The sequence below is a fragment of the Klebsiella sp. KTE92 genome (genome assembly GCF_000398905.1).
Classification (GTDB): Bacteria; Pseudomonadota; Gammaproteobacteria; order Enterobacterales; family Enterobacteriaceae; genus Klebsiella; species Klebsiella variicola.
Genome location: NZ_KB976100.1, coordinates 1461311 through 1518489 on the forward strand (window position 1 = coordinate 1461311; position 57179 = coordinate 1518489).

The 57179-nt window shown below is 58.0% G+C and carries 51 protein-coding genes, 1 tRNA gene, 2 pseudogenes and 1 riboswitch (1 of these 55 cut by a window edge); of the genes and pseudogenes, 26 read left to right on the forward strand and 28 right to left on the reverse strand.

Features of this window, described 5'->3' with window-relative positions:
- A tRNA-Lys gene (locus A1WC_RS18270) sits at positions 1-76 on the forward strand.
- Positions 77-152: 76 nt separating this feature from the next.
- Here A1WC_RS18270 and A1WC_RS27835 read toward each other — a convergent pair.
- Positions 153-301: pseudogene (locus A1WC_RS27835) on the reverse strand (hypothetical protein).
- Positions 302-370: 69 nt separating this feature from the next.
- On the opposite strand from A1WC_RS27835, the gene nadA reads away from it, so the two are divergent.
- On the forward strand, positions 371-1414 hold the full coding sequence (nadA, locus tag A1WC_RS18265; RefSeq protein ID WP_012968682.1) for a quinolinate synthase NadA: 1044 nt from the start codon (positions 371-373) through the stop codon (positions 1412-1414).
- Between the two features lie 35 nt (positions 1415-1449).
- Positions 1450-2169 (forward strand): nicotinamide riboside transporter PnuC, encoded by a 720-nt coding sequence (pnuC, locus tag A1WC_RS18260; RefSeq protein ID WP_008805696.1) that lies wholly within the window; start codon positions 1450-1452, stop codon positions 2167-2169.
- Here the strand turns inward: pnuC and zitB are convergent.
- Together zitB and A1WC_RS18250 are read right to left on the reverse strand one after the other, a co-directional pair.
- Entirely contained in the window at positions 2166-3110 is a 945-nt protein-coding gene (gene zitB / locus A1WC_RS18255) for a CDF family zinc transporter ZitB (protein WP_016160511.1), read from the reverse strand. The two genes, pnuC and zitB, sit on opposite strands and share 4 nt — an antisense overlap.
- Before the next feature lie 118 nt (positions 3111-3228).
- Entirely contained in the window at positions 3229-3606 is a 378-nt protein-coding gene (locus tag A1WC_RS18250; RefSeq protein WP_012542423.1) for a YbgS-like family protein, read from the reverse strand.
- 314 nt (positions 3607-3920) lie between these two features.
- Here A1WC_RS18250 and aroG point away from each other — a divergent pair, with 314 nt between their 5' ends.
- Complete coding sequence (gene aroG / locus A1WC_RS18245) at positions 3921-4973, forward strand: 3-deoxy-7-phosphoheptulonate synthase AroG (protein ID WP_012542422.1); 1053 nt, start codon at positions 3921-3923, stop codon at positions 4971-4973.
- Between the two features lie 73 nt (positions 4974-5046).
- On the opposite strand, the gene gpmA is transcribed toward aroG, so the two are convergent.
- The 7 genes from gpmA to modE form a co-directional block, all read right to left on the reverse strand.
- The gene (gene gpmA / locus A1WC_RS18240; RefSeq protein WP_002895089.1) at positions 5047-5799 is read right to left on the reverse strand and encodes a 2,3-diphosphoglycerate-dependent phosphoglycerate mutase; all 753 of its coding nucleotides are present in this window, start codon (positions 5797-5799) and stop codon (positions 5047-5049) included.
- A 290-nt stretch (positions 5800-6089) separates the two neighbouring features.
- Entirely contained in the window at positions 6090-7133 is a 1044-nt protein-coding gene (gene galM, locus A1WC_RS18235) for a galactose-1-epimerase (protein ID WP_016160512.1), read from the reverse strand.
- Positions 7127-8275 carry a galactokinase gene (gene galK, locus A1WC_RS18230; RefSeq protein WP_016160513.1) on the reverse strand — a complete coding sequence of 383 codons (1149 nt, stop codon included), beginning with the start codon at positions 8273-8275 and terminating at the stop codon, positions 7127-7129. Before galK ends, galM begins: the two co-directional genes overlap by 7 nt.
- Before the next feature lie 2 nt (positions 8276-8277).
- Positions 8278-9324 (reverse strand): galactose-1-phosphate uridylyltransferase, encoded by a 1047-nt coding sequence (gene galT / locus A1WC_RS18225; protein ID WP_012542420.1) that lies wholly within the window; start codon positions 9322-9324, stop codon positions 8278-8280.
- Positions 9325-9333: 9 nt separating this feature from the next.
- Positions 9334-10350 (reverse strand): UDP-glucose 4-epimerase GalE, encoded by a 1017-nt coding sequence (gene galE / locus A1WC_RS18220; protein ID WP_012542419.1) that lies wholly within the window; start codon positions 10348-10350, stop codon positions 9334-9336.
- Between the two features lie 209 nt (positions 10351-10559).
- The gene (gene modF, locus A1WC_RS18215) at positions 10560-12032 is read right to left on the reverse strand and encodes a molybdate ABC transporter ATP-binding protein ModF (protein WP_012542418.1); all 1473 of its coding nucleotides are present in this window, start codon (positions 12030-12032) and stop codon (positions 10560-10562) included.
- A 67-nt stretch (positions 12033-12099) separates the two neighbouring features.
- Entirely contained in the window at positions 12100-12888 is a 789-nt protein-coding gene (gene modE / locus A1WC_RS18210) for a molybdenum-dependent transcriptional regulator (protein ID WP_008805705.1), read from the reverse strand.
- Positions 12889-13041: 153 nt separating this feature from the next.
- On the opposite strand from modE, the gene A1WC_RS25885 reads away from it, so the two are divergent.
- From A1WC_RS25885 to modC, 4 genes are all read left to right on the forward strand, one after another.
- Positions 13042-13191: an AcrZ family multidrug efflux pump-associated protein gene (locus tag A1WC_RS25885; protein WP_002895156.1), complete on the forward strand. Its 150-nt coding sequence runs from the start codon at positions 13042-13044 to the stop codon at positions 13189-13191.
- A gap of 142 nt (positions 13192-13333) precedes the next feature.
- Positions 13334-14107 carry a molybdate ABC transporter substrate-binding protein gene (gene modA / locus A1WC_RS18200; RefSeq protein ID WP_016160514.1) on the forward strand — a complete coding sequence of 258 codons (774 nt, stop codon included), beginning with the start codon at positions 13334-13336 and terminating at the stop codon, positions 14105-14107.
- Positions 14107-14796 (forward strand): molybdate ABC transporter permease subunit, encoded by a 690-nt coding sequence (gene modB / locus A1WC_RS18195; RefSeq protein WP_008805707.1) that lies wholly within the window; start codon positions 14107-14109, stop codon positions 14794-14796. The genes modA and modB overlap by 1 nt, the downstream gene beginning before the upstream one ends.
- A 2-nt stretch (positions 14797-14798) precedes the next feature.
- Positions 14799-15857 (forward strand): molybdenum ABC transporter ATP-binding protein ModC, encoded by a 1059-nt coding sequence (gene modC / locus A1WC_RS18190; RefSeq protein WP_016160515.1) that lies wholly within the window; start codon positions 14799-14801, stop codon positions 15855-15857.
- On the opposite strand, the gene A1WC_RS18185 is transcribed toward modC, so the two are convergent.
- Positions 15858-16676, reverse strand: coding sequence for a pyridoxal phosphatase (locus tag A1WC_RS18185; RefSeq protein WP_008805709.1), 819 nt, complete (start codon positions 16674-16676; stop codon positions 15858-15860).
- 228 nt (positions 16677-16904) lie between these two features.
- Here A1WC_RS18185 and pgl point away from each other — a divergent pair, with 228 nt between their 5' ends.
- The gene (pgl, locus tag A1WC_RS18180) at positions 16905-17900 is read left to right on the forward strand and encodes a 6-phosphogluconolactonase (protein WP_016160516.1); all 996 of its coding nucleotides are present in this window, start codon (positions 16905-16907) and stop codon (positions 17898-17900) included.
- Positions 17901-18008: 108 nt separating this feature from the next.
- Here the strand turns inward: pgl and A1WC_RS18175 are convergent, their stop codons facing one another.
- The 3 genes from A1WC_RS18175 to ycgZ all read right to left on the reverse strand — a co-directional run bounded on the left by A1WC_RS18175 (position 18009) and on the right by ycgZ (position 19003).
- Entirely contained in the window at positions 18009-18275 is a 267-nt protein-coding gene (locus tag A1WC_RS18175; protein ID WP_012542414.1) for a biofilm development regulator YmgB/AriR family protein, read from the reverse strand.
- A gap of 51 nt (positions 18276-18326) precedes the next feature.
- Positions 18327-18632, reverse strand: coding sequence for a hypothetical protein (locus A1WC_RS18170; RefSeq protein WP_008805712.1), 306 nt, complete (start codon positions 18630-18632; stop codon positions 18327-18329).
- Positions 18633-18757: 125 nt separating this feature from the next.
- Positions 18758-19003: a regulatory protein YcgZ gene (gene ycgZ, locus A1WC_RS18165; RefSeq protein WP_012542413.1), complete on the reverse strand. Its 246-nt coding sequence runs from the start codon at positions 19001-19003 to the stop codon at positions 18758-18760.
- A 328-nt stretch (positions 19004-19331) separates the two neighbouring features.
- Here ycgZ and A1WC_RS18160 point away from each other — a divergent pair, with 328 nt between their 5' ends.
- Complete coding sequence (locus tag A1WC_RS18160; RefSeq protein ID WP_012542412.1) at positions 19332-20543, forward strand: diguanylate phosphodiesterase; 1212 nt, start codon at positions 19332-19334, stop codon at positions 20541-20543.
- 154 nt (positions 20544-20697) lie between these two features.
- The gene (locus A1WC_RS18155; RefSeq protein WP_008805715.1) at positions 20698-21432 is read left to right on the forward strand and encodes a MerR family transcriptional regulator; all 735 of its coding nucleotides are present in this window, start codon (positions 20698-20700) and stop codon (positions 21430-21432) included.
- Positions 21433-21469: 37 nt separating this feature from the next.
- On the opposite strand, the gene A1WC_RS18150 is transcribed toward A1WC_RS18155, so the two are convergent.
- Together A1WC_RS18150 and A1WC_RS18145 are read right to left on the reverse strand one after the other, a co-directional pair.
- Positions 21470-22024: a helix-turn-helix transcriptional regulator gene (locus A1WC_RS18150; protein WP_008805716.1), complete on the reverse strand. Its 555-nt coding sequence runs from the start codon at positions 22022-22024 to the stop codon at positions 21470-21472.
- Between the two features lie 82 nt (positions 22025-22106).
- Complete coding sequence (locus tag A1WC_RS18145; RefSeq protein WP_016160517.1) at positions 22107-22322, reverse strand: biofilm development regulator YmgB/AriR family protein; 216 nt, start codon at positions 22320-22322, stop codon at positions 22107-22109.
- Between the two features lie 734 nt (positions 22323-23056).
- On the opposite strand from A1WC_RS18145, the gene A1WC_RS18140 reads away from it, so the two are divergent.
- Positions 23057-23563: a hypothetical protein gene (locus tag A1WC_RS18140; protein WP_012542408.1), complete on the forward strand. Its 507-nt coding sequence runs from the start codon at positions 23057-23059 to the stop codon at positions 23561-23563.
- A gap of 16 nt (positions 23564-23579) precedes the next feature.
- Here the strand turns inward: A1WC_RS18140 and A1WC_RS18135 are convergent, their stop codons facing one another.
- The 3 genes from A1WC_RS18135 to A1WC_RS18125 are packed head-to-tail and all read right to left on the reverse strand — an operon-like array spanning position 23580 to position 28693.
- On the reverse strand, positions 23580-24503 hold the full coding sequence (locus A1WC_RS18135; protein ID WP_162493330.1) for an acyltransferase: 924 nt from the start codon (positions 24501-24503) through the stop codon (positions 23580-23582).
- Between the two features lie 38 nt (positions 24504-24541).
- Positions 24542-27607 (reverse strand): efflux RND transporter permease subunit, encoded by a 3066-nt coding sequence (locus tag A1WC_RS18130; RefSeq protein ID WP_016160518.1) that lies wholly within the window; start codon positions 27605-27607, stop codon positions 24542-24544.
- Positions 27608-28693 carry an efflux RND transporter periplasmic adaptor subunit gene (locus A1WC_RS18125; RefSeq protein WP_012542406.1) on the reverse strand — a complete coding sequence of 362 codons (1086 nt, stop codon included), beginning with the start codon at positions 28691-28693 and terminating at the stop codon, positions 27608-27610.
- Positions 28694-29226: 533 nt separating this feature from the next.
- On the opposite strand from A1WC_RS18125, the gene A1WC_RS18120 reads away from it, so the two are divergent.
- Entirely contained in the window at positions 29227-29658 is a 432-nt protein-coding gene (locus A1WC_RS18120) for a universal stress protein (protein WP_008805723.1), read from the forward strand.
- Between the two features lie 51 nt (positions 29659-29709).
- Entirely contained in the window at positions 29710-32397 is a 2688-nt protein-coding gene (locus A1WC_RS18115) for a cation-transporting P-type ATPase (protein ID WP_016160519.1), read from the forward strand.
- Between the two features lie 287 nt (positions 32398-32684).
- Here A1WC_RS18115 and A1WC_RS18110 read toward each other — a convergent pair whose 3' ends face one another.
- A complete protein-coding gene (locus tag A1WC_RS18110) occupies positions 32685-33968 on the reverse strand; it encodes a putative acyl-CoA thioester hydrolase (protein ID WP_008805725.1) in 1284 nt (427 codons plus the stop codon).
- A 154-nt stretch (positions 33969-34122) separates the two neighbouring features.
- Here A1WC_RS18110 and hutI point away from each other — a divergent pair, with 154 nt between their 5' ends.
- The 6 genes from hutI to A1WC_RS18080 all read left to right on the forward strand — a co-directional run bounded on the left by hutI (position 34123) and on the right by A1WC_RS18080 (position 42017).
- Complete coding sequence (gene hutI, locus A1WC_RS18105) at positions 34123-35442, forward strand: imidazolonepropionase (protein ID WP_172437953.1); 1320 nt, start codon at positions 34123-34125, stop codon at positions 35440-35442.
- Positions 35439-36395, forward strand: a complete 957-nt coding sequence (hutG, locus tag A1WC_RS18100; RefSeq protein WP_008805727.1) for a formimidoylglutamase — start codon at positions 35439-35441, stop codon at positions 36393-36395. The genes hutI and hutG overlap by 4 nt, the downstream gene beginning before the upstream one ends.
- Before the next feature lie 61 nt (positions 36396-36456).
- Positions 36457-37182, forward strand: coding sequence for a histidine utilization repressor (locus tag A1WC_RS18095; protein ID WP_008805728.1), 726 nt, complete (start codon positions 36457-36459; stop codon positions 37180-37182).
- A 142-nt stretch (positions 37183-37324) separates the two neighbouring features.
- Complete coding sequence (gene hutU / locus A1WC_RS28235) at positions 37325-39013, forward strand: urocanate hydratase (protein ID WP_016160521.1); 1689 nt, start codon at positions 37325-37327, stop codon at positions 39011-39013.
- Complete coding sequence (gene hutH / locus A1WC_RS18085) at positions 39010-40536, forward strand: histidine ammonia-lyase (protein WP_016160522.1); 1527 nt, start codon at positions 39010-39012, stop codon at positions 40534-40536. The genes hutU and hutH overlap by 4 nt, the downstream gene beginning before the upstream one ends.
- A gap of 98 nt (positions 40537-40634) precedes the next feature.
- Positions 40635-42017 (forward strand): amino acid permease, encoded by a 1383-nt coding sequence (locus A1WC_RS18080; protein ID WP_012968669.1) that lies wholly within the window; start codon positions 40635-40637, stop codon positions 42015-42017.
- A 257-nt stretch (positions 42018-42274) separates the two neighbouring features.
- On the opposite strand, the gene A1WC_RS18075 is transcribed toward A1WC_RS18080, so the two are convergent.
- Positions 42275-42751: a kinase inhibitor gene (locus A1WC_RS18075; protein ID WP_012542402.1), complete on the reverse strand. Its 477-nt coding sequence runs from the start codon at positions 42749-42751 to the stop codon at positions 42275-42277.
- Positions 42752-42821: 70 nt separating this feature from the next.
- On the reverse strand, positions 42822-44111 hold the full coding sequence (gene bioA, locus A1WC_RS18070) for an adenosylmethionine--8-amino-7-oxononanoate transaminase (RefSeq protein ID WP_016160523.1): 1290 nt from the start codon (positions 44109-44111) through the stop codon (positions 42822-42824).
- An 85-nt stretch (positions 44112-44196) separates the two neighbouring features.
- Between bioA and bioB the strand changes: the two genes are divergently transcribed.
- Genes bioB through bioD form a run of 4 tightly spaced genes read left to right on the forward strand, consistent with a single transcriptional unit; the run spans position 44197 to position 47845 of the window.
- Entirely contained in the window at positions 44197-45237 is a 1041-nt protein-coding gene (gene bioB / locus A1WC_RS18065) for a biotin synthase BioB (protein WP_016160524.1), read from the forward strand.
- Positions 45234-46391: an 8-amino-7-oxononanoate synthase gene (gene bioF / locus A1WC_RS18060; protein WP_012542399.1), complete on the forward strand. Its 1158-nt coding sequence runs from the start codon at positions 45234-45236 to the stop codon at positions 46389-46391. Before bioB ends, bioF begins: the two co-directional genes overlap by 4 nt.
- On the forward strand, positions 46375-47130 hold the full coding sequence (bioC, locus tag A1WC_RS18055) for a malonyl-ACP O-methyltransferase BioC (RefSeq protein ID WP_012542398.1): 756 nt from the start codon (positions 46375-46377) through the stop codon (positions 47128-47130). Before bioF ends, bioC begins: the two co-directional genes overlap by 17 nt.
- The gene (bioD, locus tag A1WC_RS18050) at positions 47123-47845 is read left to right on the forward strand and encodes a dethiobiotin synthase (protein WP_012542397.1); all 723 of its coding nucleotides are present in this window, start codon (positions 47123-47125) and stop codon (positions 47843-47845) included. The genes bioC and bioD overlap by 8 nt, the downstream gene beginning before the upstream one ends.
- Here bioD and A1WC_RS18045 read toward each other — a convergent pair.
- Complete coding sequence (locus A1WC_RS18045; protein ID WP_008805739.1) at positions 47787-48509, reverse strand: ABC transporter ATP-binding protein; 723 nt, start codon at positions 48507-48509, stop codon at positions 47787-47789. The two genes, bioD and A1WC_RS18045, sit on opposite strands and share 59 nt — an antisense overlap.
- An 89-nt stretch (positions 48510-48598) precedes the next feature.
- Positions 48599-48808 (reverse strand): annotated as a pseudogene (locus A1WC_RS25895) (hypothetical protein); the annotation flags it as partial.
- Between the two features lie 411 nt (positions 48809-49219).
- On the opposite strand from A1WC_RS25895, the gene uvrB reads away from it, so the two are divergent.
- Positions 49220-51241, forward strand: coding sequence for an excinuclease ABC subunit UvrB (gene uvrB, locus A1WC_RS18040; protein ID WP_008805740.1), 2022 nt, complete (start codon positions 49220-49222; stop codon positions 51239-51241).
- A 250-nt stretch (positions 51242-51491) separates the two neighbouring features.
- On the opposite strand, the gene pmrB is transcribed toward uvrB, so the two are convergent.
- From pmrB to yvcK, 4 genes are all read right to left on the reverse strand, one after another.
- Entirely contained in the window at positions 51492-52589 is a 1098-nt protein-coding gene (pmrB, locus tag A1WC_RS18035) for a two-component system sensor histidine kinase PmrB (RefSeq protein ID WP_012968668.1), read from the reverse strand.
- A 3-nt stretch (positions 52590-52592) separates the two neighbouring features.
- Positions 52593-53264 carry a two-component system response regulator PmrA gene (gene pmrA, locus A1WC_RS18030; protein ID WP_008805743.1) on the reverse strand — a complete coding sequence of 224 codons (672 nt, stop codon included), beginning with the start codon at positions 53262-53264 and terminating at the stop codon, positions 52593-52595.
- Positions 53264-54904 carry a phosphoethanolamine transferase EptA gene (gene eptA, locus A1WC_RS18025; protein ID WP_016160525.1) on the reverse strand — a complete coding sequence of 547 codons (1641 nt, stop codon included), beginning with the start codon at positions 54902-54904 and terminating at the stop codon, positions 53264-53266. The genes pmrA and eptA overlap by 1 nt, the downstream gene beginning before the upstream one ends.
- Positions 54905-55007: 103 nt before the next feature.
- Positions 55008-55913: a uridine diphosphate-N-acetylglucosamine-binding protein YvcK gene (yvcK, locus tag A1WC_RS18020; protein ID WP_008805745.1), complete on the reverse strand. Its 906-nt coding sequence runs from the start codon at positions 55911-55913 to the stop codon at positions 55008-55010.
- A 208-nt stretch (positions 55914-56121) separates the two neighbouring features.
- Positions 56122-56260, forward strand: a riboswitch (molybdenum cofactor riboswitch).
- Here yvcK and moaA point away from each other — a divergent pair.
- Positions 56248-57179, forward strand: the 5' portion of a protein-coding gene (gene moaA, locus A1WC_RS18015; RefSeq protein WP_012968667.1) for a GTP 3',8-cyclase MoaA. 58 nt of this gene lie beyond the right edge of the window; only the first 932 of its 990 coding nucleotides appear in the window; it begins with the start codon at positions 56248-56250; the stop codon falls past the right edge of the window. (Overlaps the previous riboswitch by 13 nt.)

A 57179-nucleotide genomic window follows, 5' to 3' on the forward strand; every position in this document is an offset into this window, starting at 1 on the left:
GGGTCGTTAGCTCAGTTGGTAGAGCAGTTGACTTTTAATCAATTGGTCGCAGGTTCGAATCCTGCACGACCCACCAATGTAAAAAGGCGCCCTAAAGGCGCCTTTTTGCTATCCGCCATACTCCAAAATTCGACTTCAGCATGACTCCACGGTCACGCTGCGCTTACCGTGGCTACACAGGGTACGAACCGGTCGTTTGGGCAGATGTGTAGCATCGTCCGCGGCATACGGGCTGATGTACAAAATTCATCACGACTTTTTGCTCGTAATCCGCTATCTTGTTTAGCATATAAAACACCATGACCGTGTTAAGGCGCAGACAGGCCATAGTGACGGTCTTAGAGTTAAGCCAGTAAAACGAGATTGCATGATGAGCGTAATGTTTGATCCTGAAACGGCGATTTATCCTTTTCCAGCGAAACCACAACCGCTGACCGTCGACGAAAAGCAGTTTTATCGCGAAAAAATCAAGCGCCTGTTGCGCGAGCGCGACGCCGTGATGGTGGCGCATTACTACACCGATCCTGAAATTCAACAACTGGCGGAAGAAACCGGCGGCTGTATCGCCGACTCGCTGGAGATGGCGCGTTTTGGCGCCCGTCATTCGGCCTCCACGCTGCTGGTCGCCGGGGTGCGTTTTATGGGGGAAACCGCCAAAATCCTCAGCCCGGAAAAGACCATTCTGATGCCGACCCTGAACGCGGAGTGTTCGCTGGATCTGGGCTGTCCGATTGAGGAATTCAACGCCTTCTGCGATGCCCATCCCGATCGCACCGTGGTGGTTTATGCCAATACGTCCGCCGCGGTGAAGGCCCGCGCTGACTGGGTGGTTACCTCCAGTATCGCCGTGGAACTCATTGATCATCTGGACAGCCTGGGTCAAAAGATCCTCTGGGCGCCGGACCGCCACCTTGGCCGCTATGTCCAGCGTCAGACCGGCGCAGACGTGCTGTGCTGGCAGGGGGCGTGCATCGTGCACGATGAGTTTAAAACCCAGGCACTGACGCGTATGAAGGCCCTCTATCCTGAAGCTGCTGTACTGGTCCATCCTGAATCGCCGCAGGCGATCGTCGAGATGGCGGATGCCGTGGGATCCACCAGCCAGCTGATTGCGGCGGCGAAAAGCTTGCCCCAGCGCCAGCTGATCGTGGCCACCGATCGCGGTATCTTCTATAAAATGCAGCAGGCGGTACCGGAGAAAACGCTGCTGGAAGCGCCCACTGCCGGCGAAGGGGCGACCTGCCGCAGCTGCGCGCACTGCCCGTGGATGGCGATGAACGGCCTGAAAGCCATTGCCGAGGGACTCGAACAGGGCGGTGCTGAACACGAAATCCACGTCGACGAAGCGCTGCGCACCGGGGCATTGATTCCGCTTAACCGGATGCTGGATTTTGCGGCTACACTACGGGGATAACGTATTGTCGCGTCGCAAGACGCTGAGGGGATGAAATGGATTTTTTTAGCACGCAGAATATCTTAGTACATATACCCATCGGCGCCGGGGGGTACGATCTCTCCTGGATAGAGGCCGTGGGGACCATCGCCGGGCTGCTGTGCATCTGGCTGGCGAGCCTGGAGAAGATCAGTAACTATGCTTTCGGGCTGGTCAACGTCACGCTGTTCGCCATCATCTTCTTTCAGATCCAGCTGTATGCCAGCCTGCTGCTGCAGTTGTTCTTCTTTGCCGCTAACGTTTACGGCTGGTATGCCTGGTCGCGACAAAGCAGCAACCATGAGGCTGAGCTGCAGATCCGCTGGTTGCCGCGCAGCAAAGCGCTGGGCTGGCTGGCGGCCTGCGTGGTGGCGATCGGCTTGCTGACCCTGTTTATCAACCCGTTCTTTGCTTTCCTGACGCGGATCGCGGTCAGCCTGATGCAAGCGCTGGGTCTGCAGGTCTCCATGCCGGTGCTGCAGCCGGATGCCTTCCCGTTCTGGGACTCCTGCATGACGGTGCTGTCGGTGGTGGCGATGATCTTAATGACCCGCAAGTATGTCGAGAACTGGCTGCTGTGGGTGATTGTCAACGTGATAAGCGTGGTGATTTTTGCCCGCCAGGGCGTCTATGCCATGTCGCTGGAATACCTCTTGCTGACGTTCATTGCGCTGAACGGCAGCCGGATGTGGATAAACAGCGCGCGTGAGCGAGGTTCTCACGCGTTTTCTGGCTAATGGTGGTGGTGATGATCGTGCCCGGCGTGCATCGTGTTGAGATGGCACTCCGGGCCGCTGCAGGGCTGGTACTCCATCTGCACCGTGGCATGCTCAATTTCATATTTATGTTCCAGGAAATGCAGGATGCGGTTGAGTAACGCATCATGATCGTGCGGCGGGACCACCTGAACATGGAGCGTCATCACCGGTTTTTCCCCCACCAGCCAGACGTGGACGTGGTGAACATCGCGTACCTCCGGGATAGAGCGACGGATATCCCGCTGCAGGGCCGCCACATCCAGCGAACGCGGCGCGCCTTCCAGCAGTTCATTCAGACTCTCCTTCAGTAATCGCCAGGCGCTACGTAATACCAGGCAGGAAACCAGTACGGAAAGGATCGGATCGACAGGCGTCCAGCCGGTGGTGAGGATCACCACGGCCGCCACGATCGCGCCGACCGAGCCCAGCAGGTCGCCCAGCACGTGTAGCGCCGCAGCGCGCACGTTGAGATTCTGCTCTTCACTCCCCCGATGCAGGATCCAGAAGGCCAGCACGTTGGCCAGCAGGCCGGCGACCGCAATCACCATCATCGTCACGCCGGCCACCGGCTGCGGATGCTGGAAGCGCTGAATGGCCTCCCAGACAATCAAAATGGTAATCACCACCAGGGCAATGGCATTGAGAAACGCCGCGAGGGTGGTCAAACGCAACCAGCCAAAGGTATGGCGGGTATTCGGTGGGCGACTGGCGAAGCGAACCGCCAGCAGCGCAAACAGCAGGGCGGCGGAATCGGTGAGCATATGGCCGGCATCTGCCAGCAGGGCCAGTGAGCCGGAGATTGCGCCGCCGACGGCTTCAACCAACATAAAACCGGCGGTGACGATAAACGCCCATCGCAGCCGGCGAGCGTTACCGCTGTCCGGAGCCTGGGCAGGGGAGTGCGAATGCGGGTGGGCCATCGTGTCGTCCCTTGATAGTTATCATTATTACGCTATGACATCATAAACAGAGAGCGATAACAAACGAAGAAAAGGCGAGCCAGGCTCGCCTTTTCTTCGTTTGTTCCCAGCGTATCACTTACTGGGTGGTACCGTCGGTTTTGCTGTTGTCGTGGTTCATGCTGCCGCCATTGTCCAGTTTCTTACCGGTGTCCGGACAGCGGCCGTCTTTACACATCGAGTTTTTATGCACTTCATCGCTCGACATATTGTCCTGGCTCATCGTCGAGCCATCAGGATGGAGCATGGTGCCGCCAGAGCCAGAATTAATCTGGTTATTGTCCACATTGTTTGGCGCCACGTTCTCACGGGCATCCGGCGCCACCTGACCGGCATCCGCGGAAGAGTTGGCCTGGCCATTATTGGACTGGGCGCCGGTGTCTGCCGCCAGGGCCGCGCCGCTGGCAAGACCTAAGGTGGCGGTGAGTAAAAGGGTCGTCAGTTTTTTCATATTCATCGGATACTCCTGTTAAACCGGGAAGGGGAAATGCGCTTCCCGCGGTGAGTGTGCCAGGGATCTGACTCGCTATGGTTAAAGACTCCGCAGACGATCGCAGTGTCACTATATAATCCTGAAACGTAAGACTTAATTAGCTTTAACAGTTAATTATTGTAGTGCATGAGCCTGGTTTCGCTACTTTATGGCGTATTTTTGCCTATTTCCAGGATTATTCCATCACTACTGTAAAATCACGTTTACACTTTTTCGGCGAAGAGATAGATTGGAGGGATTGCATTTCATTGAATAAGTATGGCAACGCTGGAAAGAAGATGAATTATCAGAACGACGATTTACGCATTAAAGAGATCAACGAATTATTACCTCCCGTTGCGCTCCTGGAAAAATTCCCTGCTACCGAAAATGCTGCAAATACCGTTGCGCATGCTCGCAAAGCGATCCATCAGATCCTCAAGGGCGACGATGATCGTCTGCTGGTAGTGATTGGGCCCTGTTCGATTCACGATCCGGCAGCGGCGAAAGAGTACGCTTCCCGTCTGCTGCCCCTGCGCGAGGCATTGAAGGGCGAGCTCGAGATCGTCATGCGGGTCTATTTTGAAAAACCGCGCACCACCGTCGGCTGGAAAGGGCTTATCAACGATCCCCATATGGATAACAGCTTCCGCATCAACGACGGGTTGCGCATCGCGCGCAAACTGCTGCTGGACATTAACGACAGCGGCCTGCCGGCGGCGGGGGAATTCCTCGATATGATCACCCCGCAGTATGTCGCCGATCTGATGAGCTGGGGCGCCATTGGGGCGCGTACCACCGAATCCCAGGTTCACCGTGAGCTCGCCTCCGGACTCTCCTGCCCGGTGGGCTTTAAGAATGGTACCGATGGCACCATCAAGGTGGCTATCGACGCGATTAACGCCGCTGGCGCACCGCACTGTTTCCTGTCGGTCACTAAGTGGGGCCACTCCGCTATCGTTAATACCAGCGGTAACGGCGACTGCCATATTATTCTGCGCGGCGGCAAAGAGCCGAACTACAGCGCGAAGCACGTGGCGGACGTGAAGATCGGCCTGGCGAAAGCGGGCCTGCCGGCTCAGGTGATGATCGACTTCAGCCATGCCAACTCCAGCAAGCAGTTCAAGAAGCAGATGGAAGTGGGCGCCGACGTATGCCAGCAGATTGCCGGCGGTGAGCGGGCGATCATGGGCGTGATGATTGAAAGCCATCTGGTGGAAGGCAACCAGAGCCTCGAGAGCGGTGAACCGCTGACCTACGGCAAGAGCGTCACCGACGCCTGCATCGGCTGGGAGGATACCGAAACGATCCTGCGTCAGCTGGCGGAAGCGGTGAAAACCCGCCGCGGCTAAGCGAATCTGCGCTGGCGCAGGCAATAAAAAAAGCGTGGAGATTTCCACGCTTTTTTGTTTTTACCGGGAGGAATTACTTCGCTTTACCCTGGTTGGCGACGGCAGCCGCTTTCGCCGCGATCTCTTCCGCATTGCCCAGATAGTAATGTTTGATCGGCTTGAAGTTTTCATCGAACTCATACACCAGCGGTACGCCGGTCGGGATGTTCAGTTCGAGGATCTCGTCTTCGCCCATGTTGTCGAGGTATTTCACCAGCGCGCGCAGGGAGTTACCGTGAGCGGCGATGATCACGCGCTCACCGCTTTTCAGGCGCGGCAGAATGGTTTCGTTCCAGTAAGGCACGACGCGGTCGATGGTCAGCGCCAGGCTTTCAGTGGTCGGCAGTTCGGCGTCGGTCAGTTTTGCATAGCGCGGATCGTGGCCCGGGTAGCGCTCGTCGTCTTTGGTCAGCTCCGGCGGAGTGACAGCGAAGCCGCGACGCCACTGTTTAACCTGCTCGTCACCGTATTTCTCAGCGGTTTCCGCTTTGTTCAGGCCCTGCAGCGCGCCGTAATGACGCTCGTTCAGCTTCCAGGATTTCTCAACCGGCAGCCAGGCCTGATCCAGTTCGTCCAGCACGTTCCACAGGGTGTGGATGGCACGTTTCAGCACGGAGGTATAAGCAAAATCAAAGCTGAAGCCTTCAGCCTTCAGCAGTTTACCTGCCGCTTTCGCTTCGCTAACGCCTTTCTCGGACAGATCAACGTCGTACCAACCGGTGAAGCGGTTTTCGTTGTTCCACTGGCTTTCGCCATGACGAACCAGTACCAGCTTAGTTACAGCCATTCTCTTACTCCTCTCTACACGCCATCCCTCGCGCCGCGAACGGTGCGCTGAATATGTTGGTGTATGTGTTATTGATTGATAACTATTCTCATTATATTGCCGTGATTTGGCTCACGGCAATGCTTATCCCTAACCATAGCGAAAATAGTGGCTCAGTGTAAGGTGCTTGTAAAACACAGGTTATTTTTTTGTCCTTTGGTGACGGAAAATAGAGCAGGTTGCTGAAAAAAGAGGCGACAGAGAGGAGGGCGGGGACGAAAAACAGCGCCCCCGGCGGAGGGCGCTGGCGATTAACAGGCGATAAACTGATATTCCGTCAGGCTGACGTACTCCTGGCCCGGACGTAACACACAGTCCGGCTGCGGCCATTCCGGATGATTCGGCGAATCCGGCAGGAATTCGCTCTCCAGCGCCAGCCCCTGCCAGTCGGCGTAGGGCTCCGTCGTCTGCGACGGGGTGCCGCCGAGATAGTTGCCGGAGTAAAACTGCAGCGCCGGAGCGGAGGTATAGACCGTCATCTGCAGCTTGCCGTCCTGCGACCAGACCTGCGCCGCAGGCTGGCTGGCGTCGCCTTTGGCATCCAGCAGGAAGGCATGATCGTATCCCTTCACCTTTTGCTGATCGGCGTCGGCGAGGAAGTCGGCGGCGATGGTTTTCGGCTGGCGGAAATCAAAGCTGGTGTTAGCAACATCTTTGAGTTCACCACCCGGGATACCGTCGCTTTCCACCGGCAGATACCTCTGGGCGAGGATCTGCAACTGGTGCTGGCGCACGTCGCCCTGGTCACCGTCGAGGTTGAAATAGACGTGATTGGTCATGTTCACCGGGCAGGGTTGGTCCACGGTGGCGCGATAGGTAATCGCGATGCGGTTATCGTCGGTCAGACGATAGTGCGCGGTGGCCTGCAGAGTGCCGGGGAAGCCTTGATCGCCATCGGGCGAGGTCAGAGCGAACAGCACTTCCTGCTCGTCGGCGCGGACAATGCGCCAGCGGCGCTTATCAAACCCTTCCGGGCCGCCGTGGAGCTGATGGCCCGCGTCGTTTGACGGCGTGACGTTGACGAGCTGGCCGTCAAGCGGGAAGCGGCTATTGCCGATACGGTTGGCGTAGCGGCCTACCGAGGCGCCAAGAAACGCGGCCTGGCGGGCATAGTCCTCCAGCTTCGTACAGCCCAGCAGCGGATGACGCAGGCTGCCATCAGCCAGCGGCACCTCGGCGCTGAGCAGCGTCGCGCCCCAATCCGCCACGGTAACGGTCATCCCCGCCTTATTGCGCAGGGTCACCTGCTGCCAGGGCTGGCCGTCCGGCGCCAGCGCGGTGGTTTGCGTTACCATTGGCCTGCCCCCTGTGACGGTTTGCAGACATAGAATGTCTCTTTAATACCGGTTTTCGCTTCATACGTTTTAGCAACGGCCTGCTGAACGGTATCGACCAGATCTTCCGGGACCAGCGCTACCACGCAGCCGCCAAAGCCGCCGCCGGTCATGCGTACGCCGCCTTTATCACCGATCGTGGCCTTAACGATCTCCACCAGAGTGTCGATCTGCGGGACGGTGATCTCGAAATCATCGCGCATCGAGGCATGGGATTCGGCCATCAGCTCACCCATCCGCTTCAGGTCGCCTTTTTCGAGGGCGCTGGCGGCTTCCACGGTGCGGGCATTCTCCGTCAGCACATGGCGTACGCGCTTCGCGACGACCGGATCCAGCTCATGGGCGACGGCGTTAAATTGCTCGAGGGTAACATCGCGCAGGGCGGGCTGCTGGAAGAAGCGCGCGCCGGTTTCGCACTGTTCACGACGGGTGTTGTACTCGCTGCCGACGAGGGTGCGCTTAAAGTTGCTGTTGATGATCACCACCGCCACGCCTTTCGGCATCGAGACGGCTTTGGTGCCCAGCGAACGGCAGTCGATCAGCAGCGCGTGGTCTTTTTTACCCAGCGCCGAAATCAGCTGATCCATGATGCCGCAGTTGCAGCCGACGAACTGGTTTTCCGCCTCCTGGCCGTTCAGCGCAATTTGCGCGCCATCCAGCGGCAGATGATACAGCTGCTGGAAAACGGTCCCGACGGCGACTTCCAGCGAGGCTGAGGAACTTAATCCCGCGCCCTGCGGTACATTGCCGCTGATCACCAGATCCGCGCCGCCAAAGTGGCTGTTCCGCTGCTGCAGATGCTTTACCACGCCGCGGACATAGTTCGACCACTGCTGGGTGTCGTGGCTGATAATCGGCGCGTCGAGAGAGAACTCATCGGTCTGATTGTCGTAATCGGCGGCAATCACCCGCACCGTACGATCGTCGCGCGGCGCGCAGCTGATCACCGTCTGGTAGTCGATGGCGCAGGGCAGCACAAAACCGTCGTTGTAATCGGTATGCTCGCCGATCAGGTTGACGCGGCCTGGCGCCTGAATGACATGGCTGGCCGGATAACCGAAGGCGTCAGCAAACAGGGTTTGGGTTTTCTCTTTCAGACTCATCATTACACTCCGGATTCACGAAAATGGACGTCGCTGACGGCGCGCAGTCGTTCGGCAGCTTGCTCGGCGGTCAGATCGCGCTGGGTTTCGGCCAGCATTTCATAGCCAACCATAAACTTGCGGACCGTCGCGGAGCGCAGCAGCGGCGGATAAAAGTGGGCATGAAGCTGCCAGTGGTGATGGTCTTCGTCGTTAAACGGCGCGCCGTGCCAGCCCATGGAGTAGGGGAATGAGCACTGGAACAGGTTGTCGTAACGGCTGGTCAGCTTTTTCAACGCCAGCGCCAGATCGCTGCGCTGGGCGTCGGTGAGATCGGTAATACGCTGCACGTGCGCTTTCGGCAACAGCAGCGTTTCGAATGGCCAGGCGGCCCAGTAGGGCACGACCGCCAGCCAGTGCTCGGTGTCCACCACCGTGCGGCTGCCGTCGGCCAGTTCGCGCTGAACATAGTCCAGCAGCATCGGCTGACCTTGTCCGGCGTAATACTCTTTCTGCAGACGGTCTTCCCGTTCCGCTTCATTGGGCAGGAAGCTATTGGCCCACACCTGACCATGCGGGTGAGGGTTGGAGCAGCCCATCGCTGCCCCTTTGTTTTCAAAGACCTGGACCCACGGGTAGCGTTTCCCGAGGTCCGCGGTCTGTTCCTGCCACGCTTTAACCACGCCTTCCAGCGCTTCAAGGCTCAGTTCCGGCAGCGTTTTGCTGTGGTCTGGCGAGAAGCAGATCACCCGACTGGTGCCGCGCGCGCTCTGACAGCGCATCAGCGGATCGTCACTCTCCGGTGCGTCCGGAGTGTCGGTCATCAGGGCCGCAAAGTCGTTGGTAAACACGTAGGTACCGGTGTAATTCGGGTTGGTGTCGCCGGTGACCCGGGTATTACCTGGGCACAGGAAACAGTCCGGATCGTGGGCTGGCAAGGTCTGTTTTGCCGGCGTTTCCTGCGCCCCCTGCCAGGGGCGCTTGGCGCGATGCGGAGAAACCAGAATCCACTGCCCGGTTAACGGGTTATAACGACGATGTGGATGGTCAACGGGGTTAAATACGCTCATGAAGGTTCCTTAGTCTGGATAACCCTGCGGATGACGGGACTGCCAGTGCCAGGTGTCCTGCGCCATTTCGTCCAGGTTGCGCGTCACGCGCCAGTTCAGCTCGCGGTCGGCCTTGGCAGCATCCGCCCAGTAGGCCGGGAGGTCGCCATCGCGGCGCGGCGCGAAATGGTAGTTAATCGGTTTGCCGCAGGCCTTGCTGAAAGCATTGACCACGTCGAGCACGCTGCTGCCGACGCCGGCGCCAAGGTTGTAGATATGGACCCCGGCTTTGTCAGCCAGTTTTTCCATGGCCGCGACGTGGCCATCGGCGAGGTCCATCACGTGGATATAATCGCGTACGCCGGTGCCATCTTCAGTCGGGTAGTCGTTACCAAAGACGGCCAGCGAGTCGCGACGGCCAACGGCGACCTGGGCAATGTACGGCATCAGGTTGTTAGGGATCCCCTGCGGGTCTTCCCCCATGTCGCCCGACGGATGGGCGCCAACCGGGTTGAAGTAACGCAGCAGGGCAATGCTCCACTCTGGCTGGGCTTTTTGCAGGTCAGTCAGGATCTGCTCCACCATCAGCTTGCTTTTGCCGTACGGGCTCTGCGGGGTGCCGGTCGGGAAACTTTCGACATACGGGATTTTCGGCTGATCGCCGTAGACGGTGGCGGAGGAGCTAAAGATGAAGTTCTTCACGCCCGCGGCGCGCATGGCAGAAACTAATTTCAGTGTGCCGGTGACGTTATTGTCGTAATATTCCAGCGGCTTGGCGACGGACTCCCCGACGGCTTTCAGCCCGGCGAAGTGGATCACCGCCTCAATGGCGTGATCGTGGAGGATCTCCGTCATCAGCGCTTCGTTACGAATATCGCCTTCAATAAAGGTGGCTTCTTTGCCGCCGAGACGCTCAATCACCGGCAGTACGCTGCGCTTGCTGTTGCAGAGATTGTCGAGGATCACCACCTCATGTCCCTGCTGCAGCAGTTGAACGCAGGTATGACTTCCAATGTAACCGCTACCACCTGTAACCAGAACTTTCATGATTCGCTCCATTCGGCTTATCGTGTATGAGGAAGATAGCATATCAAAGAAGTGAAAAGTGTGACACAGGGCAAGTTAGTGGAATCGTTTACACTTGATGGTGAAACGACATAAATTCAAATTTTTTATTTTTAATACAGATGGTTAGGTGGTTTTGCCGCTATTTTTCTGAAAAATACCAGGGATCTTTCGACCCCCGGCAGGGGGCATCAGGCCACAGGACCGAGCTGATAAGTGTAACCGTCTCCACTGGGAACGAACGCCAGGCGATGGGTAATACAGTCCGGGGCATCTTCCGCATGGTGCGAGACAAACAGCAGCTGTGTGGCCCCTTCGCCAATCAACACGTCGACAAAGCGACGCACCAGCTGGCGATTGAGGGGATCCAGCCCCTGCAGCGGTTCATCGAGGATCAGCAGGGTCGGATGCTTCACCAGCGCGCGAACGATAAGCGCCAGCCGCTGCTGGCCCCACGACAGGCTATGAAACGGCGCGTCGGCAGTGCGTTTATCAATGCCGAGAATATCCAGCCACTGTTGCACCAGCTTGTGTTGCTTGTCCGAGACCGCCTGATAAATGCCGATAGAGTCAAAATAGCCCGACAGGATGACGTTGCGGACGTTGGTGCTGACCCGGTAGTCCAGATGCAGGCTGCTGCTGACGTAGCCGATATGCTTTTTAATATCCCAGATGGTCTCACCGCTGCCGCGACGGCGGCCAAAGAGCGTCAGATCGTTGCTGTAACCCTGCGGATGATCGCCGGTGATAAGGCTCAGCAGCGTGGATTTACCGGCGCCGTTGGGGCCGACGATCTGCCAGTGTTCGCCCGGGTTCACGGTCCATGAGAGGTGATTGATGACCGGGCGATCGTTGTAGGAGACCACACCGTCATTGAGCACGATACGCGGCGCCGAGTCTGCCAGCGCATGACGGGCTGGTGGAACATCCGGCTCCGGCAGGGTGATGCCGTCCAGTTTTTCACTGTGCGCCAGCTGGGCGACCAGCGCCTGCTGCAGCAGGGAAGACTTCTCGCCGGTCTCGCTGAGGGTGCAGTCAGCCAGCACGCCGGCGAATTGTACAAACTCCGGGATCTCATCGAAGCGGTTGAGGACCAGCACCAGGGTGATGCCGGCGCGATGCAGGTCGGCCAGCAGGGCAGCCAGCTGCTGGCGGGAGTTGACGTCGAGGCCGTCGAAAGGTTCGTCGAGGATCAGCAGTTGCGGATCGGTCATCAGGGCCTGACACAGCAGGGTCTTACGCGTTTCCCCGGTCGACAGGTACTTAAACCGGCGGTCCAGCAGGGCGCTGATGCCAAACTGTTCGGCCAGGCGCGCGCAGCGGGCAGGATCTTTTACCTCATCCTGGATAATCTCTGCGGTGGTGCGGCCGGTGTCTTCTTCGCCGGGGCTGAGCAGGTCGGTGTTATTGCGCTGCCACTCGTCGCTGACCAGCTTCTGCAACTGCTCGAAGGAGAGGCGGGTTACGCGGGAGAAGTGGCTTTCGTGCTGGCCGCTGAGCAGGGTCAGGTCGCCAGCCAGAGCCCGCGCGAGGGCGGATTTTCCGCTGCCGTTGCTACCGACAAACGCCCAGCTTTGACCCGCTCTCAGGTTCAGCTGGTCTATTTTTAAGGTTTTTGTATCGCTCAGGCGAAACGTGCCTTGCGAAATTTGCAATGATGACATGATGTATCCCATTTTTTGCAGCGATGTGCATCAGGGATACGACTTCGGGCGCGTAATGTCAATGGGGTCAGCATAACGTCGCGAGAATGATGCGATCGGCATTGAAGTAAGCGATCGCCTCCGTCCCTTCCGCCAGGCCAGACGTCTGCGCCTGTGGCAGAGTGGCGCACAGGGTCTGACCGTCGGCCAGCGTCATCAGTACTTCGCACTGCCCGGACCCGCATTCGATATGGCTGATACGACCCGACAACTGGTTATCGGCCTGGCGGGCCACGGCGGGGTCGAGGGTGATGCCGACCCAGGGCGCCTTCAGCAGGACCAGCACCTCCTGGCCCTCATCGAGCCCCAGTTTCTCAGCGCTTTGTGCGGTGATGGCGACGGTCAGGCGCGTCTGCCCGTCGGCCAGCAGTACCTCGACGTGCTGCTGCACCTGCTGGCGATCGCGGCCGGTAATGGTGCCGAACCACTGGTTGCGGGCGCTGGTCTGCAGGGAAAAGCGTGAGATGGCCGCCAGCAGGCTGTCCAGCGGCAGGGCATCGTCATCGCTGAGCACATCAAACGCTTTCTGCTGGATCTGCGCCAGCAGATCGTACAGTTGGATCAGCCGCTGCCCATAGCGGGTCAGCACTGCGCCGCCGCCGCCTTTACCGCCGGTGGCGCGATCCACCAGCGGTTGTTCGCTGAGCTGGTTCATCTCGTTGATGGCATCCCACGCGCTTTTGTAGCTGATACCCGCGTGCTTGGCCCCCTGGCTTATCGAACCGGTCTGGTCAATTTGTTTGAGCAGGGCGATCCGCCGGGGATCGGCAAACAGGCGCTGCTGTAGCTTAAGGGTAAGAAGAATTTCGGCCTGCATAATCGTTTCCTGACAAAAAAGGGTATTGTGACCGATAGTCACCCGCTTGCAAAACCTCTGTGCGCGGTTTTGTCATTACCCACCGCACAAATGGGGCGTGTTTTTTCGGCTGAAACCGTTACAATCAGCAAATCATACTATCTGGAGTGAACCATGTTAGAGCTTTTGAAAAGTCTGGTTTTTGCGGTCATCATGGTACCGGTGGTGATGGCGGTCATCCTGGGACTGATTTACGGTCTTGGCGAAGTGTTCAACCTCTTCTCCGGCGTAGGCCACAAAGATCGCAGCCAGCAAAATCATTGATTTCCCGGCGCCCGGTTTAACCGGGCGCTGTGCTATTTCCCTCCTGTATCATTTCCCTTCGTTTTATTGTCCTGTGTCACTATAAAAATGCTCTGCATATCGTTATATTGTCGAATACATAACGCATTGACAGGAGATTCAGATGGCAGGTTCTTGGTTACGCGGGGTTATCGGGGTATCACTCACGCTGTGCGTCGCGGGTCAGGCGCAGGCGGCAGAGGGGAAAGTGACCGTTTTCGCCGCCGCATCGTTAACCAACGCGATGCAGGATATTGCCCAGGCGTATAAGAAAGAGAAAAACGTCGATGTCGTGTCGTCGTTTGCCTCGTCGTCGACGCTGGCGCGGCAAATTGAAGCGGGCGCACCAGCCGATCTGTTTATCTCCGCCGATCAGAAATGGATGGATTACGCCGCAGACAAAAAGGCCATCGACCCGGCAACCCGTGCCACCCTGCTTGGCAACAGCCTGGTGGTGGTCGCGCCGAAAGCCAGCGCGCAGGGGGCGATTACCATTGATGAGAAAACCGACTGGACCAGCCTGCTGAAAGGAGGCCGTCTGGCGGTGGGCGATCCGCAGCACGTTCCGGCAGGCATCTACGCTAAAGAGGCGCTGCAGAAACTCGGCGCCTGGGAGACCTTGTCGCCGAAACTTGCCCCGGCGGAAGACGTGCGCGGCGCGCTGGCCCTGGTGGAGCGCAACGAAGCGCCGCTGGGGATTGTCTATGGCTCTGATGCCGTGGCCAGCAAAGGGGTTAAAGTGGTCGGCACCTTCCCGGAGGCCTCGCATCAGAAAGTCGAGTACCCGCTGGCGATTGTCGATGGTCATCGCAATGCGGCCGTGAGCGCTTTCTATGACTACCTGAAAGGGCCGGAAGCGTCCGCGATTTTTAAACGTTACGGATTTACCACCCGCTGATGTTTCTGAGCGAACCCGAATGGCAGGCGGTGCTGCTGAGCCTGAAAGTCTCCTCCCTGGCGGTGGCCTTGAGCTTGCCTTTTGGCATCTTTTTTTCCTGGCTGCTGGTTCGGCGCACCTTTCCCGGCAAGGCGCTGCTCGACAGTATTCTCCATTTACCGCTGGTGCTGCCGCCGGTGGTGGTGGGGTATCTGCTGCTGGTGGCCATGGGGCGGCGCGGGTTTATTGGCAGTTGGCTGTATGACTGGTTCGGCATCAGCTTTGCCTTCAGTTGGCGCGGGGCGGTGCTGGCGGCGGCGGTGATGTCTTTCCCGCTGATGGTGCGCGCCATTCGCCTGGCGCTGGAAGGGGTGGATGTCAAACTGGAGCAAGCGGCGAGAACCCTCGGGGCCAGCCGCTGGCGAGTGTTTATGACTATTACGCTACCGCTGACTCTGCCGGGGATTATTGTCGGCACGGTGCTGGCCTTCGCCCGCTCGTTAGGGGAGTTTGGCGCGACCATCACGTTCGTCTCCAATATTCCCGGCGAAACGCGCACCCTGCCTTCGGCGATGTACACCTTGATCCAGACCCCGGGCGGGGAGGGGGCGGCGGCTCGCCTCTGCCTCATCGCCATCGGACTGGCGCTGGTTTCGCTGCTGATTTCGGAATGGCTGGCCCGCGTGAGCCGCCAGCGCATGGGAGGATAATGATGCTGGAGCTGGACTTTACCCAGATCCTCGGCAGTCACTGCCTGCAGATCCGTGAAACCCTGCCCGCCAGCGGGATCACCGCCATCTTTGGCGTCTCCGGCGCTGGCAAAACCTCGTTGATTAACGCCATTAGCGGCCTGACCCGGCCGCAGACGGGGCGCATCGTGCTCAACGGCCGGGTGCTGAACGACACCGCCCAGCGTATCTGTCTGGCGCCGGAGCAGCGCCGTATCGGCTATGTGTTTCAGGACGCGCGCCTGTTTCCCCACTATAAAGTGCGCGGTAATCTGCGCTACGGGATGGCGAAATCCATGGTCAGCCAGTTCGATAAGCTGGTGGAATTGCTGGGGATCGCGCCCTTGCTGGATCGCCTGCCGGGCCGGTTATCCGGCGGCGAAAAGCAGCGAGTGGCCATCGGCCGCGCCCTGCTGACCGCACCGGAGCTACTGCTGCTGGATGAGCCGCTGGCCTCGCTGGATATTCCGCGCAAACGCGAACTGTTGCCCTACCTGCAGCGGCTGGCGCAGGAGATCCATATTCCGATGCTCTACGTCAGCCACTCGCTGGATGAGATCCAGCATCTGGCCGATCGCGTGCTGGTGCTGGAGGCCGGTAAGGTGAAGGCTTTTGGTCCGCTGGAGGAGGTCTGGAGCAGCAGCGTGATGCACCCCTGGCTGCCGGCGGAACAGCAGAGTACGATCCTCAGCGCCACCGTCGCCGCGCAGCATCCGCAGTACGCGATGACGGCTCTGACGCTGGGTGACCAGCTGCTGTGGGTCAACCGGCTCGAACGTCCCGCAGGCGACACCGCACGGATCCGCATTCAGGCGTCGGACGTTTCGCTGACACTGGCCCAGCCGTCCGGGACCAGCATCCGCAATATCTTGCGCGCCGAGGTGGCTCAGTGTCTGGAGGTCAACGGACAGATTGAAGTGCAGCTCAGAGTGAGTGGCCGTCTGCTATGGGCCAGGATTAGCCCATGGGCGCGGGACGACCTGGCGATAGCGCCAGGTCAGCAGGTGTTTGCTCAGATCAAAAGCGTGTCGATCGCCGCCTGATTACAGCAGCTGGCGGTAGATAAACTCGGCGATGCTGGTGGACTCATTGTCGCCGATGACCACCCTGGCGCGAGCTTTCACCTCGTCCACCGCATTGCCCATCGCCACCCCAGTGCCCGCCGCTTCCAGCATGCTAAGATCGTTGTAGTTATCGCCGAAGGCCACCACATCCTGCATCGACAGCCCCTGGCTGGCCACCCATTGCGCCAGGCGTTTGCCTTTGCTGTTGCCGGCGCGCGCGATATCCACTTGATCGTGCCACGACCATTCGCACTCCAGGCCCAGCGTCTCGCCGACCTCGCGGGCAAAGCGCTGCAGGCGGGGAATGTCTTCATCGGTGAGGGCAAATTTCCATACCGCGTTGACCTCGCGGACCGCCTGCGCCAGCGAATCGACCTGGCGGAAGACCGGGCGCTGATCCTCCGGCAGCGCCTGCGCCCAGTTGCGGGTGCGGATCACATGCCCGGTGGGCTGTTCATAAAGCATCGCATCATCCACATACGCCAGGCCATGGATCTGCTGTTCGGCGAGCATGGCCGTCAGGCTTACCGCTTGCGCTACCGGCATAGGATCGGCTGCCAAAACCTCTTTTGCGTGATAATCATACAAATAAGTGCCATTACAACAAATTGCAGGTGTATCGAGAGCCAGTGCCTGATAAAAAGGATGGATAGCGACGTGATGACGTCCGGTAACGACGATAACCTGGTAGCCCGCCTCTCTGGCACGGGCCAGTGCCTCCAGCGAAGCGGGCAGGATGGTTTTTTTGCTGGTGAGCAGGGTGCCGTCTAAATCCAGGGCAATCACGCGTGTTGTCATGTGTTATTTCCGGTTGATGTTGAAAAGTGACCTGGCCATGATGGTACACCGCCGTGGCGTCAGGACCAATTTTTCCACATCTGCCGTGAATGCCTGTATGCCCTTTGTGCCGCCGTCCGTCGGAAATTCAGCGGACTTTGCGAGTATCATGGGCGGATGTCTTATAATTTTCAGGGTGCTGTTATCCTGAAAATGAAAATTCCACGTGCAGTGAGGGAAGGAGTAGTCATGAAACAAACCGTTTATACCGCCAGCCCGGAAAGCCAACAAATCCACGTCTGGAGTCTTGAAGCGGACGGCAAACTGACGCTGGTGCAGGTGGTTGATGCCCCGGGGCAGGTACAGCCGATGGTGGTCAGTCCCAATAAGGAGTATCTGTACGTTGGCGTTCGTCCGGAGTTTCGCGTGTTAGCGTATCGCATCACGCCGGATAACGGAGCGTTGACCTTTGCGGGGGAAGCGGCGCTGCCGGGCAGCCCGACCCACATTTCTACCGATCATCATGGCCGCTTTGTCTTCAGCGCCTCCTACAATCAGGGTTGCGTCAGCGTGACGCCGCTGCAGGACGGCCTGCCGGGCGAAACCGTCACCGTGGTGGAAGGCCTGGAAGGGTGTCACTCGGCCAATATCTCCCCGGACAACCGCACCCTGTGGGTGCCGGCGCTGAAGCAGGATCGCATCTGCCTGTTTACCCTTAGCGAGGATGGTTTCCTCTCCGCTCAGGAACCGGCGGAAGTGACCACCGTCGAGGGCGCCGGTCCGCGCCACATGGTGTTCCATCCGAACCAGCAGTATGGTTATTGCGTCAATGAACTCAACAGCTCCGTTGACGTCTGGGAGCTGAAAGACCCGAATGGCAACATCGAATGTGTACAAACCCTGGATATGATGCCGCAGGATTTCACCGGCGTGCGCTGGGCGGCGGATATTCACATCACCCCTGACGGTCGTCATCTGTACGCCTGCGATCGTACCGCCAGCATCATTACGGTGTTCAGCGTCTCGGAAGATGGCAGCGTGCTGGCAGTGGAAGGCTATCAGCCGACGGAAACTCAGCCACGCGGCTTTAACCTCGATCACAGCGGTAAGTATCTGATTGCCGCAGGGCAGAAATCGCACCATATCGCAGTGTATGAAATTGAGGGTGAGCAGGGGCTGCTGCATGAGAAAGGCCGCTATGCGGTTGGGCAGGGGCCGATGTGGGTGGTGGTCAACGCCCACTGAAGGGTCAGGCGGTAAAAGAAAAACCTCGCGTCAGCGAGGTTTTTTTGATCAGAGCGGACAGGCTCTGTAGAGAAGCTGTTGCCCTGGCGGGCCTGAAGCGTGACGGCTTTAGATATCGTCCATGGTGTAGCCGACGACAATCTCCAGCGTTTTACGGATCACGTCGGCGGTCACCACATCATCGGTGCTTTCCAGCGCCTGAATCAGCCATAATATAATGGCCTTATTGTTCAGGTGCCCCTCGGACTGAAGAATACTGTTGATGGCGAGCGACATCACGGCGGACTCATCAACCAGTTTATCACCGGCGGTACGGAAATAATCTGAGAGCGCGGTGTCCTGCAGTCCTGCGTAAATATCGGGTTGCTGATGCATAGTCTGTCTCATCACATTCTCACTCTGTTTTATTCACCATGGTTGGGACAATCAGTGGATTTTTTTAGCTTCCGGCGCCATGCTGCTCTGCGCCAGCGTTCCTCTGCTTTCCCAACGGCCATTGATTTTCTTAACCTGCAAAGGCGCGTGCTTCCGCTGGAGGGCGAGCTTCGCGCAAATTTCTTCAATAACGGCAGCGATGATTTTCCTTCGCTGGCGATCTGACTCTGTGGCCTGCATCAACCGAAGCCGAACCAGCAGGGTCGGGGTGGTAATCGGGCGATTCGTTTTCAGAAGCGCGAGCACCGCCTCGCCGATGATCTCATCGGTTATTTCCTCAGTATCACTGCTATTCATAACCGTCTCTCTGCATGCCACACTCTTCCTGAATCTGGTAACGGGCATTCAGGTCAGCAGCAGGTTTATGGAAGCGATCGCCCCTCATCTGCTACTGCGGTTGCAACAGGCGACGATCGATGACGTTATTCCTGACCGGCAAACAACAAACCAATTAAGGTTTGATAGTGGCTCTCTTCCTCAGGCGCACGGGCGCTGTCAAGGCGGCTCAACAGTTTGGTGCACAGGGCCTTGCGGTTGAGATGGCGCCCTTCGTTGAGAATATCCATCACGATCTGACCCAGCGTTTCCTGCTGGGAAGGTAACGATGCTTTGTTGAAATACTGGGCAATTGCGTTCGCTGTATCTGGAATGTAACCATTCTGCTGCATATGTGCTCCTTTCATTTCATTCATCTGTTAACTGCAAATAAACTTATACAATAATTAATAAGTTGTACATAGAAAGTTGCGTAATATTGCAGCGATCGTTTATATCATGATGATTTTTAATGTAATATTTGTTTTTGTTTGCGGAGATCCTGGCTTGTAAAGGTAGGGGGTAGCGTTGCATGTTGTACAAGAAAAGAAAAAAAGAAAAACCTTGCACAAAGAGTGGATTTTTAGTGTATCTTTTTTGTTAAGATAAAACGTAGTTTTGCAAGACGATTAGCCTGATAACTGCTACTGTGAATGCTTATCCCTCCCATCTGGAATCACTATGCTTACCACCATCATTTATCGCAGCCATATTTGCGACAATGTCTCATTCAAATCGATCGAGGCCATGGTTGCCAGGGCAAACGAGAGAAATGGGCAGGCGGATGTCACCGGTATATTACTGTTTAACGGGACGCATTTTTTTCAACTTATTGAAGGACCGGAAGAAAAGGTAAGGGATATTTATCAAACAATTGTCCTCGATCCTCGTCATTATAATCTGGTGGAGTTGTTTTGCGATTATGCACCGTCCCGTCGATTTGGTAAGGTCGGTATGGAACTGTTTGATTTACGGGAACATGATCGTGAGGAAGTACTACAGACAGTGATGGACCGGGGCACGACAAAATATCAGCTCACCTATGACGACCGGGCGCTGCAATTTTTCCGTACTTTTGTCGAATCCACGGAAAAAGCGAACTATTTTGAGATCCCTTCGGCGGACAGTTGGGTTTTTATTCCCGATAAGGACACTTTTTATCCGGACACCCCCATTATCGATAATACGGAAAGCTGGTCTTTTGCCTTTCAGCCGATCGTCGATCCTTTCGCCTGCGAAATTATCTCGTGGGAAGCGCTGCTGCGTACACCGGACGGCCAGTCTCCTGGCGCCTATTTTGCCGGGCTGGCAGGGGATGATATTTATCTCGCCGACCTGCACAGTAAGCGCGTCGCGCTGTCTCTGGCGGGTAAATTAGGTTTACGTAATAAGGCGTTAAGCATTAATTTGCTGCCGATGACGCTGGTCAAAGCGCCGAATGCGGTGGCTTTCCTGCTCGACGAAATTAGTCGCAATGACCTGATCCCGGAGCAGATTATTGTCGAGTTCACTGAGCGGGAAGTGATTTCGCGGATGGCCGATTTTACCGATGCGGTGCGCAAACTGAAGGGCGCGGGGATTAATCTTGCCATCGATCACTTCGGCGCCGGGTTTGCCGGGCTGTCGCTGCTGGCGCAATACCAACCCGACAGAATTAAAATCGACCATGAGCTGATCCGCAATATCCACCAGGACGGGCCGCGCCAGTCGATTGTACAGGCGATTATCAAATGCTGTACTTCTCTGGAGATTGCGGTCTCAGCCGTCGGCGTTGAGCGTGCTGAAGAGTGGATGTGGCTTGAATCAGCCGGGATTTCGCAGTTTCAGGGCAATTTATTCGCGGGTGCCCGCCTGGGGGGCCTGCCCGCCGTTGCCTGGCCGGAGAAGAAATGATCCACCGCGAAATCAGCTTACTATTTTTTCATCTTTTTCCCCGCGCGCTGTGAGCCACAACCTGATATCTTTATCTGTACAAGAAAATAGAGTTGTACAGGATGCCTGAATTCGTTAGTTTAGGTAAAAAGTATCAGGTTGATGTGAGGCTGCTATGGCGTTTTACAGTATCGGTGAAGTCGCCGAACGTTGCGGAATCAATCCGGTTACATTGCGCGCCTGGCAGCGGCGTTACGGTCTACTGAAACCGCAGCGCAGCGAAGGCGGGCATCGACAGTTTGATGAAGAAGATATCCTGCGCATAGAAGAGATCAAGCGCTGGATAGAGCGCGGTGTATCCGTAGGGAAAGTCAAAGCGCTGCTGGAGGATAATCTGCCGGCGGCGCGCGACGAATCCGCGCATCTTCAGGAAGAGATGATGTCCATTCTGCGTTATATGCAGCCCGCCAGAATCCGCGCCAAATTAATGGCGCTGAGCCATCAACACCCCGTTGATACCCTCATCGATAGCCTGTTAGTGCCGGTACGACAGCGTCTCAAGCTCGATCAGAATACCTCGTTGGTGATTAGCAGCCTGCTGGATGGCTTGCTCATTGACTGCGTGGCGCTGTTTCTCGCCGAAGCGCGTAAAAAAAATGGTAAAGAGACACTGCTGGTGGGCTGGAGCAATGAAGACCGGACGCGTCTGTGGCTGGAGGCATGGCGTCTTTCGCAGCGCGGTTGGCATGTCAACGTTCTCGCTGAACCGCTGGAGTCGCCGCGGCCCGAGCTCTTCCCCGGGCAGCATATCTTTGTCTGGACCGGACGCGCCGCCACGCCACTGCAGGAGGAACTGCTCAGCCACTGGCAGGAGCAGGGCTTCAGCATTCATTTTCACGGTACGCAATAGCCCCGTCTGGGGGACAGGCCGGGGCTATTGCACCTGACTACAGGTGAATCTGACTCCAGGATTTAAAGGTTTCACTACGACTGATATTAAAAAAATCGGTCCTACCGCTACAGCCGAGCTTTTTAATCAGATTCAGCCGGATCTGATAAATGGTTTTGATGTGCAGATTTAGCGAACGACCAATGCTGGCAACCGCTTCGCCATTGCTGATAAGCTGAATAACTTTCTTTTCCCGTTCGGTAAACTGCACCGAGGCGCCCGGCGCCGGGTGCGTTTTGTAATAGCGGGTGGGCTGATGCAGGAAGATTTTTAATTCTTCCGGCGTCGAATTTGCCGGTAAGCGCAACATAGGCAGTTCACTGAGAAAATTAAGATCGTTTCCCTCAGTTAACAGAATAAATAACGTATCCCGCCGATTATAGTTATGCTCAAGCACCGCGAAATAATTGTCGCTGGTAAAAAAAACATGTTTTTTACGAAAATAAGATGCCGGCAAGGTATTCAGGATCAGCGACATCCCGTAGAGAAGAAAACGATTATCAAACCACAGATCGTAATGCTCAGAACGATAGCAAGTATTATGGTGTGACATTTTTTGAGCCCCAGTTAGCAGATGAAAACCCAGGCGTGCCGGCACAGCAGGGCTGTCCCTGCTGTCGGCGCGGTGGGATTACTCAATGATGATGTTTTTTGCTGTACAGCATATCCAGCGCCTGCAGATAGAGGTCGGAAAGTATTTCATTACTTTCCGTTTGCAGGCGGTGCTGGATTTCCGTAATCATCCGCTCATTATTGATCGTGCTGTGCTGCTTGATGAGCGTGTTTTCAATATCTTTCATCAGGGCTGAATTGAAGACAAACTCTGCTGGAATGGTATTTTTAATATGCATAGCTCGAACTCTCCCACGTATAAAGCAAACTGACCATAAAAGTCGCAGCGTACCGGTGGTACGCGAAAAGTCACTAACAGGAAATGCAAAACCAGGAACCACCGCCAGACTCGCCACGCAACCGTTTAGCGTTCCCGCTTTGTTGCGCAACAAGCAGTTAACACTCAAAAACTATAGTCGGTGATCTCAGGATGTACAACTTTTTTCATAACGATATGTACAGCGAGACGGTTTATTTTTTCGTTTTAATTTTATTTGTTGATTTTAAAGGTATTTTTAATTTTATTGACTTGTACAAAAAAGCGGTTCTGTGCAGGATGCGGATACAGGGCAATCAGACAGGGGATAATGACACAGACACGATCGGAATACGGGCTCTGTCGGTTTACGTCACTTGAGCAGAAAGAGCGCCGACGCAGGAAGGGGTACACAGCAACTCTGTCGTCGACAGGTGGCTAACTTCCGCGTCGGACCCTGAGCATAGCGGAAAACAGGTGAGGTTTTGTCTGTTTTTTGCACAATATAGTAAAGAGAGAAATATCAACCACTCCGCTATCGCCATGGTCGGTTTGTTGGCGGATTAGGCGTGTGCTACGCTTTTCTGGAACTCCATATTCATTTCGGCACGGTTATCTTCCCCCATTTTCCTGTCGGGTGTCGCAGCAGCATAACGACCGGTAAATACGACAAAAGCATTCTGTTCATGGACAGGCATAGAGGACTGAGGAGGGATGATGCGTGGTAAAAGCGTGATGCTCCTGGCCGGGTTAGCCGCTTTCGCGCAGGCGAAAGAAATTAATCTCTATTCGGTAAATACTGGTTCCTATGTTTACCATCTGACCAATAACCACGGACAATATACTGAGAATTTTGAAAACCACTTTTTCTCGGTAGAGCGGAAATTCTCGGAAGATTCGAAATATAGTCTGCTGATTGGCACGATGAACAATAGTTTCGACGATCGTTGCCTGGCGCTGGGGGTGAGAAGAGACTGGTACCACAACGGCAGTGGATGGACCTTTAAAGGGGTCTACGGCTACACCGGCGAATTCTTCTTCGACGCCTTTGAGCATTGCGGCGATCATGGCTCCTACAAAGATTTTAAGGACGCCACCGGGATCGGCTTTTCCCCCTATATCTACCATGCCATTCAGTACAACTTTACCGACTATTTCGCCCTTGAGAGCGGCATCATTATTCCCAGCGTGTTTGTGATTAGCATCCAGTGGAGTTTCCGCTAAGTTGCCGCGTCGTTTGTCACAGGGTTATCACCTTCTTGAGCAGCGTGCTGGAGAGCACAGCGAGAGAAATGAGCACCGACAGGATAAACGTTAGCGCAATCACGCCCAGCTTGGTGGCTAACGAGTGAATAGGGATCAGCATCACCAGCAGGTGGAAAACGGAGTAGTGCAGAATATAGACCCCGGTCATCGCTTTGCTAACCGTCGCCAGCACCGCCTCCTTCAGTTCGCGGTTCTTTTTAAACTGCACGGCGTTAGCGGCGATCACCAGCAGGACGATCAGAATATAAATTTGCGATCCCGTCAGAATGAACGCATTGCGATCGGCTTTAAACAGCGCGAAGAAAAAATGGCGTTCATAAAACCAGGTAAATAAATAGACAAAGGGCAGGGCGATAATGGAGGCTTTAATCACCCGCGGGTCGCGTATCCACTCCGTGACTCGCGGATCGTTAAACAACTGCCCGGTTAAATAAAAAAGTAGCCATGTCCACAGACGATACTGCGGCGGCAGGCTGAAGAGATGTTTGTCCGGGTAGAGCACCGAGAGCAGGTCGTAACCATAAGCGCAGCACAGCAGCGTCAGAACCACGGTGAAAAACAGGCCCCGCCGCTGGCTGAGCCAGGCGATAAAGGGATGGAAGGTATAGATCACGATCAGGGCGAAAATAAACCAGGGCTGGATCAGGTAGCCGCGCTGATAAGGCTCCCAGACATAATAGACCGTTACCCAGAACAGAAAGACGATGACCACGCTTTTAATTTTGCCGATTTGCCAGTTGGCATCGTGACGCGTCTGTGCATCAAGATAACCAGCCACCACAAAAAACAACGGCGTCGCGATGGTCGAGATAAAGGTCAGCAGCCCGAGGATCCAGTGATAGTCATAATCATAGTGATCCCAGGTGTTATAGATAGTGAAAAAGGTCACCGCTGTCATACAGCCTAATGTCTTGATAATGCTGAGACCGGTACTGTTCATCGTTGAGGCGTCATATCCTTATGGTGGAAGCAAGCGTAAATTACCGGCAGAACCAGTAGCGTCAGTACGGTGGCAAAGGCGAGGCCGAACATGATCACCACCGCCATACTCTGGAAAAAGACATCGCGCAGCAGCGGGGCAAGGCCAAGCACAGTAGTAAAGGCGGTCAGCAGGATCGGCCGCAGACGAGAGGTTGCCGCATCAATGATTGCTTGTCTTTGATCTTTCTCCTGTTTTTGTTGCTCTATCTCTTCCACCAGCACAATGCCGTTGCGGATCAGCATACCGCTGAGGCTAAGCAGGCCGATTAAGGCCATAAAGCCGAAAGGGATGCCGGTCAGCAAAAAACCGGGCGTGACGCCGATCAGCGCCAGCGGGACGGTCAGCCAGATGGCAACAGCGTTTTTCAGCGAACTGAACATCAGCACCGTAATGATAAACATCACCAGATAGCCAAGCGGTAGGGTCGTGAACAGCCCTTGCTGCGCTTCACTGGAGTTTTCCGCATCGCCGCCCCATTCGATGCGGTAGCCATGCGGCAGCGTCAGCGCGTCAATGCGCGGTTTCACTCTGGCAAGGATATCGCCCGACGTTTGGCCGCTTTGCGGGCTGGGGTCGGTCTGAACGGTAAGCACGCGGGTGCGATCGCGACGGAGAATCAATGGATCTTCCCACTCCAGCGAGAAGCCATGGATGACGTTACTCAACGGAATATACTGCTGCCGGCTCTGGCTCCAGACCAGCACGTTATTCAGGTGATTGGCATCCTGTCGCTCCGCTTCCGGCGGACGGACGATAACCGGCAGCAGGTCGGCGCCCTCGCGATATAACCCGGCGCGACTGCCGGAGAAATTCATCTCCAGCGCGCTATCAATATCCTGTTTATCCACCCCCAGCTCACGTCCCAACGCCAGAGAGTATTGCGGGCGGATCACCTTGCTGCGGTTCTGCCAGTCGTTACGTACGCTGTCGGTCGCCGGATCCGCGGCGAGAATGTCGCCCACCTGACTGGCCAGCGCGCGCAGAGTATCCGGATCAGGGCCCTTAATGCGCACTTCAATCGCGCTATCGCCGGACGGGCCGAACATAATGCGTTTGGTGCTGGCGTTCACCTGCGGGTAGTTTCTGGCAATCCAGGCCTCGACGTGGCGGGTGACGGGGGCGATACTGCGCTGGTCGTCCATCCGCACCATAATCTGCGCGTAGTTGCTGTACTGGCGCTGCCCGCTGTAGGTGAGAATAAATCGCATACTGCCCTGGCCAATGGTGGAGACGGTGGTAGCCACCCCCGGCTGGCTGGCGATCGACCGCTCAATATCGCGGGTCATCTGCTCGGTGGCGTTAATATCGGTACCGTAGGGCAACCACAGGTCGACAAAGAAAATGGGCGTATTCGATGACGGAAAGAAATTCTGCCGGACGAAGGTGAAGCCCCAGATCGCCCCGGCTAACAGCGCGCCCATCAGCACCAGCGTCAGGGTCTTTTGCTGCAGCAGTATTCGCAGCGTCTGCTGATAGCCACGATAGAAGCGGCCGCGGTAGGGATCGGCTTTTTCCTTCGGCGCCTCGGCCGACGGGGCGTTTTTAAACAACCACCACTTGATGAGTACCGGCGTGATGGTCAGGGCGGAAAACCAGCTGAGCATCAGGGAGATCAGCAGCACCTGGAACAGGGATTTGCAATACTCCCCGGTGGAGTCTTGTGAGAGGCCAATTGGCGCGAAGGCGAGGATGGCAATAACGGTGGCGCCGAGCAGCGGCAGGGCGGAGCGGCGGATCACATAGTTAATTGCGCCCAGCAGCGGAGAGCCTTGCTGGCGGGCGATCAGCACCCCTTCGACAATGACAATGGCATTGTCCACCAGCATACTCAGGGCGATGATCAGCGCCCCGAGCGAGATCCGTTGTAACTCGATCCCCCAGATATACATGATAAGCAGAGTGCCGAGGACGTTGAGCGCCAGCGACAAAGCAATAATGATCCCGCTGCGCACCCCCTTGAACACCAGCAGCACGCCGACGACGATCGCCAGGGCCATCAGGAAGTTGGTAATAAAGCCATTGACCGAGTGGGCGACCTCTGCCGCCTGATCGTAAAAAATGGCGATGTCGATACCCGCCGGTTTATCGGCGGCCATCTGCTGAAGTCGGGCTTCGAGGGCATGCCCCACGTCAATGACGTTAACGCCAGGGATAAAGGAGACCCCCATGGTCACCGCCTGGCGGCCGTTGGCATGATAGATACTGGAGGGAGAGTCGGTCAGCCCGCGCGACAACGTGGCAATATCCCGTAGTCGGGTGGTGGCGCTGGCGCCATGAGGGCTGACCAGAAGATCCCCCAGTTCATCGATATTCTGAAACTCCCCGGTGGGGTGAAGGCGGAGCGATTCGCTGCCGGCGCGGATCTCCCCGGCGCTGGATACCACGTTGAGCCGGGTCAGGATAGCGGCAAGCTGGTTAAGCGTAATACCGCGCGCCGCCATTTTCGCCAGCGAGATATCAACATTGATCTGCTGTGGAATCGCGCCGCCAATGGCGACTTTGCCGACGCCCGGCACCAGCACCAGCTCACGGCGCAACTGCTCGGCATAGCGCACCAGCTCAGGATTGGTAAAACTGTCGCCCGAAATGGCGAAGAAAAAGCCAAACACATCGCCAAAGTCATCATTGACGAAGGAGGGGACTACCCCCGGGGGAAAAAGCCGGCTGGCGTCACCGACGCGGCGACGCAGCTCATCCCAGATTTGCGGCAGTTCGCTGGAATGGTACTGCGAAGCAATATTCACTGTAATTTGCGATAAGCCATTCGAGGAGATGGAGCTGACGTTATCCAGCGAGGGAAGCTGCTGAATCGCGTTTTCCAGCGGCAGGGTCACCTCCTCCTCCACCTGCTGAGCGGACGCGCCAGGGTAGTGGGTGACGATCACCGCCGTTTTGATGGTGAAGGCGGGATCTTCCAGGCGGCCAATATTGAGCAGGGCGAACAGGCCACCCACCCCCAACAGCAAAATGGCTAACCAGACGCGGGTCGGGTTGTTAATAAACTGACGGGAAATGTCCATTTATAATCCTCGTTCACGCGTCCAGATCCGCACCGGCTGCCGGTCGTGGAGTTCGCTTACCCCCGCTGCAACCACCTGTTCGCCCGCACGGAGCCCTTCGGTGATCATCACTCCCTGCGAGGTCACTTCCCCGACCGTGACTCTGCGCTCCTCAAGATACAGATGGGCGTTTTCGCCTTTTACCACCCAGACGACCGGTTCATTCTTCGGTCGGTTATCGGGGTTAAACACTGCTTCCACGGGCACTACGAGGGTTTCCCGTCCGGCGCTGGCCGGCAAATTGCCGAGATTGACCGTCACGGTGCCGCTAACCCCGCCGACGGTGGGAAAATCATCTGGTCGCGGCATGGTTAAAATGATCTGCCAGGTGAGGGTGCTGTTGTCGCTGCTGCCGGTATGCTCTTTGTATTCCGCGGTAAACTCGCGGCCCGGCAGAGTATTGATCCTGACGACGGGGCGGTAGGCGGTATTGCGGATATCGAGCGAGGTGAACAGATTTTCCGGAATGCTGAAGACTACATCGAGCAGGTCGGTACGCGTCAGGGTAATCACCGGCTGGCCAGCGGCGACCACCTGATGATTACGGATATGCACGCCGGCGGCAATCCCGCCGAAGGGGGCGGTGAGACTCATTTGCGCCAGCTCTTCACGGGCAATTTTCAAGGCCGCGTTGGCGGCATCGCGATTGGCGCGCTGCACGTCCATCTCCGCCTGGGAAATCGCCTGACGTCCTGCCAGGGTCTGGAAACGATCAAACTGACGCTGGGCGAGGGTCGCCGCCGTTTGTCGCTCATTGACCCGCTGCTGGGCTTCGCGGGCATTCAGACGCGCCAGCGTTTGTCCCTGAGTTAGGGTTGCACCCTGGCGAATATCCAGTGACTCCACCTGACCACCCCGTTTAAACGACAGCTCGGTGGAGTCGCCAGACTCGATGCGGGCTGGAAATGTCCGCTGTTGGGTATTACCCACGGCGGTGACTTGCGCCACCTTGACCATCCGGGGGGCTGCCTCGACGGACGGCGCTTTCTGATCGCAAGCAGTTGTTAATAAAATAACAACCGGGATGAGAGAAAAATAACGGTTCACAGTATTCCCCTCAGACTCATGGTTTATTTTACGTTTTTATTACGCGGCGCACGCTTATTCTGCGAGGGCGGCGACAACCAGATAGGTGAATAGTCCTACCAGTGTACAGGCGACAATGGCCAGCGCGACAAAAAATCCCAGACGTAACAGGCTATAACCAAACATGATTTTCTCCCTTAACTCCCACCCGAACCGCGAATGTCATTTCGCCCGGCACAATGTGTGACCGTCGGACATTCGGTGCGGCACTCCTGCTTGTAATCAGCATAGTCGGAGAAAACATGAAGTGTTAAAAAAGAGAATACCGCGTCGCTGTTGGCGTCAAGGGGTTAAGGGCAGGAGATCTGCGGGCTTTCGCGGGCTTTTATAATATTTTTCAGTCTATTAATGGCTCATTTTCTAATGTTAATTTTCCTGTGCTACGTTTAATAACATCGATTCCGCTTGCCGCTTCTGTTGTTGAGATTTGCTTCCTCCCCAAGTATGGGGCTATTCATCACTACGCATTGTATTGGTAATAAAAGGATTATCTCATGTATAAAAATATCGTTGTTCCCGTTGACGTGTTTGATGCAGGCCTGGCCGACAAAGCCCTCTCTCATGCGAAATTCCTCGCCCAGCACTCTGCCGGGCAAATTCATCTTGTGCATGTTATTCCGGCATTTTCACCGGTATTAACGCGTGGATTTATCTCTGATGCGCGAAAGATGGAAGAGCATTTGATTTCTACCGCTAAGGAAAAACTCAGCGATCTGGTAAAGAAAAATTCTCTGGCGGAAGAGACCAGCCATCTTTATGTGCGCAGTGGCAATATTCGCGATCAAGTGATTGACCTGGCCGATGAGCTGAAAGCGGACGTGGTGATTGTCGGTTCGCGCAATCCGGGGATCCAGACCCATCTTCTGGGCTCTGAAGCGGCAAACATCGTGCGCTACGCCCATGTACCGGTTTTCGTTGTGCGCTGATGACGGCGGGATGTCGTCCTGACTTCCGCTTCAGAAATCGAGGGAGAGAGTATGAATACAGATAAACCGGGGGCGCCCTTCTATCAGCGTTCCGTCGAGGAGACGCTCGCCAGCGTGCAAAGTACGCCGGAGGGCATTAGCGGGACAGAAGCGACCACACGCCTGCAGCAGTATGGCGAAAACGCTCTGCCGCAGAAGCCGGGTAAGCCAGCCTGGCTGCGTTTTATCGTGCATTTTAACGATGTACTGATCTATGTGCTGCTGGCGGCGGCGCTGCTGAAGGCGGTGATGGGCCATTGGATCGACATGGCGGTGATCCTCGCGGTGGCGGTCGTCAATGCGCTGATTGGCTTCATCCAGGAAAGTAATGCGGAGAAATCGCTGCAGAGTATCCGCAATATGCTGTCCAGCGAAGCGGTAGTGATCCGCCAGGGTAACCATGAAACCATCCCCACCACCTCGCTGGTACCCGGCGATATCGTGGTGATCCGCGCCGGCGACCGTATCCCCGCTGATTTACGGGTGATTGAGGCGCACAACCTGCGGGTGGAAGAGGCCATCCTCACCGGGGAGTCAACGGTGGTGGAAAAAACCACCGAGCCGCTGAGCGGCGATTTACCGCTCGGCGATCGCAGCAACCTGTTGTTTTCCGGTACCACCGTCAGCTCAGGGGCGGGCAAAGGGATCGTGGTGGCGACCGGCGGCGATACCGAGCTGGGTCACATCAACCAGATGATGGCGGGCATTGAAAAACACCGTACGCCGCTGCTGGTGCAAATGGACAAGCTGGGCAAAGCCATCTTTATCCTCATTCTGGTGATGATGGCGGCGCTGTTCGTCTTTAGCCTGCTGTTCCGCGATATGCCGGTCTCCGAACTGATGCTGTCGCTGATTAGCCTCGCGGTGGCGTCAGTCCCGGAAGGCTTGCCGGCGATTATCTCGATTATTCTGTCGCTCGGTGTGCAGGCGATGGCGCGCCAGAAAGCGATTATCCGCAAGCTGCCGACGGTGGAAACCCTCGGCGCGATGACGGTTATCTGTTCGGATAAAACCGGGACCCTCACCATGAACGAAATGACGGTGAAGGCGGTGATCACCGCGGACAGCGTCTATCGGGTGGAAGGGGATAGCTATGAGCCGGTCGGTAAGATCCACGCCATTGATGACCCGACGCCGGTCGCGGTCGCGCCTGGCACGCTGTTCGAACGCTATCTGCGTACCATCGATCTGTGTAACGACAGTCAGCTTATTAAAGATGAGAGCGGGTTGTGGAAAATCACCGGTGGCCCGACCGAGGGGGCGCTGAAGGTACTGGCGGCGAAGGTTACTCTGCCGCCGCTGACCAGCGAGCTGCGCAGTAAAATTCCTTTTGATTCGCAATATAAATACATGTCGACCCTCTACCGGCTGGGTGAAGAGGAGGTGGTGCTGGTCACTGGCGCGCCGGATGTCCTGTTCCGCTTGTGTCAATATCAACAGAGCGACAGCGGATTGCAGCCGCTGGATCTACCGTACTGGGAAGGCAAAATTGAAGAGTACGCCCGGGAAGGGCTACGGATGGTGGCCGCGGCCTGGAAGCCGGCTTCCGCAGGCCAGACGGAACTAACCCATCAGGATCTGCAGCAGGGGGTGATTTTGTTAGGGGTTGCCGGGATGATGGATCCGCCGCGTCCGGAGGCCATCACGGCGATTGCCGACTGCCTGCAGGCCGGGATCCGCGTGAAGATGATCACCGGCGACCACCCGCAAACGGCGATGAGTATCGGCAAGATGCTGGGGATTGGCAATGCGGGGAATGCCATTACCGGGCGCGAACTGGAGGTGATGGACGACGCGCAGCTGAGCGTGGCCGCGCAGCAGTATGATATCTTTGCCCGAACCAGCCCGGAAGATAAGTTCCGCCTGGTGCAGGCCCTGCAGAGCAAGAAAGAGATTGTCGGGATGACCGGCGACGGGGTGAACGATGCTCCGGCGCTGAAGCAGGCTGACGTCGGCGTGGCGATGGGGATCAAGGGGACCGAGGTGACCAAGGAAGCCGCCGATATGGTGCTGACCGATGATAACTTCGCCACCATCGCCAGCGCGGTCCGCGAGGGGCGTCGGGTGTATGACAACCTGAAGAAAACCATTCTCTTCGTCATGCCGACCAACCTTGCGCAGGGGTTACTGATCGTGATCGCGCTGCTGGCGGGCAACGTACTGCCGCTGACGCCGGTGCTGATCCTGTGGATGAACATGGCCACTTCCGCCACGCTGTCGTTTGGTCTGGCGTTTGAAGCCGGTGAGAAAAATATTATGCGGCGGCCGCCGCGTGATCCGAAAATTCACGTCATGGACGGCTTTGCCATCTGGCGCGTGGCGTTTGTGGGGTCGATGATTGCGGTCAGCGCATTTATTCTCGAAGCCTGGCTGCAGCCGCGCGGCTATTCGCCGGAGTTTATCCGTACCGTGCTGTTGCAGACCCTGGTCACCGCCCAATGGTTCTATATGCTGAACTGCCGCGTGTCGGATGGTTTCTCGTTGACGAAAAGTCTGCTGGCTAACAAAGGGATCTGGATTGTCAGCGGCGTGCTGCTGGTGCTGCAGCTGCTGATTATCTATGCGCCGTTTATGCAGATGCTGTTCGGTACCACCGGGCTGCCGTTCCGCTACTGGGTGATCACCTTCATCATCGGCTTCGCGATGTTCCTGATCGTTGAACTGGAAAAACCGCTGACCCGCAAATGGCGAACCGCCTGACGGCGTGACGTGCAGTACGCAAAAGAGAACACGCAAAAGAGAAGAGGGGGCATCGCCCCCTCTCTGGCTGACGACAAACCTGTTTCGTCATTGTGCTCGCATTTCTGCCGGGTGGCGGCATTCGCCTTACCCGGCCTACGAAAGACTTCAATATCAAACCGTTATGCAGTTAGCTGTAGGCCCGCGCAAGCGCAGCGCCGCCGGGCAATTCCTGAAGATTGCACGTTGTCAGCAGTCTGGGAGAGGGCATCGCCCTCTCTTTTATTATGGTTCACGCTTGTTGCGCGTTACTGTTTCGGCTCGGCGACCACAGTGCTTCCCACGCCGCGGTTGTTATATTCCCACATGCGATTGACGCTATTGTCGTTGAGGTTGCGCTGCAGATTGCCTTTGGCATCTACTGCGCCAACGTTACCGCTAAAGGCACGGTTTGAACCGACCGCTGCCGCCCACGGCTGGGCGATGTTAAAGCCTTCATTGATGACGCTGTCGCGGATCACGACCTGGCCATTGCTGTTGCCGTCAACGTCCAGCGCGCGGCCCAGCTGCGCGACGTTATCGCCGGACGCGGTAAAGCGGCTGTTGGTCGCCAGGAAGCCGTAGGTCACGCTCTTCAGGGTAGCCGGCGCGAAAACATAGGCTTCTTTCTGGGTACGCGAGTTCACCACGCGGAAATCGGTGTTATCAAATACCACCGCGCCGCGACCGGACACGATATCCACATCGCCTTCAATGTAGCTGTTGGTCACCAGGGTGCGGGTCTGGCGGTTATCCTGCAGACGGTTCTGCACGCCGCTGTTGGTCACAAAGAAGGTGTTCTGACGGCCAAGAATATTGACCTTGTTGATCTGCACCTGATCGCCATCGGTGCGCAGGGCGACGGCCTGGTGAGTACCGGCGTCGACGCTGTCGCCAAGGTTGTTGGCGATGGTCAGGTTCTGCAGCTGCAGGCCGTTATTCTGCGACCAGAAGACCGCAGAGCACATCACGCCGACGGTGGCCGCGGATTTATTCTGGCAGCTATCGAACATATACCATGCCGGTTTGCCCGGCATATATTTACCGCCCGGATTGACCAGACGGCGCCAGGTGTTGCGATCCATTTCAGAATCAATGGCTTCGCTGATTTTCACGTCAATCGGTTTATCGCCGGTACCATACAGGGTCAGGGCGCCAGGCGCCGCCGGTACGTAAACCGTTCCCGGGTACTCGCCAGGCATGATGGCAATAAACAGACGGCGATTTGAATGACGGGCAATCGCCGCATCGACCGCCGCCTGGACGGTGGTATGGGTCACGCCCTGGGTTCCCGCCGGGCCAACGATAAAGTCAGGCTGTGCCGGCAGGCTGATGGCAGATGGCGTCCAGGCCGCGGCATTGGGAGTCAGCGACTGGAAATAGGCCGCCGGGGTAAAGTTTTTCGCTTCATCGGCGTTCAGAATGGGACGCGCGGTGGTGCCCGGTGCAGTCTGCGTAGAGGGCTGTTGATCGGCAGGCGTCGAGCTACAGGCGGACAGCGTCACGCCGAAGGCCAGCGCCAGCGCCAGACGGGAAACGGAATATGTGTTCATGTTGCTCCGGGCAAAATTAAGCGTAGTGAAATACCCCGGCTGAGACGCCAGGGTATAAGTCCTTTAAAACCTGCTGTTTTATACTAACTTGAACGAAACGGGAAGACATGGGCGGAAAAACTTACCGTCTTTACGCAACGTGCAGTCCTGCTGGATGGTCTTTAGTCACAAAAAAATAACATTTCCCCGTGCTATTGTTGACTTTATCGGCGTTATGAAAATAAATGTCTATACAATCCATGACAAGTTAAGCGCTATGACTCAAGCCACCTCTGAACGCGTTATCTGGCGAAACGCGCGTCTCGCCACCCTGAACCCTGATTACTCTCAACCCTACGGTCTGCTGGAGCGCCATGCGCTGCTGGTGCGCAATGGCCGCATTGAGGCAATTGTCGCCGACGCTGACGCTCCCGGCGGGCGCAGTATCGATCTCGAAGGCCGGCTGGTTACGCCTGGTTTAATCGACTGCCATACCCACCTTATCTTTGGCGGCAGCCGGGCGCAGGAGTGGGAGCAGCGGCTGAACGGCGTCTCCTATCAAACCATCAGCGCTAACGGCGGTGGGATTAATTCCACCGTGCGCGCCACGCGCGACAGCAGCGAAGCTGAACTACTGGCGCTGGCGCAGCCGCGTCTGGCCCGCCTGCTGCGTGAAGGGGTGACCACCCTGGAGATCAAATCCGGCTACGGTCTCGATCTGCAAAACGAACGCAAAATGCTGCGGGTCGCCCGCCAGCTGGCCGACGACAATGGCGTGGAACTGTCGGCGACGTTGCTCTCCGCCCACGCCACGCCGCCGGAATATCAAGGAGATGCCGATGGCTATATCTCACTGGTCTGCGAGACCATACTGCCGACGCTGTGGCAGGAGGGACTGTTTGAAAGCGTTGACGTCTTCTGTGAAAACGTTGGCTTCAGCCCGCAGCAAACCGAGCGCGTCTTTCAGGCGGCGCAGGCGCTGGGCATTCCGGTAAAAGGCCACGTTGAGCAGCTCTCGTCGCTGGGCGGTGCGCAGCTGGTGAGCCGCTATCACGGACTGTCCGCCGACCATATCGAGTATCTGACGGAAGAGGGCGTGGCGGCGATGCGCGAAAGCGGCACCGTGGCAGCTCTGCTCCCCGGCGCGTTCTACTTCCTTAATGAAACCCGCAAACCGCCGGTGGAACTGCTGCGCAAATACCAGGTGCCGATGGCGGTGGCGACCGATTTCAACCCCGGCACCAGCCCCTTCGCCAGCCTGCATCTGGCGATGAACATGGCCTGCGTCAAGTTTGGTTTAACGCCGGAAGAGGCCTGGGCCGGGGTAACGCGCCATGCCGCGCGGGCGCTGGGGCGGCAGGACAGCCACGGTCAGCTGGCGGCGGGCTTTGTGGCTAACTTTGCCATCTGGGATGCCGAGCATCCGGTCGAGATGGTGTATGAGCCGGGGCGCGCGCCGCTCTGGGGACGCGTGGTACGAGGAGAACTGCAATGATGCTGTGGCAAGCTACGCCCGCCAGTCTCTGGCAGGGACGCGATGATAGCGCGGAAGCGCCTAATGCGCTGCGCCTGTTCCAGACTATCGCCCGCGCGGAACGCTTCGCGCCGCAGGAGATGCCCGGTGATATCGCGCTGCTCGGCTTCGCCTGTGACGAAGGCGTCCGGCGTAACAAAGGGCGTACCGGCGCCGGGCATGGTCCGGAAGCGCTGCGCCGGGCGCTGGCCAATATGGCCAGCCATCAGGGCCACGACCGCTGCGTGGATATGGGCACGATTAGCGTCGATGGCGAACAGTTAGAAGCCGCGCATCAGGCGCTGCGCGAGGCGGTGGCCGCCTGCCAGCGTGCCGGTAAACGTACGCTGGTCCTGGGCGGCGGCCACGAGACGGCCTTCGGCCACGGCGCTGGGGTACTGGATGCCTTCCCGGGCGAAAAAGTGGGCATTATTAATCTCGATGCGCATCTGGATTTACGCTTTGCCGAATGCGCCAGCTCCGGGACGCCGTTCCGCCAGCTGGCGCTGGAGTGTGACGCCCAGCAGCGCGGTTTTCACTATACCTGCATCGGCGTCAGCCGGGCGGCGAACACCCAGGCGCTATGGGATGAAGCAGCGCGCCGCCAGGTGGCTGTCGTTGAGGATCTGGCGGTGCTGGCGGACTTCGACACTCACGTGTTGCCGGAGCTGGAGCGCAATATCGCGCAGTACGATCGTCTGTATCTGACCATCGATCTCGACGTGCTGCCGGCGCGCGAAATGCCGGCGGTTTCCGCGCCGGCGGCGCTGGGCGTGCCGCTGGCAATCCTGCTGCGCATCGTTGAGCCGTTGTGCCGCAGCGGAAAGCTGCAGGCGGTGGATTTGGTCGAGTTTAATCCGCAATTTGACATCGATGGACAGGGCGCCCGCGCGGCGGCCCGTCTGGCATGGCAAATCGCCCATTGGTGGCGCTAGCGATCCGCGCTATTATTTTCGTTTCGCCGCTCCGCTTATTATGCATAAGGAAAGCCAGGCCATGTTTGCACAACAACCTCGTTCCGCGCCCGCGCCTTTCTATGAAAAGGTGAAGCAGGCGATTAGCGAAAAAATCTACCGCGGCGAGTGGCGTCCGCACGACCGAATTCCCTCGGAGGCTGAACTGGTTGCCCAGTTCGGCTTCAGCCGGATGACCATCAACCGCGCGCTGCGCGAGCTGACGGATGAAGGCCTGCTGGTCAGGCTGCAGGGGGTCGGGACCTTCGTCGCCGAGCCGAAAGGGCAGTCGGCGCTGTTTGAAGTGCGCAGCATTGCCGATGAAATTGTCTCTCGTCGCCATCAGCACCGCTGTGAAGTGCTGCTGCTGGAGGAGACCGAAGCCGATCTCATTCAGGCGGAGGCGCTCACCGTCGCCGAAGGCACGCGTATCTTTCATTCACGGATGGTGCATTTCGAAAACGAGGTTCCGGTACAAATCGAAGATCGCTGCGTGAATGCTGCGGTGGTGCCGGATTACTTGTTACAGGATTACACCACTACCACGCCGCATGATTATCTGTCGCTGATCGCGCCATTAACCGAAGGCGAACATATTGTCGAGGCGGTGCAGGCGACGTCAGAGGAGTGCGCGTTGCTGCGCATTCTGCCGCACGATCCCTGCCTGCTCATTCGTCGTCGCACCTGGTCGAAGACGCATATCGTCTCACACGCTCGCCTGCTGTTTCCCGGCGCGCGCTACCGTCTACAGGGCCATTTCAGCTCGTAATTTTCCCTGGCGTCAGCAAAACGTGATTGCTGACGCAATATAACAAAATTGTATCATTTCTGTTAAATCCTGGCTTGCGCAGAGTTGTATAGACAAGTATATGTATCTACGTACACAACGTTAATTGTCAGGAGAAACCCCGATGTCGCAAAGCAAATATCGCCAGCTGGACGTCCGTGCCCCGAGAGGCACGACGCTGACCGCCAGGAGCTGGTTGACCGAAGCGCCGCTGCGTATGTTAATGAACAACCTCGATCCCGATGTCGCTGAAAACCCGCATGAGCTGGTGGTCTATGGCGGTATTGGTCGCGCTGCGCGCAACTGGGAATGCTATGACGCTATCGTGAAGGCGCTGAAAAACCTGGAAAGCGACGAGACTCTGCTGGTGCAGTCCGGCAAACCGGTCGGCGTCTTTAAAACGCATGAAAACTCGCCGCGCGTGCTGATCGCTAACTCCAACCTGGTTCCGCACTGGGCCACCTGGGAACACTTCAACGAACTGGATGCCAAAGGGCTGGCGATGTACGGCCAGATGACCGCCGGCAGCTGGATCTACATCGGTAGCCAGGGCATCGTGCAGGGCACCTACGAAACCTTCGTCGAAGCCGGTCGCCAGCACTATCAGGGCAGCCTGAAAGGCCGTTGGGTATTAACCGCCGGTCTGGGCGGCATGGGTGGCGCGCAGCCGCTGGCCGCGACGCTGGCAGGCGCCTGCTCGCTGAACATCGAATGTCAGCAGAGCCGCATCGATTTCCGTCTGCGTACCCGCTACGTGGATGAACAGGCCACTTCTCTGGATGACGCCCTGGCGCGCATCAAAAAATACACCGCCGAAGGCCGCGCCATCTCCATCGCGCTGTGCGGCAACGCTGCGGATATCGTGCCAGAGCTGGTGAAACGCGGCGTGCGCCCGGATATGGTTACCGATCAGACCAGCGCCCACGATCCGCTGCATGGCTATCTGCCGAAAGGCTGGAGCTGGGAGGAGTATCAGCAGAAAGCCGAATCCGATCCGCAGGGCACCATTCTGGCGGCGAAACGCTCAATGGCCGACCACGTGCAGGCGATGCTGGCCTTCCACGAGATGGGGGTGCCGACCTTCGACTACGGCAACAACATCCGTCAGATGGCGCAGGAAGTGGGCGTCAGCAATGCCTTCGATTTCCCGGGCTTCGTGCCGGCGTATATCCGCCCGCTGTTCTGCCGGGGTATCGGCCCGTTCCGTTGGGTAGCGCTGTCCGGCGATCCGCAGGATATCTACAAAACCGACGCGAAAGTGAAAGAGATCATTAAAGATGATCAGCATCTGCACCACTGGCTGGATATGGCGCGCGAGCGCATCAGCTTCCAGGGACTGCCGGCGCGTATCTGCTGGGTAGGTCTGGAGTGGCGTCAGAAGCTCGGTCTGGCGTTTAACGAAATGGTGCGCAGCGGCGAAGTCTCCGCGCCGATCGTGATTGGCCGCGATCACCTTGATTCCGGCTCCGTCGCCAGCCCGAACCGCGAAACCGAAGCCATGCGCGACGGCTCAGATGCGGTATCCGACTGGCCGCTGCTGAACGCCTTGCTTAACACCGCCAGCGGCGCGACCTGGGTGTCGCTGCACCACGGCGGCGGCGTAGGTATGGGCTTCTCGCAGCACTCCGGGATGGTTATCGTCTGTGACGGTACCGATGAAGCGGCGGCGCGTATCGCTCGCGTCCTGCGCAACGACCCGGCGACCGGCGTGATGCGTCATGCCGATGCGGGTTACGATATTGCTATTGAATGCGCAGCAGAACAGGGTCTGAATCTTCCGATGGTGGCAGCAACGCAGGGGAACGCTAAATGAAATCGTTAACGCTCATTCCGGGGAAACTGAGCCTGTCGCAGCTCCGCGAGGTTTACAGCCACCCGCTGAACATTACCCTCGACAGCAGCGCGTTTGCCGCCATTGATGAGAGCGTGGCCTGCGTCAACGCCATCCTTGCCGAAGGGCGTACCGCCTACGGTATCAACACCGGTTTTGGCCTGCTGGCGCAAACCCGTATCTCGACGGACGATCTGGAGAACCTGCAGCGTTCGCTGGTGCTGTCCCATGCGGCGGGCGTAGGTGAGCCGCTGGACGACGACCTGGCGCGGCTGATTATGGTGTTGAAGATTAACAGCCTGTCCCGCGGTTTCTCCGGGATCCGCCTGAGCGTGATCCAGGCGCTGATTGGCCTGGTCAATGCCGGCGTGACGCCGTGGATCCCGGCGAAAGGTTCCGTCGGCGCGTCCGGCGACCTCGCGCCGCTGGCGCATATGTCGCTGACCCTGCTGGGCGAAGGCAAAGCGCGGGTACGCGGCAGCGAATGGCTGCCGGCCACCGACGCGCTGCGTCAGGCGGGGCTGGAGCCGATAACCCTGGCGGCGAAAGAGGGCCTGGCGCTACTCAACGGCACCCAGGCCTCAACCGCTTTTGCCCTGCGCGGTCTGTTCGAAGCCGAAGATCTGTTCGCCTCCGCGGTCGTCTGCGGGGCGTTAACCACTGAAGCGGCGCTGGGTTCGCGTCGTCCGTTCGACGCGCGTATTCACGAGGTGCGCGGCCAGCGCGGGCAGATTGATGCGGCGGCACTGTATCGTCACCTGTTGACCGATGACAGCGCGATCTCGCGGTCGCATCATAATTGCACCAAGGTTCAGGATCCGTACTCACTGCGCTGCCAGCCGCAAGTGATGGGCGCCTGCCTGACGCAGATCCGCCAGGCGGCGGAAGTACTGTTAGCCGAAGCGAATGCGGTCTCCGATAACCCGCTGGTCTTTGCCGCCGAAAATGACGTCATCTCCGGCGGTAACTTCCACGCCGAACCGGTGGCGATGGCGGCGGATAATATCGCGCTGGCGATCGCCGAAATCGGCTCGCTCTCCGAGCGTCGTATCGCGCTGATGATGGACAGCCATATGTCGCAGCTGCCGCCGTTCCTCGTGAAAAATGGCGGCGTCAACTCCGGGTTTATGATTGCCCAGGTCACAGCGGCGGCTTTGGCCAGTGAAAACAAAGCGCTGTCACACCCGCATAGCGTTGACAGCCTGCCGACGTCCGCCAACCAGGAAGACCACGTCTCGATGGCGCCGGCTGCCGGCCGTCGGCTGTGGGCGATGGCGGAAAACACCCGCGGCGTACTGGCCGTTGAGTGGCTGGCGGCGGTGCAGGGCCTGGATATGCGCGAAGGGCTGACCACCAGTCCGCTGCTGGAAGAGGCGCGCCATCTGCTGCGCGAACGCGTATCTCACTATACGCAGGATCGTTTCTTCGCCCCTGATATTGAAAATGCCATTGCACTTTTGGCTGCACGTCACCTGACGCGTCTGCTGCCTGCCGTACTGCATTAATCACCGTTGTTCTCTGTACCCGCGTCGGGGGAAGTCATTCCCCCGGCCGACCTACATCGCATATTTGTCGTCATATAAAAAAATCAGGACACCTGTATATGCAACAACAACACAAACCGCATCTGCTGCGCGGGCTGAATGCCCGACACATTCGTTTTATTGCGCTCGGTTCCGCTATCGGCACCGGGCTGTTCTACGGTTCGGCCTCCGCCATTAAGGCGGCGGGCCCGGCGGTGCTGCTGGCCTACCTGATTGGCGGCGCGGCGGTCTTTATGGTCATGCGCGCGCTGGGTGAAATGGCGGTGCGCAATCCGGTTTCCGGCTCCTTTGGCAGCTATGCGCGCCAGTATCTCGGGCCGCTCGCCGGGTTTATCACCGGCTGGACCTATACCTTTGAAATGGTGATCGTGGCGCTGGCCGACGTCACCGCGTTCGGTATCTATATGGGGTTGTGGTATCCCGATGTGCCGCGCTGGATCTGGATCCTCAGCATCATTTTCTTTATTGGCGCGATGAACCTGTGCAACGTGCGGGTGTTCGGCGAGATGGAGTTCTGGCTGTCGCTGATTAAAGTGGTGGCGATTATCGCCATGATGGCGGCGGGCGCGGGGATCATCTTCTTTGGCTTTGGCCATAGTTTCCCGGCTACCGGGCTGGAAAATTTGTGGAGCCACGGCGGCTTTGCGCCACATGGCTGGCAGGGGATCATCGCTTCGCTCGGCATTGTGATGTTCGCCTTCGGCGGGGTGGAAATTATCGGCGTCACCGCGGCGGAAGCGCAGAACCCGAAGAAGGTCATCCCGCAGGCCATCAACACCATTCCGCTGCGTATTATTCTGTTTTACGTCTGCACCCTGGCGGTGCTGATGGCGATCTTCCCGTGGAATAGTTTTGGCGAGCAGGGCAGTCCGTTTGTGCTGATCTTCGATGGTCTGGGGATCCCGGCGGCGGCGACCGTGCTGAATATCATCGTGATTAGCGCCAGTATCTCGGCGATTAACAGCGATATTTTTGGCGCCGGGCGCATGATGTACGGCATGTCGAAAGAGGGGCTGGCGCCGAAGTGCTTCCAGCGGCTCGCCAGCAACGGTGTACCCTGGATGACGGTGGTGGTGATGGGCGTGGCGCTGCTGGTGGCGGTGGTGCTTAACTATCTGATGCCGGAACAGGTCTTTGTCCTGATTGCCTCGCTGGCGGCGTTCGCTACCGTCTGGGTATGGCTGATGATCCTGCTCTCTCATTTCTCGATGCGTCGCGGTTTGTCGGCCGAAGAGCGCAGTAAGATCGAATTCCCGATCCCCTTCTGGCCGGTTGGCCCGCTGTTGACGCTACTGTTTATGGGGCTGGTGATCGCCGTGCTGGGAATGGTGGAAGAGACGCGCGTGGCGCTGTTAGCCGGGCTGGTCTGGCTGGGGCTGCTGACGGTGGTGTGGTACGCGCGCGTGCGTAAAACCGCGCTGCAGGTGGCCACGGAACAGTAAGGTCAATCTCCCCGGTGGCGCTGCGCTTACCGGGGCTACAAATGGCACGGAGCGTAGTATTGTAGGACCGTAGGCCGGGCAAGGCGTCAGCCGCCGCCCGGCATAAAAGCGGCTCCGCGCCCGCGGCAATCGCCCGGCGGCGCTGCGCTTGCGTAGGTCTAAGGATATTGTAGGTCGGGTAAGCGTAGCGCCACCCGACAATATACCGGCACCGTGGGTTGCCCGGATAAGGCGTAAGCCGCTATCCGGGGGGATAATTAACTGAACAGGGCGGTGATGGAAGCGCTGGCGAGCGAATGGAAATGGACGTTAAAGCCGACCATCGCGCCGCTGGCCTCGGCATCGACATCAATCTTATCGATATCCAGGGCGTGGACGGTAAAAATGTAGCGGTGGGTTTCGCCCTTCGGCGGTGCCGCGCCGCCGTAGCCTGCCTTACCAAAATCGGTGCGGGTCTGAACGGCCTCTTCCGGTAGCTCCGCCTGACCGGAGCCGGCACCCTGTGGTAGCACCCGAGTATCGGCAGGCAGGTTGACTACCACCCAGTGCCACCAGCCGGAGCCGGTCGGTGCATCCGGGTCGTAGCAGGTGACGACAAAGCTTTTGGTGCCCGCGGGCACATCATCCCACATCAGGTGCGGCGAAATATTGTCGCCATCATAGCCCATGCCGTTGAAGACGTGACGATTAGGCAGCTTGCCGCCGTCCTGGAGATCGTGACTGATCAATTTCATGCTTCATCCTCATTGATAATGTGCAGATTAACAAAGAAGTGTAGCCTTCCCGGCGGCGCAAATCCGCTGTTTATTCGCTAAAAAATGTTTCGTCCTGCACGGCCAGGTTGACCGCACGGGTCAGGCGGGTCAGCTGTTTGGGCGTGATGATGTACGGGGGCATCAGATAAATCAGACGGCCAAACGGGCGGATCCACACCCCTTGTTCGACGAAAAAGCGCTGCAGGGCGGCCATATTTACCGGACGCCGGGTTTCAACCACGCCAATCGCGCCCAGCACGCGCACATCGGCGACCAGCGCAGATCCCCGCGCCGAAGCCAGCTCGGCCTGTAGTTGGGCTTCAATCGCCGCCACCTGCTGTTGCCACTCGCCGCTCTCCAGCAGGCGCAGGCTTTCGCTTGCCACCGCGCAGGCCAGCGGATTGCCCATAAAGGTGGGGCCGTGCATAAAGCAGCCGGCTTCGCCATTGCTGATGGTTTCCGCGATCTCGCGGGTGGTCAGTGCGGCGGAAAGAGTCATGGTGCCGCCGGTCAGCGCTTTACCCAGACACAGAATATCGGCGGCGATACCAGCGTGTTCGCAGGCGAACAGTTTGCCGGTGCGGCCAAAGCCGGTAGCAATCTCATCGGCGATCAGCAAAATCCCTTCCCGGTCGCACATTTTACGCACCCGCCTCAGCCACTCCGGATGGTACATCCGCATTCCGCCGGCGCCCTGGACGATCGGTTCGAGGATCACCGCGGCGATGTCGTGGCGATGCGCGGCCATCAGGCGGGCAAACGGCACCATATCCAGCTCATCCCACTCGCCGTCGAAGCGGCTTTGCGGCGCGGGAGCAAACAGGTTATCCGGCAGGTAGCCCTGCCACAGGCTGTGCATTGAATTCTGCGGATCGCAGACCGACATCGCGCCGAACGTGTCGCCATGATAGCCGTTGCGGAAGGTCAGGAAACGACGACGCGGCTGGCCTTTGGCCTGCCAGTACTGCAGCGCCATTTTCATCGCCACCTCTACCGCCACCGAACCGGAATCGGCGAGGAAAACGCACTCCAGCGATTCCGGGGTCATCGCCACCAGTTGGCGGCACAGCGCCACCGCCGACGGATGGGTGATCCCGCCGAACATCACGTGCGACATCTGATCGATCTGCGCTTTCATCGCCGCATTGAGGCGCGGGTGATTGTAGCCGTGGATCGCCGCCCACCAGGAGGACATGCCGTCAATCAGCTGTTCGCCGCCGGCGAGGGACAGCTCGCACCCGTGGGCGGAAACCACCGGGTAGACCGGCAGGGGGGAAGTCATAGAGGTGTAGGGGTGCCAGATGTGGCGCCGATCGAAGGCGAGATCGTCCAGTGTCATAAGCGACTTGTAAACCATTTTGAAAACATTTAGGTTTACGAGTATAAACCGAACCGCAAATTAACAAAACCTTTTGGAGAGGCTAATGGCTCACCACGCACGCTGGACAATGTCGCAAGTTACTGAGTTATTTAATAAATCACTCATCGATCTGTTATTCGAAGCGCAGCAAATCCACCGCCAGCATTTTGACCCGCGTCAGGTGCAGGTCAGTACGTTGCTGTCGATTAAAACCGGCGCTTGTCCGGAAGACTGTAAATATTGCCCGCAAAGCGCACGCTACAAAACCGGTCTTGAATCCGAGCGCCTGATGGAGGTCGAGCAGGTGCTGGAGTCGGCACGTCAGGCGAAAAACGCCGGCTCCACCCGCTTCTGCATGGGCGCGGCGTGGAAGAACCCCAATGACCGCGATATGCCCTATCTGGAGCAGATGGTGAAAGGCGTCAAGGCGCTGGGGCTGGAGTCCTGTATGACGCTCGGTACCCTGACCGCCAGCCAGGCGCAGCGCCTGGCCGGCGCGGGGCTTGATTACTACAACCATAACCTCGACACCTCGCCGGAATTTTACGGCAACATCATCACCACCCGTACCTATCAGGAGCGTCTGGATACGCTGGATAAAGTGCGCGATGCCGGGATCAAAGTCTGCTCCGGCGGCATCGTCGGGCTGGGAGAGACCGTAAAAGATCGCGCCGGGCTGCTGCTGCAGCTGGCTAATCTGCCGACGCCGCCGGAGAGTGTGCCGATCAACATGCTGGTGAAAGTTAAAGGCACGCCGCTGGCGGATAACGACGATGTCGACGCTTTCGATTTCATCCGCACCATCGCCATCGCACGCATCATGATGCCCACCTCTTACGTGCGTCTCTCCGCCGGCCGCGAACAGATGAACGAGCAGACCCAGGCGATGTGCTTTATGGCCGGGGCGAACTCGATTTTCTACGGCTGCAAGCTGCTCACCACGCCGAACCCGGAAGAGGACAAAGACCTGCAGTTGTTCCGCAAGCTGGGGATCAACCCGCAGCAGACGGCGGTACTGGAAGGCGATAATGAGCAGCAGCAGCGCCTGGAGCAGGCCTTACTCACCCCCGACACTGAGGAATATTACAACGCGGCGGCGCTATGACCTGGCAGCAACGAATCGAGCGGGCGCTGGACGAGCGGCAGCAGACGGATGCGTTTCGCCGCCGCCTGCCGGTAAGCCACGGCGCCGGACGCTGGCTGGAGCGCGAAGGGGAGCGCTGGCTCAACTTCTCCAGCAATGATTACCTGGGCCTGAGCCAGCATGCCGGCATTATCGCCGCCTGGCAGCAGGGGGCGGAACGTTATGGCGTCGGCTCCGGCGGATCGGGCCACGTGAGCGGCTATAGTGAGGCCCACCGCGCGCTGGAAGAGGAACTTGCCGACTGGCTCGGTTACCCGCGCGCGCTACTGTTTATCTCCGGCTTTGCCGCCAATCAGGCACTGGTTGCCGCGCTGGCGGAAAAAGAGGATCGGATTGTCGCCGACCGCCTGAGCCACGCCTCCCTGCTGGAAGCGGCGAGCCTCAGCCCGGCCCAGCTGCGGCGCTTTGCCCACAACGATCCGCAGCAGCTCGCGCAGCTGCTGGCGAAACCGCTGGACGGTCTGCAGTTAGTGGTGACTGAAGGCATTTTCAGTATGGACGGCGACAGCGCGCCGCTGGCTGACATTCAGGCGGCAGCTCGCAGCGCCGGAGCATTATTACTGGTTGATGATGCTCACGGAATCGGGGCGATTGGCGATGAAGGGCGCGGAAGCTGTCATACGCAGGCGGTTCGCCCGGAGCTGCTGGTAGTCACCTTCGGCAAGGCGTTTGGGGTGAGCGGCGCGGCGGTACTGTGCAGCGAATCGATGGCCGATTATCTGCTGCAGTTTGCCCGTCATCTGATCTACAGCACCGCCATGCCGCCCGCCCAGGCGGTGGCGCTGAGCGCGGCGCTGCGGGTCATTCGTAGCGATGAGGGCCAGCAGCGGCGGGAAACCCTGGCCGCCCGCATCCGTCAGTTCCGTGCAGGGATGGGCGATGTGTCGCTGGGGCTGACCGATTCCGTCAGCGCGATCCAGCCGCTGATCGTCGGCGATAACGCGCGAGCGCTGAGCCTGGCCTGCCGTCTGCGCGAGGCCGGCTGCTGGGCGACGGCGATCCGACCACCGACGGTGCCGGTCGGCAGCGCTCGCCTGCGTCTGACCCTGACCGCCGCTCATCAGGCTGAGGACATTAACCGTTTACTGGAGGCGCTGCATGGTCACGGTGAATAAGCAGGCGGTGGCCGCGGCGTTTGGCCGGGCGGCCAGCGGCTATACGCAACATGATGAACTGCAGCGGCGCAGCGCCGATCTGCTGCTGCGCCAGCTGGCGCGCCGCGATTTTGCCCAGGTGCTGGATGCCGGCTGCGGCCCCGGCAGCATGAGTCGCTACTGGCGTGAGGCGGGCAGCGTGGTGACCGCGCTGGATCTCTCCGCCGGCATGCTGGCCCAGGCGCAGCGCCACGACGCCGCGCAGCATTATCTGCAGGGCGATATCGAAGCGCTGCCGCTGCCGGATGGCTGCGTCGATCTGGCATGGAGCAACCTGGCGGTGCAGTGGTGCGACGATCTGCGCGCGGCGATCGGCGAGCTGTGCCGGGTGGTGCGACCCGGCGGGCGGGTGGCGTTTACCACGCTGCTGGCCGGATCGCTGCCGGAGCTCAATCAAGCGTGGCAGGCTATCGACGACCGGCCACATGCCAACCGTTTTCTCAGCGAACCGGCGGTAAGGGCCGCACTGAGCGGCCTGCGCGCCGAAGGCGTCGTTCATCAGATTAGCCTGCCGTTCGCCGATGCGCTGAGCGCTATGCGCTCCCTGAAGGGCATCGGCGCTACCCATTTGCACCAGGGGAGGGCATCCGCCCCGCTTGGCCGCGGCAAACTGCGCGAACTGCAGCTGGCCTGGCCGCAACAGCAGGGTATCTGCCCGCTGACGTATTATCTTTTTACAGGAGTCATTGAACGTGACTAAACGTTTTTTCGTCACCGGAACCGATACTGAAGTCGGGAAAACGGTCGCCAGCAGCGCACTGCTGCAGGCGGCGAACCAGTTGGGTTTTAACACCGCCGGCTATAAACCGGTGGCTTCCGGTAGCGACCTGACCGCACAAGGGTTACGCAATGAAGATGCGCTGGCTCTGCAGCGTAATAGCCGGGTGGCGCTGAGCTATGAACAGGTCAACCCTTATACTTTTGCCGAACCGACCTCGCCGCATATTATTAGCGCCGATGAAGGGCGACCGATTGCCGCGGCGGCGCTTTCCAGTGGCTTACGCGAACTGGAGCGCCTGGCAGACTGGGTACTGGTGGAAGGGGCCGGCGGCTGGTTTACGCCGCTCTCGGACACCCTGACCTTCGCCGACTGGGCGCAGCAGGAGCAGCTGCCGGTGATTCTGGTGGTGGGGGTCAAGCTCGGCTGTATCAACCATGCGATGCTTACCGCCCAGGCGGTGCGCCAGGCGGGGCTGCCGCTGGCGGGCTGGATCGCCAATGACGTGCAGCCGCCGGGCAAGCGCCATGGCGAATATCTGGCGACGCTGAAAAACCGGTTGGCCGCGCCGTTTCTTGGTGAAATACCGTGGCTTGTCGATATCGCGCAGCGCGACGATCTCGGCCAGTATCTGGATCTCAGCGCGCTGGATCTGGCGTCATCCACTGCGCCAGCAGCGGTTCATCCAGCGCCATAATATCGCCCTCGGCGACATTACGCCCCCGGTGAAGGACACAGAACCGATCCGCCACCCGGCGGATAAAGGGCAGGTGCTGCTCGGCGAGCAGCACCGTCAGACCGATATCGCGATTTAACCGCAGCAGCAATTCCGCCAGCTTTTGCAGGCAGCGCGGCCCTGCGCCGCGTGAGGGTTCGTCAAGGATCAGCAGTCGTGGCTGGACGATCAGCGCCCTGGCCAGCGCCAGCTGGTACTGATCGTCGGCGCTTAGCGAAGCGCCTTTGCGCTGCCGTAGCGCATAGAGTTCGGGAAAATGGTCATAAATTTCGCCGCCGCTGGCGTTAGCCCCGGGTTTCCCGGCCGCCAGGGCAATATGCAGGTTCTCTTCCACGCTGAGCTGGGAAAAGATGCGTTTATCCTGCGGCACGTAGCCGATGCCGATGGCGCTGCGCGACTGAGCGGACAGGGGGGTGAGATCGCACGGCGGGGCGCCAATGTCATGCCAGGTCATCCGACCGCTGGCCACCGGCAGATGGCCGGCAATGCAGTTGACCAGGGTGGTTTTTCCCATTCCCTCGCGTCCCAGTACGCCAATGCACTCTCCGGGGCGTAGTTCAAGATCGACATTCCACAGCGAGTGCTGATTACCGTAAAAATGATTTACTGCCTGTAAATTCAACATGGACGTTTTCTCCTTATCCTGGCGTCAGGGCGACAGAAAGATGCTGCAAAACTCTTGCCAGGAAAAAGAACGCTCGGAAAAAACCGCGAAACGCCGACACCATCGGGCACAGTCAGCGCGGGCGCTGCACTTTTCCGGTGCCCGACGCTAAAGGGTGGTGCAAAAAGCAGCAAAAATCGAGCGGCTTTAAACGGATAGTTATCAAAAATAGTTCGATAAAAATTTTTCGCCGCACGGTTTACGGCGAAAGTCGATTTGCGCCGGGCGGCGGCGGTCTTGGGCTGCAGACAGTTATCCACTATTCCTGTGGATAACCTTGTGTATTAGAGTTAGAAAACCTGCGGTAAGCTAGAGCGTACGCGGCCTGCGGCTGAATTGGCGCGAAAGGCGTCTTTTCTTTAAATTCATTAAATATCAGTTTGTTAGATAAAATCAATGGGTGTAAGAAAAGCGTCATCTACTGCCATAAAACTTTCACCCGTCCGCTTGACAAATGTTAAAAGGTAAAAATTTCTGGGGATAACCCTGCCGGCCGGAGGATTATTCCACCCGGCGCGCGTTTTATGCGCACCATGGCGGCGAAATAAGCCGTTTGCTGACGCTATCATAGTGATGCACTGTTTAAATATCCAGTATAATTTGTTGGCAAAAAATGGCCCGGAGGGTAGAATTAAACACCGGCCGCTAAATCCATCTTCAGGTTTTGATCAATGAGTAAATCGTTTGTTCTGCATTCCGCCTTTCGCCCCTCCGGAGACCAACCGGAAGCCATCCGCCGCCTGGAAGAGGGGCTGGAGGATGGGCTCGCGCATCAAACGCTGCTGGGGGTCACCGGCTCCGGAAAAACCTTCACCATCGCCAACGTGATTGCCGACCTGCAGCGGCCGACGATGGTGCTGGCGCCAAACAAAACCCTGGCGGCCCAGCTCTATGGCGAGATGAAAGAGTTTTTCCCGGAGAATGCCGTCGAGTATTTCGTCTCCTACTACGATTACTATCAGCCGGAAGCCTACGTCCCCAGCTCAGATACCTTCATTGAGAAGGACGCCTCGGTAAACGAACATATCGAGCAGATGCGCTTGTCGGCGACCAAAGCGCTGCTCGAGCGGCGCGACGTGGTGGTGGTGGCGTCAGTCTCGGCTATCTACGGCCTCGGCGACCCGGACCTGTACCTGAAGATGATGCTGCACCTGACGGTCGGGATGCTGATTGACCAGCGCGCTATCCTGCGCCGTCTGGCCGAACTGCAGTATACCCGCAACGATCAGGCCTTCCAGCGCGGCACCTTTCGCGTGCGCGGCGAGGTGATCGACGTCTTCCCGGCGGAATCCGACGATATCGCGCTGCGCATTGAGCTGTTTGATGAAGAGGTCGAGCGCCTGTCGCTGTTCGACCCGCTCACCGGCCACGTGGAATCGACGGTGCCGCGCTACACCATTTATCCCAAGACCCACTACGTGACGCCGCGGGAACGCATCGTCCAGGCGATGGAAGAGATCAAGCTGGAGCTGGCGGAGCGGCGCAAGGTTCTGCTGGCCAACAACAAGCTTCTGGAAGAGCAGCGCTTAACCCAGCGTACCCAGTTCGACCTCGAAATGATGAACGAACTGGGCTACTGCTCGGGCATTGAAAACTACTCGCGCTTCCTTTCCGGTCGCGGGCCCGGCGAGCCGCCGCCCACTCTGTTTGACTATCTGCCGGCAGACGGTCTGCTGGTGATAGACGAATCCCACGTTACGGTGCCGCAGATCGGCGGTATGTACCGGGGCGACCGGGCGCGCAAAGAGACGCTGGTGGAGTACGGTTTCCGCCTGCCGTCGGCGCTGGATAACCGGCCGATGAAGTTTGAAGAATTTGAAGCGCTGGCCCCGCAAACCATCTACGTCTCGGCAACCCCCGGCGCCTACGAGCTGGATAAATCCGGCGGCGAAGTGGTGGATCAGGTGGTGCGGCCGACCGGTCTGCTTGACCCGATCATCGAAGTGCGGCCGGTAGCCACCCAGGTAGACGATCTGTTGTCAGAGATCCGCCTGCGCACGGCCATCAACGAGCGCGTGCTGGTGACCACCCTCACTAAGCGGATGGCGGAGGATTTAACCGAGTATCTTGAGGAGCACGGCGAGCGGGTGCGCTATCTGCACTCGGATATCGACACCGTCGAGCGCATGGAGATTATCCGCGACCTGCGCCTTGGCGAGTTTGACGTGCTGGTAGGGATCAACCTGCTGCGTGAGGGGCTGGATATGCCGGAGGTGTCGCTGGTGGCGATCCTGGATGCCGATAAAGAGGGCTTCCTGCGCTCCGAACGCTCGCTTATCCAGACCATCGGCCGCGCGGCGCGAAACATCAACGGCAAGGCCATCCTTTACGGCGATAAGATCACCCCTTCCATGGCCAAAGCCATTGGCGAGACCGAGCGTCGACGGGAGAAACAGCAGCGTTATAACGAAGAGCATGGCATCGTACCGCAGGGCCTCAACAAGAAAGTGGTGGATATCCTGCAGTTGGGCCAGGGCCTGGCGAAAACTAAAGCCAAAGGGCGCGGTAAAGCGAAGGCCGTTGAGCCTGCCGGGCTTAGCGCCGTGGAGATGACGCCAAAAGCGCTGCAGCAGAAGATCCACGAGCTGGAAGGGCAGATGATGCAGCACGCCCAGAACCTCGAGTTCGAAGAGGCGGCGCAAATTCGCGACCAGTTGCATCAGCTGCGCGAGCTGTTTATCGCCGCCTCCTGAGTCCCGGCGCATACTGCCGGAGTGGGCGTGTGGGGCGTAGTGAAGGCGGGACGTTTCTCTCATTGTCCCGCTGCCAGATAGCAAACCTTTGAGAAGAAAAAAGGCCGCATTGCGGCCTTCTTAATGTTTGCTTAATCTCGCCAGGCGACACTAACCTCCCCATGATGAGGATAGCGCCCATGCAAAAAATCAACTTCCGTGAATATCTGGCGGTCGCCACCGCCCTGGTTATTATTGTTGCCTTTTTCCATCAGTGGGTACTGACGTTCTGACCCGCGCGCCGCGGGAATAACACCCATGCGCGGACGCCGGGCCCCGGCTGGCGGTTATGCAAAAAGAACTGGGCGTCATGCAGCTGAGCAATGCGCGTGACGATGCTCAGTCCGAGGCCTATGCCGCCGTAGCGACTGTCCATGCGCACAAACGCTTTACTGAGTTCGCCGCTTTTCGCCTCATCAATCCCTGGGCCTTCATCTTCCACCGCCATCACCGGCATCAGGCCCGCTTTCACCGACACTCGGATAGTTGACCCTTCCGGGCTGTAGCGGTGAGCATTCTCCACCAGATTGCGCAGGATCACACGGATTAACGTCGCGTCGCCAGAGACGATGGCCTCGCTTTCGACATCCGTCAGCAGCAGCCGCTGCTGACGCTGCGCCAGCATGGTCTCCAGCTCATCCTGCAGCGGTTTGACCACGTCATCCAGCAGCAGCACCTGCTGATAGCTGCCGGCGGAAAAAGACTGTCCGACGCGCGCCAGCTGCAGCAGCTGCGAAATGCTGGTGGTCATCTGGTCGAGGCGCTGGATCAGCGGGTCGACGCCCACGCCGTGCACTTTCGCCAGTAGTTCGAGGTGCAACCGCAGGCCGGCCAGCGGGGTACGTAGCTCATGCGCCACGTCGGCGGTAAACAGCCGCTCACGGTCGAGGGTCAGATTGAGACGGGAAACCAGCTGATTCAGGGCGGTGGTCACCGCCGTGACTTCGGGCACCGATTCGCTGAGCACGATGGGGGTGAGGTTGTCCGGCGTGCGGCTCTCCAGCTCGCTTTGCAGTCGGGAGAGCGGGCGGGTGATCTTGCGCACCGCCAGCATGCTGATATACAGCGCCAGGCCAACGATCAACAGGCTCGGCACCAGCAGGCTGGCGACCGCTTCCCGTACCTCATGCTCCACATGTTTCTGGTTATTGTGGCCTTCGATGGCGCTGGCCACCAGCAGCTGGATCTGCTCTTTGCTCTCATGCCATAGCCAGAAGACGCTGATCAGCTGGCAGACCACCAGGATGGCGCCAATGGTCAGCAGCAGCCGGTGGCGCATGGTCCAGGTTTCGGTTGCAAACAGAGCCATGGTCTATTCCGTGTCGATGTGGTTAGCCAGCATATAGCCAAAACCCCTGACGGTGCGGATCCGCGATTTGCCAATCTTTTCGCGCAGGTTATGAATATGCACCTCAAGGGTATTGGTCGCCGGCTCGTTGTCCCAGCTGTAGATGTCGTTGTAGAGGATTTCACGATGCACCGGGCTACCGGCTTTCATCATCAGCCGCGACAGCAGGGCATACTCTTTTGGCGTCAATTCCAGCGCCGTCTCACCCAGCCACACCAGGCGGCGGGTGACGTTGAGGCGCAGATCGCCGACGCTGATTTCGTTATCGCCCTGGTTATTATGCCGGCGGAGCAGGGCGCGAATGCGCGCATTCAGCTCTTCCAGGGCAAAGGGTTTCACCAGATAGTCATCCGCGCCGGTATCGAGACCGCTAATGCGATCCTCAAGCGTATCGCGGGCGGTGAGGATCAGCACCGGCTGGGTCATCTTCTCCCGCCGCATACGGGTGAGAAAATGCAGACCGTCTTCATCCGGCAGGCCGAGGTCGAGTACGATCAGGCTGTAGTGATTGCTGGCCAACGATAGCGCCGCTTCGTGCGCTGTGGAGACGCCGTCGCATACGTATCCTTCACTTTGCATCGCCAGAATCAACCCCTGCAACAGCAGCGCATCGTCTTCAATGACTAAGATTTTCATCAACCAGCCTCTCTACATGGCGTTAAAATATCATCTGCTGCCTGGTACTCGTGGGTGCTGACGCCGAGCAGGCCGAGCAGGGTGGAGAACAGATTATCTTGTGAATAATCCTTCGTCTTAGCCTGTTGTTGCAAACACTGGCTGGAGACACCGTAACGTTGCTGGTAATCCGGCGACAGCCACAGCAGCATGGGCACGTGTTTTTGCGTATCCGGCGCAATTGAGTACGGCAGACCATGCAAATAGACGCCATCTTCACCCAGCGATTCGCCGTGATCGGACAAATAAACCAGGCTAGTGGTAAATTTATCCTGTTTGGATTGCAGTAATTTTATCGCTTTATCAACAACATAGTCGACATACAGAATGGTGTTGTCGTAGGTATTGGTCAACTGTTGTTGCGTACAACTTTGGATTTCATTGGTATCGCAGGTCGGGGTGAATTTTTTGAATTCAGCCGGATAGCGGTTGTAATAGGTTGGGCCGTGGCTGCCGATAGTATGCAGTACGATAATGCCATCCTGTTTCAGGTTGTCGATGTAACTGTCCAGATTATGGAACAGGACCTCATCGTAGCACTCGCCGTCGATGCACTGACCGCTGAGGTGCAGATCGGTGACGTTCTGGTGCGGTACGCGGTCACAGGCGCCCTTACAGCCACCGTCATTGTCGTTCCACAGCACCTGAACACCGGCGCGCTGCAGAATATCCAGGACGCCTTCCTGATGGTGCGCCAGTTCTTCATCGTAATGCGCGCGCGGCATATTGGAGAACATACAGGGGACGGAAACCGCAGTTGCCGTGCCGCAGGAGGTGGTTTTCGGGAAGTACACCACGTCGTCCCGTTGCAGGCGTGGGTTAGTCTCCCGATCGTAGCCGCCCAGCGAGAAGTTCCCGGCGCGCGAGGTTTCGCCCAGCACCACAATCGTCAGGTTTTTGCGGGGGCCGCTATGCATCACCGGTTTCTGCCTGGCATCTTCGCCAATCTTCACCAGCGGCAGATTGTCCATGCGGTTGTGCGCATACCACGAGTTCAGCGCCACAATGCTGTTGGAGGGACTCAGGGATTTCACCAGCTCTTTGTTGTTACGGAACACCGAGGCGTAATCTTTGTAGAACAGCGCGGCCACCAGAATAATCAGCAGCGCCGAAACGGCGATATTGAGCAGGCGCATCGCCGCGCCGCGCCACCGCGTGGCGGGCTTACGGATTTTCACCCACCAGGCGACGAATACCGCTAAAACCCCCGAGAGGCCGAGTACGGCGATCATTTCGCCGGAGAGCAGAGCAAAGCTCTCCGCCGGAGTGGTGTCGAGGATATTGGTGATCATGCTGCGGTCGATCACTACCCCGAAGTTCCAGATAAAGTACTGCGCCGACGCGCTGAGCAGAATAAACAGGCTGATGACCACCCGATCGAGCTTCAGGAACGAGGCGAGGGTGGTGATGATATTCATCACGCTAATGGCCACGATCGGCATACTGAGGAATACCAGCCAGTTATGCAGGCTGTTTACCGGCAGTAACGGGAAAACCTGGCGATAAAAAGCCAGGTTGAGAAAGATACCGATATAGCAAGCAAAGAGAATCAAATAAGTCGTGCGGCTGAAGAGCGGCCGACGCAGAGGCAATAACGACATAATACCTACCCACAGAAAGAGATAAGCGTATAGTGCCAGCCCTATTTTAAGACAACCTTAAGATTTTAAGGTGCACCGAAGGTTGGCCCTCCGGCGCGCAGCGTCAGCCAGGAAGCTGAATCGCCTTTTCCAGCGCGCCGCGGAGCAGCGCCCGATCATGGCGATAGGGCACGTCACTGGCCTCCAGCGGCGTCTGGATCACCAGCCGGTCGTTGATGCCGCGGATATCGGCTTTTGGCCCGGCGATCACCGCATCCACCACCCGCTTACCCACGTAGCGCTCCATAATCGCAATGCGCTCCGCCAGCGACAGCCTCGCCGCCGGGCTGTGCTCTTTGCCGAGGTTATCGATAAACACCATCGGCGCCGGGGTGCGGCGCAGCGCCTGGGCCATCTCGTCGAGCAGCAGGATCGGCAGCAGGCTGGTGTAAAAGCTGCCCGGGCCGATGAGGATCAGATCGGCTTCGGCGATCGCTTCCACCGCCTCGCGGGTGGCGGGTACCGGTGGGGTAAGCATCAGCTCCTGCGGTAGGTTGTCGAGCTGATCGATATTCACTTCGCCGTAAACTTCATGGCCTTCATGATCGAGCGCCATCAAATCCACCGGTTGTTCCGACATCGGGATAAGAAACGCGTCTACTTTGAGCAGGTTTCTGATTAAATTGATAGCTTCTAAAGGCCGCACGCTCAGGTGGTCCAGCGCCTTTAACATCAGATTTCCGAGGTTATGCCCGGAAAGTTCGCCATTACCGCTAAAACGATACTCAAACATCGCCGACGCCACGCTGGGCTCGGCAATTAACTGATTGATGCAGTTGCGCATATCGCCCCAGGCAATGCCGCCTTCCGAGCGGCGGATCCGCCCGGTTGAGCCCCCGTTGTCGGTGGTGGTGACAATGCCGGTCAGCCGCGAGCCGAGCGAGGAGAGGGAGGACATCACCCGGCCCAGACCATGCCCGCCGCCGAGCGCGACCACCCGATCGAGGTCAGCGAATGTACGATTGCGCATAGAAATTCCTTATTTCACATAAACGGCCACACACTACCCGATCTACCCCTAAAAGACGATGGGAGGAGCCCGACAAACTGACCGACATCAAGGCAAAAAAATGATTTATGGCTATTCTGTAGCGAAAATGCACGAAGGTAGCGATATATACAATTTTATATAACGAAATCGCAAATGGCGAAACCGTCCGTAACGCGCTACTATCGGCATAACCTGTTAACACTCTAGCCTCTTCGCCTGTGTCAAAAGATATGGCGGTTTGGCCGCGACCCCTCCGGGTGTCGCCAGGGCGTGGGAAGAAATGACCGCGCCTCCCGTATTTGGAAAGGTGTATATGGCCTCACAGCTTACCGATGCATTCGCGCGTAAGTTTTTTTACCTGCGTCTGTCGATTACCGATGTGTGCAACTTCCGTTGCACCTACTGCCTGCCGGACGGCTACAAACCCGGCGCCGTCAATAACAACGGCTTTCTCAGCGTAGACGAAGTGCGCCGCGTCACGCGCGCTTTCTCCGCGCTGGGCACCGAAAAAGTTCGCCTCACCGGTGGGGAACCCTCTCTGCGTCGCGACTTCACCGAAATCATTGCCGCGGTGCGTGAAAACCCGGCGATCCGTCAGATTGCGGTTACCACCAACGGTTACCGCCTGGCGCGCGATGTCGAACGCTGGCGCGATGCCGGGCTGACGGCGATTAACGTCAGCGTTGATAGCCTCGACGCCCGTCAATTTCAGGCCATCACCGGCCAGGACAAGTTCCACCAGGTGATGGACGGCATTGATGCTGCTTTCGCCGCGGGCTTTGACAAGGTGAAGGTCAATACCGTGCTGATGCGTGATGTTAATCATCACCAGCTCGATACCTTTCTCGCGTGGATCCAACCCCGTCGTATTCAGCTGCGTTTTATTGAGCTGATGGAAACCGGAGAGGGCAGCGATCTGTTCCGCCGTCACCATCTTTCCGGCATGGTGCTGCGCGACGAGCTGCTGCGCCGCGGCTGGATCCACCAGATCCGCCAGCGCAGCGATGGCCCGGCGCAGGTCTTTTGTCACCCGGATTACGCCGGTGAAATCGGCCTCATCATGCCGTATGAAAAAGATTTCTGCGCCACCTGCAACCGTCTGCGCGTCTCATCCGTTGGCAAACTGCACCTGTGTCTGTTTGGCGAAGGCGGCGTCGACCTGCGCGACCTGATGGCTGAGGACGAGCAACAGGCCGAGCTGGAAGCGCGGATAGCCGAAGCCTTGACCCATAAAAAGCAGACCCA

Bases quoted from the DNA above. Each gene is read 5' to 3' on its own strand.
- bioF (WP_012542399.1), top strand. From the start codon at position 45,234: ATGACCTGGCAGCAACGAATCGAGCGGGCGCTGGACGAGCGGCAGCAG.
- nadA (WP_012968682.1), top strand. From the start codon at position 371: ATGAGCGTAATGTTTGATCCTGAAACGGCGATTTATCCTTTTCCAGCG.
- A1WC_RS18110 (WP_008805725.1), bottom strand. From the start codon at position 33,968: ATGAACACATATTCCGTTTCCCGTCTGGCGCTGGCGCTGGCCTTCGGC.
- uvrB (WP_008805740.1), top strand. From the start codon at position 49,220: ATGAGTAAATCGTTTGTTCTGCATTCCGCCTTTCGCCCCTCCGGAGAC.
- bioB (WP_016160524.1), top strand. From the start codon at position 44,197: ATGGCTCACCACGCACGCTGGACAATGTCGCAAGTTACTGAGTTATTT.
- pmrB (WP_012968668.1), bottom strand. From the start codon at position 52,589: ATGGCTCTGTTTGCAACCGAAACCTGGACCATGCGCCACCGGCTGCTG.
- A1WC_RS18130 (WP_016160518.1), bottom strand. From the start codon at position 27,607: ATGGACATTTCCCGTCAGTTTATTAACAACCCGACCCGCGTCTGGTTA.
- hutI (WP_172437953.1), top strand. From the start codon at position 34,123: ATGGTCTTTAGTCACAAAAAAATAACATTTCCCCGTGCTATTGTTGAC.
- modA (WP_016160514.1), top strand. From the start codon at position 13,334: ATGGCAGGTTCTTGGTTACGCGGGGTTATCGGGGTATCACTCACGCTG.
- modF (WP_012542418.1), bottom strand. From the start codon at position 12,032: ATGTCATCATTGCAAATTTCGCAAGGCACGTTTCGCCTGAGCGATACA.
- galK (WP_016160513.1), bottom strand. From the start codon at position 8,275: ATGAGTCTGAAAGAGAAAACCCAAACCCTGTTTGCTGACGCCTTCGGT.
- A1WC_RS18095 (WP_008805728.1), top strand. From the start codon at position 36,457: ATGTTTGCACAACAACCTCGTTCCGCGCCCGCGCCTTTCTATGAAAAG.
- hutH (WP_016160522.1), top strand. From the start codon at position 39,010: ATGAAATCGTTAACGCTCATTCCGGGGAAACTGAGCCTGTCGCAGCTC.
- A1WC_RS18115 (WP_016160519.1), top strand. From the start codon at position 29,710: ATGAATACAGATAAACCGGGGGCGCCCTTCTATCAGCGTTCCGTCGAG.
- hutG (WP_008805727.1), top strand. From the start codon at position 35,439: ATGATGCTGTGGCAAGCTACGCCCGCCAGTCTCTGGCAGGGACGCGAT.
- yvcK (WP_008805745.1), bottom strand. From the start codon at position 55,913: ATGCGCAATCGTACATTCGCTGACCTCGATCGGGTGGTCGCGCTCGGC.
- A1WC_RS18145 (WP_016160517.1), bottom strand. From the start codon at position 22,322: ATGCATATTAAAAATACCATTCCAGCAGAGTTTGTCTTCAATTCAGCC.
- modE (WP_008805705.1), bottom strand. From the start codon at position 12,888: ATGCAGGCCGAAATTCTTCTTACCCTTAAGCTACAGCAGCGCCTGTTT.
- pmrA (WP_008805743.1), bottom strand. From the start codon at position 53,264: ATGAAAATCTTAGTCATTGAAGACGATGCGCTGCTGTTGCAGGGGTTG.
- A1WC_RS18140 (WP_012542408.1), top strand. From the start codon at position 23,057: ATGCGTGGTAAAAGCGTGATGCTCCTGGCCGGGTTAGCCGCTTTCGCG.
- galE (WP_012542419.1), bottom strand. From the start codon at position 10,350: ATGAAAGTTCTGGTTACAGGTGGTAGCGGTTACATTGGAAGTCATACC.
- A1WC_RS18170 (WP_008805712.1), bottom strand. From the start codon at position 18,632: ATGAATAGCAGTGATACTGAGGAAATAACCGATGAGATCATCGGCGAG.
- modC (WP_016160515.1), top strand. From the start codon at position 14,799: ATGCTGGAGCTGGACTTTACCCAGATCCTCGGCAGTCACTGCCTGCAG.
- A1WC_RS18175 (WP_012542414.1), bottom strand. From the start codon at position 18,275: ATGCATCAGCAACCCGATATTTACGCAGGACTGCAGGACACCGCGCTC.
- A1WC_RS18075 (WP_012542402.1), bottom strand. From the start codon at position 42,751: ATGAAATTGATCAGTCACGATCTCCAGGACGGCGGCAAGCTGCCTAAT.
- pgl (WP_016160516.1), top strand. From the start codon at position 16,905: ATGAAACAAACCGTTTATACCGCCAGCCCGGAAAGCCAACAAATCCAC.
- bioA (WP_016160523.1), bottom strand. From the start codon at position 44,111: ATGACACTGGACGATCTCGCCTTCGATCGGCGCCACATCTGGCACCCC.
- A1WC_RS18080 (WP_012968669.1), top strand. From the start codon at position 40,635: ATGCAACAACAACACAAACCGCATCTGCTGCGCGGGCTGAATGCCCGA.
- modB (WP_008805707.1), top strand. From the start codon at position 14,107: ATGTTTCTGAGCGAACCCGAATGGCAGGCGGTGCTGCTGAGCCTGAAA.
- zitB (WP_016160511.1), bottom strand. From the start codon at position 3,110: ATGGCCCACCCGCATTCGCACTCCCCTGCCCAGGCTCCGGACAGCGGT.
- galM (WP_016160512.1), bottom strand. From the start codon at position 7,133: ATGGTAACGCAAACCACCGCGCTGGCGCCGGACGGCCAGCCCTGGCAG.
- A1WC_RS18045 (WP_008805739.1), bottom strand. From the start codon at position 48,509: ATGTTGAATTTACAGGCAGTAAATCATTTTTACGGTAATCAGCACTCG.
- eptA (WP_016160525.1), bottom strand. From the start codon at position 54,904: ATGTCGTTATTGCCTCTGCGTCGGCCGCTCTTCAGCCGCACGACTTAT.
- A1WC_RS18155 (WP_008805715.1), top strand. From the start codon at position 20,698: ATGGCGTTTTACAGTATCGGTGAAGTCGCCGAACGTTGCGGAATCAAT.
- aroG (WP_012542422.1), top strand. From the start codon at position 3,921: ATGAATTATCAGAACGACGATTTACGCATTAAAGAGATCAACGAATTA.
- bioC (WP_012542398.1), top strand. From the start codon at position 46,375: ATGGTCACGGTGAATAAGCAGGCGGTGGCCGCGGCGTTTGGCCGGGCG.
- A1WC_RS18135 (WP_162493330.1), bottom strand. From the start codon at position 24,503: ATGACAGCGGTGACCTTTTTCACTATCTATAACACCTGGGATCACTAT.
- A1WC_RS18185 (WP_008805709.1), bottom strand. From the start codon at position 16,676: ATGACAACACGCGTGATTGCCCTGGATTTAGACGGCACCCTGCTCACC.
- pnuC (WP_008805696.1), top strand. From the start codon at position 1,450: ATGGATTTTTTTAGCACGCAGAATATCTTAGTACATATACCCATCGGC.
- galT (WP_012542420.1), bottom strand. From the start codon at position 9,324: ATGAGCGTATTTAACCCCGTTGACCATCCACATCGTCGTTATAACCCG.
- A1WC_RS18250 (WP_012542423.1), bottom strand. From the start codon at position 3,606: ATGAATATGAAAAAACTGACGACCCTTTTACTCACCGCCACCTTAGGT.
- A1WC_RS18150 (WP_008805716.1), bottom strand. From the start codon at position 22,024: ATGTCACACCATAATACTTGCTATCGTTCTGAGCATTACGATCTGTGG.
- A1WC_RS18120 (WP_008805723.1), top strand. From the start codon at position 29,227: ATGTATAAAAATATCGTTGTTCCCGTTGACGTGTTTGATGCAGGCCTG.
- hutU (WP_016160521.1), top strand. From the start codon at position 37,325: ATGTCGCAAAGCAAATATCGCCAGCTGGACGTCCGTGCCCCGAGAGGC.
- ycgZ (WP_012542413.1), bottom strand. From the start codon at position 19,003: ATGCAGCAGAATGGTTACATTCCAGATACAGCGAACGCAATTGCCCAG.
- A1WC_RS25885 (WP_002895156.1), top strand. From the start codon at position 13,042: ATGTTAGAGCTTTTGAAAAGTCTGGTTTTTGCGGTCATCATGGTACCG.
- A1WC_RS18160 (WP_012542412.1), top strand. From the start codon at position 19,332: ATGCTTACCACCATCATTTATCGCAGCCATATTTGCGACAATGTCTCA.
- gpmA (WP_002895089.1), bottom strand. From the start codon at position 5,799: ATGGCTGTAACTAAGCTGGTACTGGTTCGTCATGGCGAAAGCCAGTGG.